Annotated in this window: 50 protein-coding genes (1 of these 50 only partly in view); 23 read left to right on the forward strand and 27 right to left on the reverse strand. The window is 57.0% G+C overall.

Features of this window, described 5'->3' with window-relative positions:
- Positions 1-27, reverse strand: partial view of a C17 cyclopropane fatty acid synthase CfaB gene (gene cfaB / locus ACVI9W_RS12070; protein ID WP_461530098.1) — the 5' end (the start) only. Its footprint begins 1158 nt before the window's first position; the window shows 27 of its 1185 coding nt (coding positions 1-27); it begins with the start codon at positions 25-27; the stop codon falls past the left edge of the window.
- Between the two features lie 209 nt (positions 28-236).
- Between cfaB and lpdA the strand changes: the two genes are divergently transcribed.
- The gene (lpdA, locus tag ACVI9W_RS12075; protein WP_461530099.1) at positions 237-1637 is read left to right on the forward strand and encodes a dihydrolipoyl dehydrogenase; all 1401 of its coding nucleotides are present in this window, start codon (positions 237-239) and stop codon (positions 1635-1637) included.
- Between the two features lie 2 nt (positions 1638-1639).
- Here the strand turns inward: lpdA and ACVI9W_RS12080 are convergent, their stop codons facing one another.
- The 12 genes from ACVI9W_RS12080 to ACVI9W_RS12135 form a co-directional block, all read right to left on the reverse strand.
- Complete coding sequence (locus ACVI9W_RS12080; protein WP_461530100.1) at positions 1640-2845, reverse strand: benzoate/H(+) symporter BenE family transporter; 1206 nt, start codon at positions 2843-2845, stop codon at positions 1640-1642.
- A 108-nt stretch (positions 2846-2953) separates the two neighbouring features.
- Positions 2954-3886 carry a catechol 1,2-dioxygenase gene (gene catA, locus ACVI9W_RS12085; protein ID WP_461530101.1) on the reverse strand — a complete coding sequence of 311 codons (933 nt, stop codon included), beginning with the start codon at positions 3884-3886 and terminating at the stop codon, positions 2954-2956.
- A gap of 38 nt (positions 3887-3924) precedes the next feature.
- Positions 3925-4215, reverse strand: a complete 291-nt coding sequence (catC, locus tag ACVI9W_RS12090; RefSeq protein ID WP_422421319.1) for a muconolactone Delta-isomerase — start codon at positions 4213-4215, stop codon at positions 3925-3927.
- An 11-nt stretch (positions 4216-4226) separates the two neighbouring features.
- Entirely contained in the window at positions 4227-5348 is a 1122-nt protein-coding gene (locus ACVI9W_RS12095; RefSeq protein ID WP_157190587.1) for a muconate cycloisomerase family protein, read from the reverse strand.
- A gap of 18 nt (positions 5349-5366) precedes the next feature.
- Positions 5367-6128 carry a 1,6-dihydroxycyclohexa-2,4-diene-1-carboxylate dehydrogenase gene (locus ACVI9W_RS12100; RefSeq protein ID WP_461530102.1) on the reverse strand — a complete coding sequence of 254 codons (762 nt, stop codon included), beginning with the start codon at positions 6126-6128 and terminating at the stop codon, positions 5367-5369.
- 66 nt (positions 6129-6194) lie between these two features.
- The gene (gene benC / locus ACVI9W_RS12105; RefSeq protein ID WP_400173158.1) at positions 6195-7205 is read right to left on the reverse strand and encodes a benzoate 1,2-dioxygenase electron transfer component BenC; all 1011 of its coding nucleotides are present in this window, start codon (positions 7203-7205) and stop codon (positions 6195-6197) included.
- Positions 7206-7230: 25 nt separating this feature from the next.
- Positions 7231-7719: a benzoate 1,2-dioxygenase small subunit gene (benB, locus tag ACVI9W_RS12110; protein WP_038616069.1), complete on the reverse strand. Its 489-nt coding sequence runs from the start codon at positions 7717-7719 to the stop codon at positions 7231-7233.
- Positions 7716-9074: a benzoate 1,2-dioxygenase large subunit gene (benA, locus tag ACVI9W_RS12115; protein ID WP_038616071.1), complete on the reverse strand. Its 1359-nt coding sequence runs from the start codon at positions 9072-9074 to the stop codon at positions 7716-7718. The genes benB and benA overlap by 4 nt, the downstream gene beginning before the upstream one ends.
- A gap of 106 nt (positions 9075-9180) precedes the next feature.
- The gene (locus ACVI9W_RS12120; RefSeq protein ID WP_038616074.1) at positions 9181-10137 is read right to left on the reverse strand and encodes an AraC family transcriptional regulator; all 957 of its coding nucleotides are present in this window, start codon (positions 10135-10137) and stop codon (positions 9181-9183) included.
- A 143-nt stretch (positions 10138-10280) separates the two neighbouring features.
- Positions 10281-11534: an OprD family porin gene (locus tag ACVI9W_RS12125; protein ID WP_461530103.1), complete on the reverse strand. Its 1254-nt coding sequence runs from the start codon at positions 11532-11534 to the stop codon at positions 10281-10283.
- 122 nt (positions 11535-11656) lie between these two features.
- Positions 11657-12988, reverse strand: coding sequence for an aromatic acid/H+ symport family MFS transporter (locus ACVI9W_RS12130; protein ID WP_461530104.1), 1332 nt, complete (start codon positions 12986-12988; stop codon positions 11657-11659).
- Between the two features lie 147 nt (positions 12989-13135).
- Positions 13136-14092, reverse strand: coding sequence for an AraC family transcriptional regulator (locus ACVI9W_RS12135; protein ID WP_038616080.1), 957 nt, complete (start codon positions 14090-14092; stop codon positions 13136-13138).
- Positions 14093-14221: 129 nt separating this feature from the next.
- On the opposite strand from ACVI9W_RS12135, the gene ACVI9W_RS12140 reads away from it, so the two are divergent.
- Positions 14222-15097, forward strand: a complete 876-nt coding sequence (locus tag ACVI9W_RS12140) for a LysR family transcriptional regulator (protein ID WP_038616082.1) — start codon at positions 14222-14224, stop codon at positions 15095-15097.
- Positions 15098-15114: 17 nt separating this feature from the next.
- On the opposite strand, the gene hcnC is transcribed toward ACVI9W_RS12140, so the two are convergent.
- The 4 genes from hcnC to katG all read right to left on the reverse strand — a co-directional run bounded on the left by hcnC (position 15115) and on the right by katG (position 20524).
- Positions 15115-16371 carry a cyanide-forming glycine dehydrogenase subunit HcnC gene (gene hcnC / locus ACVI9W_RS12145; protein WP_461530105.1) on the reverse strand — a complete coding sequence of 419 codons (1257 nt, stop codon included), beginning with the start codon at positions 16369-16371 and terminating at the stop codon, positions 15115-15117.
- Positions 16372-16374: 3 nt separating this feature from the next.
- Complete coding sequence (gene hcnB, locus ACVI9W_RS12150) at positions 16375-17769, reverse strand: cyanide-forming glycine dehydrogenase subunit HcnB (protein WP_461530106.1); 1395 nt, start codon at positions 17767-17769, stop codon at positions 16375-16377.
- Positions 17766-18080 (reverse strand): cyanide-forming glycine dehydrogenase subunit HcnA, encoded by a 315-nt coding sequence (gene hcnA / locus ACVI9W_RS12155; protein ID WP_461530107.1) that lies wholly within the window; start codon positions 18078-18080, stop codon positions 17766-17768. The genes hcnB and hcnA overlap by 4 nt, the downstream gene beginning before the upstream one ends.
- A gap of 209 nt (positions 18081-18289) precedes the next feature.
- A complete protein-coding gene (gene katG, locus ACVI9W_RS12160; RefSeq protein ID WP_461530108.1) occupies positions 18290-20524 on the reverse strand; it encodes a catalase/peroxidase HPI in 2235 nt (744 codons plus the stop codon).
- Between the two features lie 397 nt (positions 20525-20921).
- Here katG and ACVI9W_RS12165 point away from each other — a divergent pair, with 397 nt between their 5' ends.
- Positions 20922-21956 carry a LysR substrate-binding domain-containing protein gene (locus ACVI9W_RS12165; protein ID WP_461530109.1) on the forward strand — a complete coding sequence of 345 codons (1035 nt, stop codon included), beginning with the start codon at positions 20922-20924 and terminating at the stop codon, positions 21954-21956.
- A 412-nt stretch (positions 21957-22368) separates the two neighbouring features.
- Here the strand turns inward: ACVI9W_RS12165 and ACVI9W_RS12170 are convergent, their stop codons facing one another.
- Entirely contained in the window at positions 22369-22671 is a 303-nt protein-coding gene (locus tag ACVI9W_RS12170) for a hypothetical protein (RefSeq protein WP_461530110.1), read from the reverse strand.
- Positions 22672-23031 carry a hypothetical protein gene (locus ACVI9W_RS12175; RefSeq protein ID WP_461530111.1) on the reverse strand — a complete coding sequence of 120 codons (360 nt, stop codon included), beginning with the start codon at positions 23029-23031 and terminating at the stop codon, positions 22672-22674.
- 362 nt (positions 23032-23393) lie between these two features.
- Between ACVI9W_RS12175 and ACVI9W_RS12180 the strand changes: the two genes are divergently transcribed.
- The 3 genes from ACVI9W_RS12180 to ACVI9W_RS12190 all read left to right on the forward strand — a co-directional run bounded on the left by ACVI9W_RS12180 (position 23394) and on the right by ACVI9W_RS12190 (position 26489).
- Positions 23394-25247 (forward strand): DEAD/DEAH box helicase, encoded by a 1854-nt coding sequence (locus ACVI9W_RS12180; protein ID WP_461530112.1) that lies wholly within the window; start codon positions 23394-23396, stop codon positions 25245-25247.
- Complete coding sequence (locus tag ACVI9W_RS12185; protein WP_461530113.1) at positions 25244-25672, forward strand: hypothetical protein; 429 nt, start codon at positions 25244-25246, stop codon at positions 25670-25672. Before ACVI9W_RS12180 ends, ACVI9W_RS12185 begins: the two co-directional genes overlap by 4 nt.
- Positions 25673-26120: 448 nt before the next feature.
- On the forward strand, positions 26121-26489 hold the full coding sequence (locus tag ACVI9W_RS12190; RefSeq protein ID WP_461531827.1) for a TnsD family Tn7-like transposition protein: 369 nt from the start codon (positions 26121-26123) through the stop codon (positions 26487-26489).
- Positions 26490-26601: 112 nt separating this feature from the next.
- Here ACVI9W_RS12190 and ACVI9W_RS12195 read toward each other — a convergent pair whose 3' ends face one another.
- Positions 26602-27774 carry a hypothetical protein gene (locus tag ACVI9W_RS12195; RefSeq protein WP_461530114.1) on the reverse strand — a complete coding sequence of 391 codons (1173 nt, stop codon included), beginning with the start codon at positions 27772-27774 and terminating at the stop codon, positions 26602-26604.
- 2526 nt (positions 27775-30300) lie between these two features.
- Here ACVI9W_RS12195 and ACVI9W_RS12200 point away from each other — a divergent pair.
- The 5 genes from ACVI9W_RS12200 to ACVI9W_RS12220 all read left to right on the forward strand — a co-directional run bounded on the left by ACVI9W_RS12200 (position 30301) and on the right by ACVI9W_RS12220 (position 36283).
- Complete coding sequence (locus tag ACVI9W_RS12200; RefSeq protein ID WP_461530115.1) at positions 30301-30585, forward strand: type II toxin-antitoxin system Phd/YefM family antitoxin; 285 nt, start codon at positions 30301-30303, stop codon at positions 30583-30585.
- On the forward strand, positions 30551-30859 hold the full coding sequence (locus ACVI9W_RS12205; protein ID WP_461530116.1) for a Txe/YoeB family addiction module toxin: 309 nt from the start codon (positions 30551-30553) through the stop codon (positions 30857-30859). The genes ACVI9W_RS12200 and ACVI9W_RS12205 overlap by 35 nt, the downstream gene beginning before the upstream one ends.
- A 209-nt stretch (positions 30860-31068) precedes the next feature.
- Positions 31069-32865, forward strand: a complete 1797-nt coding sequence (locus ACVI9W_RS12210) for an ATP-dependent nuclease (RefSeq protein WP_461530117.1) — start codon at positions 31069-31071, stop codon at positions 32863-32865.
- Between the two features lie 14 nt (positions 32866-32879).
- A complete protein-coding gene (locus ACVI9W_RS12215) occupies positions 32880-34598 on the forward strand; it encodes a UvrD-helicase domain-containing protein (protein WP_461530118.1) in 1719 nt (572 codons plus the stop codon).
- Between the two features lie 281 nt (positions 34599-34879).
- Positions 34880-36283: a Shedu immune nuclease family protein gene (locus ACVI9W_RS12220; RefSeq protein ID WP_461530119.1), complete on the forward strand. Its 1404-nt coding sequence runs from the start codon at positions 34880-34882 to the stop codon at positions 36281-36283.
- 62 nt (positions 36284-36345) lie between these two features.
- Here ACVI9W_RS12220 and ACVI9W_RS12225 read toward each other — a convergent pair whose 3' ends face one another.
- The 4 genes from ACVI9W_RS12225 to ACVI9W_RS12240 all read right to left on the reverse strand — a co-directional run bounded on the left by ACVI9W_RS12225 (position 36346) and on the right by ACVI9W_RS12240 (position 42182).
- Positions 36346-37527: a Fic family protein gene (locus ACVI9W_RS12225; RefSeq protein WP_461530120.1), complete on the reverse strand. Its 1182-nt coding sequence runs from the start codon at positions 37525-37527 to the stop codon at positions 36346-36348.
- Between the two features lie 334 nt (positions 37528-37861).
- Entirely contained in the window at positions 37862-39214 is a 1353-nt protein-coding gene (locus ACVI9W_RS12230; RefSeq protein WP_461530121.1) for an AAA family ATPase, read from the reverse strand.
- The gene (locus tag ACVI9W_RS12235; protein ID WP_461530122.1) at positions 39211-41223 is read right to left on the reverse strand and encodes a transposase; all 2013 of its coding nucleotides are present in this window, start codon (positions 41221-41223) and stop codon (positions 39211-39213) included. Before ACVI9W_RS12235 ends, ACVI9W_RS12230 begins: the two co-directional genes overlap by 4 nt.
- Positions 41220-42182, reverse strand: coding sequence for a PDDEXK family nuclease (locus tag ACVI9W_RS12240; protein WP_461530123.1), 963 nt, complete (start codon positions 42180-42182; stop codon positions 41220-41222). The genes ACVI9W_RS12235 and ACVI9W_RS12240 overlap by 4 nt, the downstream gene beginning before the upstream one ends.
- Positions 42183-42866: 684 nt before the next feature.
- On the opposite strand from ACVI9W_RS12240, the gene ACVI9W_RS12245 reads away from it, so the two are divergent.
- Positions 42867-44507, forward strand: coding sequence for a TnsD family Tn7-like transposition protein (locus tag ACVI9W_RS12245; RefSeq protein WP_461530124.1), 1641 nt, complete (start codon positions 42867-42869; stop codon positions 44505-44507).
- Positions 44508-44662: 155 nt separating this feature from the next.
- On the opposite strand, the gene ACVI9W_RS12250 is transcribed toward ACVI9W_RS12245, so the two are convergent.
- Entirely contained in the window at positions 44663-45853 is a 1191-nt protein-coding gene (locus ACVI9W_RS12250; protein ID WP_461531828.1) for an MFS transporter, read from the reverse strand.
- Between the two features lie 136 nt (positions 45854-45989).
- On the opposite strand from ACVI9W_RS12250, the gene ACVI9W_RS12255 reads away from it, so the two are divergent.
- Genes ACVI9W_RS12255 through ACVI9W_RS12265 form a run of 3 tightly spaced genes read left to right on the forward strand, consistent with a single transcriptional unit; the run spans position 45990 to position 48422 of the window.
- On the forward strand, positions 45990-46487 hold the full coding sequence (locus ACVI9W_RS12255; RefSeq protein WP_461530125.1) for a MarR family winged helix-turn-helix transcriptional regulator: 498 nt from the start codon (positions 45990-45992) through the stop codon (positions 46485-46487).
- 58 nt (positions 46488-46545) lie between these two features.
- Complete coding sequence (locus tag ACVI9W_RS12260) at positions 46546-47061, forward strand: arsinothricin resistance N-acetyltransferase ArsN1 family A (protein WP_442110821.1); 516 nt, start codon at positions 46546-46548, stop codon at positions 47059-47061.
- Positions 47058-48422, forward strand: a complete 1365-nt coding sequence (locus ACVI9W_RS12265) for an NAD(P)-binding domain-containing protein (protein WP_461530126.1) — start codon at positions 47058-47060, stop codon at positions 48420-48422. Before ACVI9W_RS12260 ends, ACVI9W_RS12265 begins: the two co-directional genes overlap by 4 nt.
- A 38-nt stretch (positions 48423-48460) precedes the next feature.
- Here the strand turns inward: ACVI9W_RS12265 and ACVI9W_RS12270 are convergent, their stop codons facing one another.
- Together ACVI9W_RS12270 and ACVI9W_RS12275 are read right to left on the reverse strand one after the other, a co-directional pair.
- A complete protein-coding gene (locus ACVI9W_RS12270; RefSeq protein ID WP_461530127.1) occupies positions 48461-49552 on the reverse strand; it encodes a flavin-containing monooxygenase in 1092 nt (363 codons plus the stop codon).
- A 41-nt stretch (positions 49553-49593) separates the two neighbouring features.
- Positions 49594-49932: an ArsR/SmtB family transcription factor gene (locus tag ACVI9W_RS12275; protein WP_461530128.1), complete on the reverse strand. Its 339-nt coding sequence runs from the start codon at positions 49930-49932 to the stop codon at positions 49594-49596.
- 197 nt (positions 49933-50129) lie between these two features.
- Between ACVI9W_RS12275 and ACVI9W_RS12280 the strand changes: the two genes are divergently transcribed.
- From ACVI9W_RS12280 to ACVI9W_RS12315, 8 genes are read left to right on the forward strand one after another with little or no spacing between them, the layout of a single operon-like run.
- On the forward strand, positions 50130-50486 hold the full coding sequence (locus ACVI9W_RS12280) for a metalloregulator ArsR/SmtB family transcription factor (RefSeq protein WP_028944961.1): 357 nt from the start codon (positions 50130-50132) through the stop codon (positions 50484-50486).
- Between the two features lie 19 nt (positions 50487-50505).
- Positions 50506-50976 carry an arsenate reductase ArsC gene (locus ACVI9W_RS12285; protein WP_442110849.1) on the forward strand — a complete coding sequence of 157 codons (471 nt, stop codon included), beginning with the start codon at positions 50506-50508 and terminating at the stop codon, positions 50974-50976.
- Positions 50977-50994: 18 nt separating this feature from the next.
- Positions 50995-52056, forward strand: a complete 1062-nt coding sequence (gene arsB, locus ACVI9W_RS12290) for an ACR3 family arsenite efflux transporter (protein WP_075046325.1) — start codon at positions 50995-50997, stop codon at positions 52054-52056.
- Between the two features lie 4 nt (positions 52057-52060).
- Complete coding sequence (gene arsH / locus ACVI9W_RS12295) at positions 52061-52777, forward strand: arsenical resistance protein ArsH (RefSeq protein ID WP_461530129.1); 717 nt, start codon at positions 52061-52063, stop codon at positions 52775-52777.
- A gap of 11 nt (positions 52778-52788) precedes the next feature.
- A complete protein-coding gene (locus ACVI9W_RS12300; RefSeq protein WP_461530130.1) occupies positions 52789-53292 on the forward strand; it encodes a cyclin-dependent kinase inhibitor 3 family protein in 504 nt (167 codons plus the stop codon).
- A gap of 32 nt (positions 53293-53324) precedes the next feature.
- Entirely contained in the window at positions 53325-54329 is a 1005-nt protein-coding gene (locus tag ACVI9W_RS12305) for an ArsJ-associated glyceraldehyde-3-phosphate dehydrogenase (RefSeq protein WP_197875464.1), read from the forward strand.
- Positions 54330-54338: 9 nt separating this feature from the next.
- Positions 54339-55562, forward strand: a complete 1224-nt coding sequence (gene arsJ, locus ACVI9W_RS12310) for an organoarsenical effux MFS transporter ArsJ (RefSeq protein ID WP_461530131.1) — start codon at positions 54339-54341, stop codon at positions 55560-55562.
- Positions 55563-55575: 13 nt separating this feature from the next.
- Positions 55576-56640 carry an ArsO family NAD(P)H-dependent flavin-containing monooxygenase gene (locus tag ACVI9W_RS12315; RefSeq protein WP_461530132.1) on the forward strand — a complete coding sequence of 355 codons (1065 nt, stop codon included), beginning with the start codon at positions 55576-55578 and terminating at the stop codon, positions 56638-56640.
- Positions 56641-56816 lie beyond the last annotated feature (176 nt).

Below are 56816 nucleotides of genomic sequence, written 5' to 3' on the forward strand. Positions count from 1 at the left end.
CAGAACGGGCGGAAGTTGCGCAAGCATGAAATGAGCCTCCCTTTTTCATCGGACGTCACCGCCAAAGGGTAGTTCATCTGTCGGAAGTTTCAGCCTATCGCGACCATAGTCTGAAGCTGTCGCCCCCATTCCAGACCCTTTTTGGGAAATCGAAGCGCACGATTGATTGTATACAATCACTTGCCTGGCAGACTAATCTTGGCGCCATTGTCGATTCTTCATCCTGGAGTACAACAATGAAAACCTATGATGTGGTGATCATCGGCGGCGGCCCGGGCGGTTACAACGCCGCAATCCGCGCCGGTCAGCTGGGCATGAGCGTGGCCTGTGTGGAAGGCCGCTCGACCCTGGGCGGCACCTGCCTGAATGTCGGTTGCATGCCGTCCAAGGCACTGCTGCATGCCTCGGAGCTGTATGAAGCGGCGGTGGGCAGCGAGTTCGCCAACCTGGGTATCGAGGTCAAACCGACCTTGAACCTCGCCCAGATGATGAAGCAGAAAGACGAAAGCGTGACCGGCCTGACCAAGGGCATCGAGTTCCTGTTCCGCAAGAACAAGGTCGACTGGATCAAGGGCTGGGGCCAGATCGCAGGCCCGGGCCGGGTCAATGTCAGTGCCGAGGACGGCAGCATCACTGAGCTGCAGGCCAAGGACATCGTCATCGCCACCGGCTCCGAGCCAACCCCGCTACCGGGTGTGACCATCGACAACCAACGCATCATCGACTCAACTGGCGCCCTGTCGCTGCCCAGCGTGCCCAAGCACCTGGTGGTGATCGGTGCTGGCGTGATCGGCCTGGAGCTGGGTTCGGTATGGCGGCGCCTGGGGAGTCAGGTCACCGTGATCGAATACCTTGACCGCATCTGTCCGGGCACCGACGAAGAGACCGCCAAAACTCTGCAACGCGCGCTGGCCAAGCAAGGCATCAGTTTCAAGCTGGGCAGCAAGGTCACTCAGGCCACCGCCTCGGCGGAGGGTGTCAGCCTGAGCCTGGAGCCTGCCGCAGGTGGTGCCAGTGAAAGCCTGCAAGCGGACTACGTGCTGGTGGCTATCGGCCGTCGTCCGTATACCAAAGGTCTGGGCCTGGAAAATGTCGGCCTGGAAACCGACAAGCGCGGCATGCTCGCCAATGAGCACCACCGCTCCGCAGTGCCGGGAATCTGGGTTATCGGTGACGTCACCTCCGGCCCGATGCTCGCGCACAAGGCCGAAGACGAAGCGGTGGCCTGCATCGAGCGGATCGCCGGCAAGGCCCATGAGGTCAACTACAACCTCATCCCCGGGGTGATCTACACCCGTCCGGAACTGGCCAGCGTCGGCAAGACCGAAGAGCAGCTCAAGGCCGAAGGACGTGCCTACAAGGTCGGCAAGTTTCCCTTCACCGCCAACAGCCGGGCCAAGATCAACCACGAGACCGAAGGCTTCGCCAAGGTCCTGGCCGACGCCAACACCGACGAGGTGCTCGGCGTGCACCTGGTCGGCCCGAGCGTCAGTGAGATGATCGGCGAGTTCTGCGTGGCTATGGAGTTCTCGGCTTCGGCCGAAGACATCGCCCTGACCTGCCACCCGCACCCGACCCGTTCCGAAGCCTTGCGCCAGGCGGCGATGAACGTCGAAGGCATGGCCATGCAGATCTGACTTCAGTCAGCCTGCACCCCTGCCCTGCTCACCTGTGGCGCTGGTCGCCGCAGGTGCAGCAGCAGGTGCGCGAACAAGCCGAAGATCAGCCCCCAGAAAGCCGCCGACAAACCGAGGAATGACATCCCCGAAGCCGTCACCAGGAAGGTGATCAACGCTGCCTCGCGGTCACTCGGCACACTCATCGCCCCGGCCAGCGCTCCACCAATCGCACCAAACAAGGCCAGCCCGGCCAACGCTGCGATCAAGGCTGCCGGAAAGGCTGTGAACAGTGACACCAGCGTCGCCCCGAACACCCCCAGCAGCAAATACAACACGCCACCACAGACACCCGCCCAATAGCGTTTGCGCGAATCGTCATGTGCTTCGCGGCCAGTGCAGATGGCCGCCGTGATCGCTGCCAGATTCAGGCCGTGGCAACCGAACGGCGCCAGCATCAGACTGGTCAGCGCGTTACTGGCGATGATCGGGCTGGCCGGGGTTTGATAGCCATCGTTACGCAACACGGCGATGCCTGGCACGAACTGCCCGGTCAACGCCACCATCACCAGCGGCAGGCTGATGCTCAACACAGCATTCCAACTGAATGCCGGCGTGGTCCACACCGGCGTGGCCAGGCCCACCACCAGCGCCGAGCTGTTCATTTCGCCGCTGAACACGGCAATGCTTACCCCGCACACCAGCACCGCCAACACTGCGTAGCGTGGAGCGATGCGCTTGAACACCAGGTAACTGACGAACATCGCCAGCACCAGCAGCGGTTGCGATTTCAATGAAGTGAACAAGCCGGTACCGAAGCTGAACAGGATACCCGCCAGCATCGCCGCGGAGATGGCTGGCGGCAGCTTGCCGACAATGCGGTCAAAGGCGCCCGACAGGCCGACGAGCAGGATCACCAGGTTGGCGACAATGTAGGCACCGACCGCCTCGGCAAAAGCGATGTCCGGCAACAGCGCCACCAGCAGGGCCGAGCCCGGTGCCGACCAGGCAATCACCAACGGCACCTTGAAGCGCAGGCTGAGCACCACGCCGAGCACACCGCTGCCGATGGAAATGGCCCAGACCCACGAAGACAGTTCAGCCGCCGACAGCTGTGCGCTGTGGGCGGCCTGGAAGATGATCACCAAGGGGCCTGCGTAGGAAATCAGGGTGGCGATGAAGCCGGCGACCAAGGCAGAGAGGGAGAAGTCCTGGAGTATTGTTTTCATTGGATTGTCCAGTGAGTGGCTTCTGAAAAGCATCGCGGGGCAAGCCCACTCCCACAGTCTTGTTACCTGTGGGAGCGGGCTTGCCCCGCGATGGATTCAACCCGGTCCTCAGACGTCTTGCAACGCCCGCGGCCGCTTGCTGCGTGCTTCACTCGCAGGCTTGGGTGCACTGAGCAACTGGAAGCTGAAGTCCATTTCGGCGAAACGCCCTTCTACACCGCGAGCATCGGCGGCGGCCGCATCCTCGACAAAGCGCAGCTCGCCGATCAGGCCGTCACGGGTGGCATAGGCAAAGTCGTCCCACAGGTACTGATCACCGGCCAGGTTGATCTGGGTGGTCAGGTGACGATACCCCGGTGCGGAAATGAAGAAGTGGATATGCGCCGGACGATTGCCGTGACGACCCAACTGGTCGAGCAGCTCCTGGGTCGGCCCGTCCGCAGGGCAGCCATAACCCGACGGCACGATACTGCGCGCGCGGTAGCGGCCTTCGGCATCGGTGACGATACGCCGGCGCAGGTTGTAGTCCGACTGGGTGCTGTCGAAGTACGAATAGGTGCCCTGGGTGTTGGCATGCCACAGGTCCACCACGGCGCCAGCCACCGGCTGGCCCTGCTCGTCCAGGACACGACCCTGGAGGAACATCACCGTGCCCGGATCCAGGCCGTCGTCCATCCGTACTTCGCCTTCGGCCATCGGTGCGCCGGCTACATACAGCGGCCCTTCGATGGTGCGCGGAGTACCGCCGCTGATGCCGGCTTCGGCATCCTGGGCATCCAGTTGCAGGTCCAGGTAGTGTTCGACGCCCAGCCCGGCCACCAGCAGGCCGGCTTCCTGGCGCGAACCCAGGCGGTTGAGGTAATCCACCGCCTTCCAGAATTCATCGGGGGTGACTTGCAGGTCTTCGATGATGCGGGCCACGTCGTTGACGATCCGGTTGGTCACCAGCTTCATGCGCGGGCTACCCAGGTCGTTGTTCAGGCCACTGACTTCTTCGAAGAATTTCTGGACATCGGCAGTGTGAGCAATCTTCACGGTCATGATATGTACCTCGAATTGTTGTTATCGGCGTTACGCGTTCAACGGTCGTCGCTGTGGATCGATGACGGGTGGCGGCACAGGCCATCGATCTCGATGTCCATGTAGGGGAACAGCGGCAGCTGCATCAGGGTGTCGTGCAGCGCCTCGACGCTGGGCAGGTCGAACACGCTGTAGTTGGCGTAGTGCCCGGCAATGCGCCACAGGTGGCGCCAGCTGCCGTCGCGTTGCAGCCGCTGGGCCAGTTCCTTTTCGTCGGCCTTGAGCGTTGCGGCTTTGGCCGGGTCCATGTCCAGGGGCAGGTTCACGGTCATTTTCACGTGGAACAACATGGCATCTCTCCTTACTTGCGGCTGAAGAACGCCAGGCGCTCTTCGTCCAGGGTCAGGCCCAGGCCCGGGGTGCGTGGTACGTGCAGGGCGAAGTCGCGATACACCGGCGCTTCGTTGACGATCTCTTCGGTCAGCAGCAGCGGGCCGAACAGTTCGGTGTGCCAGGTCAGTTTGTTCAGGGTGACAAAGGCATGGGCGGCGGCCAGGGTGCCGATCGAACCTTCGAGCATGGTTCCACCGTACAGGGCGATACCGGCGGCTTCGGCAATCTGCGCAGTGCGCAACACGGCACGCGGGCCGCCGTTCTTGGCGATCTTCAGGGCGAAGATACTGGCGGCACCGTCGGCAGCCAGGCTGAAAGCGTCCTCGACGCTTTCGATCGATTCATCGGCCATGATCGGTGCCGGGCTGCGCTGGTTCAGCCGCACTTGACCGGCGCGGTTGATGCGCGAGATCGGCTGTTCGACCAGATCGATACCGTTGTCGCCCAGCACCTGGCAGGCGCGAATCGCCTGGGACTCGTCCCAGTACTGATTGACGTCGACCCGCACGCTGGCGCGGTCGCCCAGTGCGCGTTTGATCGCGATCACATGGTTGAGGTCGTGGCTGACTTCGTTGGAACCAATCTTCAGCTTGAAGATACGGTGACGGCGCAAGTCGAGCATCTGCTCGGCCTCGGCGATGTCGCGCGCGGTGTCGCCACTGGCCAGGGTCCAGGCCACTTCCAGACTGTCGCGTACACGCCCGCCAAGCAGTTCGCTGACGGCCAGGCCCTGGCGCTTGCCCTGGGCATCGAGCAAGGCGCTTTCGATTCCGGAGCGGGCGAAGGTGTTGCCCTTGATGACCTTGTCCAGACGCTGCATCGCCGCATTGATATTGCTGGCATCCTGGCCGATCAGCAGCGGCGCGAAGTAGCTGTCGATGTTCTGCTTGATGCTTTCCGGGCTTTCGTTACCGTAGGCCAGACCACCGATGGTGGTGGACTCACCGAGGCCCTCGATGCCATCCGAGCACTGCAGGCGGATGATCACCAGGGTCTGCTTTTGCATGGTGTGCATCGCCAGCTTGTGCGGGCGAATGGTGGGCAGGTCGACGATCAGCGTCGAGATGCGTTCAATCAAAGGATGACTCATCGAGATCTCCAGGGGCGCTCAGCCGAGGTCGCCGCCGCCAACCGGCAACACCGTGCCGGTGATGTAGGAAGCCTCGTCGGAGGCCAGAAAGAGAATCGCGCCAACCTGCTCATCGAGGTTGCCGTAGCGTTTCATCAGGCTGCTGTCGAGGGTCTGGTCAACGATCTGCTGGTACCAGACTTTCTCGTCGCTGCTCTGTTCGGCGCTGTTGCGTGGCACCCGGCGTGGTGGTGCTTCGGTGCCACCGGGTGCCGTGGCATTGACCCGTACACCACGGCCGGCGGTTTCGAAGGCCAGGCAGGCGGTCAGTGCATTCACGCCGCCTTTGGCGGCGCCATAGGGCACGCGGTTGACACTGCGCGTGGCGATCGAGGAAACGTTGACGATGGCGCCGCTGCCCTGCTCAAGCATGTAGGGCAGCGCCGCGTGGCAGCACCACAGGGTGGGGAACAACGAGCGACGCACTTCGGCTTCGATCTGCGCCGCTTCGTAGTGCTCGAAAGGCTTGGCCCAGATGGTGCCGCCAACGTTGTTGACCAGCACATCGAGGCGACCGAAACGTTCCACTGCTGCCGCCATCACCCGGTTGCAATCACCGTACTGCTCCAGGTCCGCGGTCAGAGTCAGTACGCCTTCGCCTTGCAGCTCGTGGACCAGTTCTGAGCGGTCCACCGCCACCAGGGTCGCGCCCTCTTCGAGCAGGCGCTCGCACAGCCGGCGGCCGATGCCCTGCGCCGCGCCGGTAATCAGCGCGACCTTGTTGTCGAATCTGTTGTTCATGACAACCTCGAATAAAAAAGGGACCGACCGTACCCGCACGATGCGCCCGGCCCCATAAAAACGGCTTCAGGCAGCGGCAGCGGCGAATTTTTCGTAGTAGAAGTTCGCCGGAGTGATGCCCTGTTCGCGGATGTACTGGCTGACCGCTTCGACCATCGGCGGCGGGCCGCACAGGTAGACATCGACATCGCCTTCGTTGAGGTGGCGCGGCTCGATGTGCTGGGTGACGTAACCTTTGAGCGGGTGCTGACTCTCGGGGTTGGCCACGCAGGCGCTGTAACTGAAGTTGGGGATGCGCGCAGCCAGCGCTTGCAGGCGGTCAAGCTCAACCAGGTCGAAGTCGTTGGTCACGCCGTAGATCAGGTGCAGCGGATGCTCGCTGCCCTCCTCGGCGATCTTTTCCAGCATCGCGGTGAACGGCGCCAGCCCGGTACCGCCCGCCAGCAACAGCAATGGCCGGCGGATTTCACGCAGGTAGAAGCTGCCCAACGGGCCAGCCAGGGTCATGTTGTCGCCAGCCTTGGCCAGACCTGTGAGGAAGCTGCTCATCAGGCCGCCCGGCACGTTGCGGATCAGGAAGCTGACCTCGCCGTCCTTTTGCAGCGAGCTGAAGGAGTAAGCACGGGTCTGCTCGCTGCCAGGCACGCCGAGGTTGACGTACTGCCCGGGCAGGAAGGCCAGGCGGCTCAGGGCATCGCCCTTGATCGACAGGGCAATGGTGCTATCGGACAGCTGGCGCACCGCGCTGATGCTGGCCTGGTAGCTGGACTGCTCGGTCTTGCACACTTGCGATGAGGCTGGAATGCGTACCACGCAGTCGCTTTCAGCGCGCATCTGGCAGGTCAGTACATAACCCTGGGCGGCTTCTTCCTCGCTCAAGGCGTCTTCGATGTATTCCTGGCCCAGGTCGTAACGACCGGCCTCGGCAAAGCACTTGCAGGTACCGCAGGCGCCATCACGGCAGTCCAGCGGGATGTTGATGCCCTGACGGTAGGCGGCGTCGGCCACGGTTTCGTCAGCAGTGGCGTCAATGAAACGGGTAACCCCGTCTTCGAAATTCAAGGCGATCTTGTGCATGGCACACCTCGCAGAAAAGCTGGATTCAGATGTGGTAAACGTCGATGACCTGACGCACGTAGTCGTTCTTGAGCACTACCTTCTTGGCCTTGATCAGCGGCCGTTCGCCGCGCACATCAAGGGTGTAGAAACTGGTGCCGAAGTGACTGTCCACTGTCTTGTAGCGAAAGCTCAGGGTGTGCCAGTTGAAGCGCACCTTGCAGACGCCATCGTTCTGTTCCAGCAGTTCGATGTTGCTGATGTTGTGCGAGGTCCGGGTGTCGGGCATGGTCGCACTGGAGCGTTCGGTCTTGATCCGGAACACCCGGTCTTCCAGACCGCCACGGTTGCCGTACCAGATCAGCGAGATTTCCCGTTGCGGATCTTCGGTGAGCTGGTCGTTGTCGTCCCAGGCCGGCATCCAGAAGGTCGCGTCGGCGGCGTAGCACTCCAGCCAGTTGTCCCACTGGCTGTCGTCCAGATAACGCGCTTCTTCGTAGAGGAAGTCGCGCACTTGCTCGAAGGAAATGCTCATTGCACGGCCTCTACCGGGATCAGCTGTTGCTCGTCGGCGAGGGCCTTGAGCATGGTTTCCTGCCAGTACTTGTGTTGCAGCACGAACAGGCCTTCGTCTTCGGTACGCACACCGCTCATTTGCGGATGCAGGTCGATTTCCTGGGCAGCGGCATCGGCACCGTCGACCCAGTGGGTTGCCCCGCGGGACATGTCGTTCCAGCCACGCCCGCCCTGGTAACCCATCTGGCACGAACGGAATTCTTCGAGGTCGTCCGGAGTGGCCATGCCACTGACGTTGAAGAAGTCCTCGTACTGACGGATGCGCTGGGACCGGGCCTCGGCGCTCTCGCCCTTGGGCGCGATGCAGTAGATGGTGATCTCGGTCTTGTCCACGGCGATCGGCCGGGCAATACGGATCTGCGAGCTGAACTGGTCCATCAGGTACACGTTCGGGTACAGGCACAGGTTGCGCGAGTTCTCGATCATCCAGTTAGCGCGGGCCTGGCCGAAGTCGGCGGCCAGCTCGTCACGGCGCTCGAACAGTGGACGGTCCTCAGGGTTGGCCCAACGGGTCCAGAGCAGCAGGTGACCTTTGTCGAAGGAGTAGAAACCACCACCGCTCTTGGCCCAGCCGCCAGCGCTCATGGTTTTCACTTCGCTGCCCGCCTCGCGCTGCTTGCGCTGGTTCTGGGTAGCGGCGTAGTTCCAGTGCACGGCACTGACGTGGTAGCCGTCGGCACCGTTCTCGGCGGTCAGTTTCCAGTTGCCTTCGTAGATGTAGGAGGACGAACCGCGCAGCACTTCCAGGCCTTCTGGCGACTGATCGACGATCATGTCGATGATCTTCGCCGACTCGCCCAGATGCTCGACCAGCGGGACCACGTCCGGGTTCAGGCTGCCAAACAGGAAACCGCGATAGGACTCGAAACGGGCAACCTTGGTCAGGTCATGGGAGCCTTCACAGTTGAAGCTCGCCGGGTAGCCGGCATCGACCGGATCCTTGACCTTGAGCAGCTTGCCGGAGTTGTTGAAGGTCCAGCCGTGGAACGGGCAGGTGTAAGACGAGCGGTTACCGCTCTTGTGCCGGCAGAGCATCGCACCGCGGTGGCTGCAGGCATTGAGGAAAGCATTGAGCACCCCGTCCTTGTTGCGCGCGATGAAAATCGGCTGGCGCCCCATGGTGGTGGTGAGGAAGTCGTTCTTTTCAGGAATCTGGCTTTCGTGGGCAAGGTACAGCCAGTTGCCCTCGAAGATGTGTTTCATCTCAAGATCGAACAGACGGGGGTCGGTGAACATCTCGCGCTTGCAGCGAAAGACGCCCTTCTCCTGATCTTCTTCAAGCAGGGAATTAAGGTAATCGAATCCCAGGGACATGGCCGGGGCCTCCGTTGTTATTGTGGTCAGGCCATGTCAGGTTAGGGAGCGAGGGGCACGGCAAATATCCGCTTTGTGCAGACCTTTATCCGTTTTCTGCAAAGTGTCAGGAACGACGCTTGAGGGTATCGGAGGGGAGTTCGCCGAACAGCGACTTGTAGTTTTCCGAGAAGCGGCCCAGATGCACGAAGCCATAATCCATGGCCAGTTCGGTGATGCTGCGCACCGGGCAGTTGGGGTCGGCAAGGCTGGCGTGGATGCGTTCGAGCTTCTTCTGGCGGATGTAGATTTTCGGCGTGGTGCCGGCGTTGCGCTCGAACAGCGCATACAACGAACGCAGACTCATGCTGGCCTGGCGCGCCAGTTGTTCACTGCAGATATCCAGCTTGAGGTTGCCCTCGATGTAGCCGGCAATCCGGTCGAAGGTCACCGCCTGGCTGGTCAGTGCCTCGCGACTGACGTTGGTCGGCATCAAGGTCAGCATCTTGCTGGCGACGATCTGACTGTAGTGCTCCTGCACCCGCAACAGCGGCTCGCTGGCTTCGGCTTCATGACAGACCATGGCCAGCAAGCCGGAGAAACCTTCCAGCGCCAGCAGCTGATAATGGCTCTGGAGGAAGCGCACGCCTTCGCCGGGACGCTGCCAGCGTTGTTCATCGCAGACACTTTCCAGCAAGCGGTTGGGCAGCTTGAGAATGAATTTTTCGCAGTCGGCCGAATAGGCAAGGTCGACCGGCTCGTCCGGGTTGATCAACAACAACTCGCCGGGCCCGAGCAAACGCTCGGCACGACCGCGCCGCCACAGGCAATGGCCACGCAGCAGGATCTGCAGGTGAAAGACGTTTTCCAGGGCTGGCGACATCACCCGCACTTCGCCACCGTAGCTGATCCGGCACAGATCAAGGCTGGCGAACTTGCGATGATCGAGGCACGCCTCTGGATGCCCGTAACGCGGCAGGCGGATGTTATGCACCCCCACATGCTGATTGACGTAGGTCGACACGGCATAAGGATCGGCACGATCGAAAACCCGGCTGCGCTCACTGAGCAGGGGACTCTCCATACCAGGACACTCGTTGTAGTTATCCTGCGAGTCTAAGCGATAGCACGGGTTTTCGACCAATCCGTGGATGGACGGTGTGTTTCCAAAAGCATCGCGGGGCAAGCCCGCTCCCACGGTGGGAGCGGGCTTGCCCCGCGAAGAACTCACAATAACGTCCAGGTATACGTCAGGATCACCCGGTTCTCATCAATATCCGAACGGTAGTTGGACCGCGCCATGGCATTGCGCAGCCGCACCCCCAACCCCTTCAGCACCCCGCTCTGCACCGCATAACCAATGTCCAGATCGCGTTCATGTTCCTTGCCCTCGAAGCCTTGCCCGGTATCGACGTTGTTACCCTTCAGGTAGCGCACCGTTGCCGTCAGCCCCGGAACCCCCATGGCCACGAAGTCGTAGTCATAACGCACCTGCCAGGAGCGCTCGTCGGCAAAAGAGAACTCATAGGTCGGTACTTCGTTGCCCAGCGGCGAAATATTCGGAAATACACGGGGAAAGGCATCTTCACCATAAATACCCTGGTAGCCGACGCTGAACGTATGCCCGCCGCGCTTGGCCGACAGCAGCGAATAGAACGCCTGGTTGTCGATATCGCCAATGCGGCTTTCGCCCTGCTCTTTGGCGCTGAAGTAGCCAAGGTTGGCGCCGAGCACCCAATCACCCACCGGCTGGCTGTGTTTGAAGCCGACAAAGCCCTGCTGGTAGATATCCTCCAGACGGCCATACCAGAGGCTGAAAGTGCTGCGGTTGGCGTTGAAGCTGTAGTCACCACCGGCAAAGTTGAAGGCATCGCTGTCGGCCTGGCGCTGCGGCAGGTGGCCGAGCATGGCGATCAGTTTTTCATCGCCTGCCTCGTTGCGCAGGCTGGTAGAGCTCAGGTGCCCCGCCTGCAGGGTCAGGCCGCTGATTTCCGCCGAGCTGATGCTGGCGCCCTGATAGGTCGGCGGCAGCAAACGCGAGTCGTTGTACTGAAGGATCGGCAAGTTGGTTTGCAGTTCACCGACTTTCAGTTCGGTCTTTGAATAACGCAGTTTCAAGGTCGCCCCGGCGCGGCTGTATTCATCAGCCGCGCGGCCGTCATCCTGAACCGGCAGCAGGCCGGTGCCGGTGCGGTCCGGGCTGCTGTCGAGCTTGAGACCGAGCAGGCCGATGGCATCGACGCCAACGCCAATTGGTCCCGGGGTGTAGCCTGATTTGAAGTTGAGGATAAAACCCTGCCCCCACTCCTCAGCCTTGGACTGCTTATTGGCGCCAACGATGCCGGAAAAATCACGGCTGAAGTAATAGTTGCGCGCTTGCAGGGTGGCCGTGGCGTCCTTGAAAAAGTCAGGTTCGGCGGCCTGGGTGGTGAAACTCAGGGCGAACAAAGACAGCAACCCGATTGGACGGAGGTTGTTCATGATGACGTGCTCTTTTTATTGTTGTTTTTGAACTTGAGAGGTGTGGCGTTTGTATCGCGGGGCAAGCCCGCTCCCACCGGTTCAACACAATCCTGTGGGAGCGGGCTTGCCCCGCGATGAGGCTAAGCCGCCGACGGCAGCCTTGACCCGGCCTGCGCCGAGCTGCGGCTGGCAAACACCATCATCGCCACCGCCGCCACCGCACCCGGCACCGCAAAGGCCATGAAGTTCAGCGCCAGCGGCAACTGGATCCCCAGCAACAGGCCGCCGAGGATCGGTCCGACGATTGCTCCGCTACGACCGATTCCCGAGGCCCAGCCAAGGCCGGTGGAACGGATGCCCATCGGATAGAACTGGGCAACACAGGCATACGCCAGAATCTGCGTACCGATAGTGGTCGCCCCGGCAATTGCGATCAGCAGGTACAGCACCGGTGTCGGGCTCTTGAAGCCCAGCAGGCTGATCGACAACGCCGCCAGCGCAAAGAACACCACCAGCACGCGATCGAGCTTGAAACGATCGCCAATCCAGCCACCACCGACAGCCCCGAAAATCGCCCCGAAGTTGAGCACCAGCAGGAAAGCCAGGCTCGATCCCAGGCCGTAACCGGCGTTGTTCATCAGTTTTGGCAGCCACGAGTTGAGGGCGTAGACCATCAACAGGCAGCAGAAGAACGCGACCCAGAGCATCAACGTACTCAGCGCCCGGCCTTCACGAAACAGCTGCGGAACCGACCCACCGGCCTGGACACCAGTGACCACTTCCAGACGGTCGCCGGCCTGTGGCTGGTAGCTGGGTTCGACCCGTTGCAGCAATTGGCTAGCCTGTTCGGTGCGTCCCTGACGCACCAGAAAACCCAGGGACTCTGGCAGGAAACGCAGAATCAATGGCAACAGCAGCAAGGGGATGACTGCGACGTAGAACACCGACTGCCAACCGAACGCCGGCAACAACACGATGCCCAGGCCGGCCGAGAGCATGCCGCCCACCGAGTAACCGCTGAACATGATCGCCACCAGGGTGCTGCGCATCCGCTTGGGAGCGTATTCGTTCATCAGCGCCACGACGTTGGGCATTACCCCACCGATTCCCAGGCCCGCCAGGAAGCGGCAGATACCGAATTCCGTCGGGTTGCGGGCAAAGCCGTTGAGCACGGTGAAGCCACTGAAGAGGATCACGCAGATCATGATCGCCTTCTTGCGGCCGATGCGGTCCGACAACGGCCCGAACACCAGGGCGCCGAACATCATGCCGAACAGCGCATAGCTGCCCAGGGCCCCGGCCTGCAACGGGGTCATGCCCCATTCCTGCATCAAGGCCGGCAACACCACGCCGTAAATGACCAGGTCGTATCCGTCGAAGATGATGATCAGCGCGCACCAGAACAGCACACGCCAGTGGAAGGTATTGAACTTCGCCTGATCGATCAGGCCATTGATATCGATAGCTCGCATGTGGCGTGTCTCTTTTGTTGTTGTTATCGAAACCCGAAGGCGAACCTGCCGTGCAGTGTTCGCGATCTCAGGTTAGGAGCAGTACAAAAGGGCCAATAGCCGTTTCCTGCGAATCGCTATCCAGTTTGCGCAACGGCTGACCAGGAGTCAGCGGTGCCGTTTGAAGGTGGCCGAGGGCAATTCGCCAAAACGCTGGCGATAGCTTTCGGCAAAGCGCCCAAGGTGCAGGAAGCCGTAGTCCAGGGCGATCTCGGTAACGTTGCGCACCGCGCTTGCCGGGTCCTGCAGGGCGGCATGAATGCGCTCAAGCTTGCGCTGGCGCACATAGCCCTTTGGCGACAAACCGGCATGGCGCTCGAACAGTGAGTACAAGGTGCGCTCGCTGACCCGCGCGACAGTCATCAACTGGCCGACACTGATGTCCTGCTCCAGGTGGGCGTCGATGTAGGCTGCCAATTGCTCGAACGAGTGAGTCTGCTGCACCGGCTCGGCACGCTGAACGTTGTTGCCGAGCAAACTGAGCAACTTGCTGGCAACGATGCGCCCGTAATGCTCCTGGACCTGCAGCAACGAGTCGGTGGACTCCGCCTCTTCGCAGATCAACCCGAGCAAGCCGATAAAACCTTCCAGCTCACCGGTGACATGGCGCGCGCTGTTGAAGCGAATGCCACCCTCGGGCAACTGCCAGCGCTGTTCCAGGCAAGCTTGCTCGAGCAGGCTGACCGGCAACTTGAGGATGAACTTCTCGCAGTCGGCCGAATAGGTCAGGTCGACCGGATCGTCCGGGTTGATCAACAGCAGCTCACCGGGTACGTAGTGATGTTCATTGCCACGAAAACTGGACTGGCAATGGCCCTTGAGCAGAATCTGCAGGTGATACAGCGAACCCAGGGCGGGCGAGGTAATCCGCGCCTTGCCGCCGTAGCTCAAGCGGCACAGGTCGAGGCTGGCGAACTTGCGGTGGTTGATGCTCGCCTTCAGGTCGCCGGTTCTGGGCAGGCGCAAGCTATGGCCACCGACATGCTGGTTAACGTATTCGGACACGGCATAAGGGTCGGCGCGCTGAAACACACAGCTGCGCTCGCTCAACAGGTGGCTGCTCATGGGCTGCCCTCTTCTTGTTCTTGCTGGACGATATCCACAGGGTCTGGTTATCCACAGGGCACCAGCTTGCGTCAGCACCCGCAGGCAGTCCAATATCTGTTGGGTAGGCAACAATACCCTGGAGGTATCATGGAACTGCGCCATCTACGTTACTTCCGGGTGCTCGCTCAGACCCTGAACTTCACCCGTGCCGCCGAGCAGCTGCACATTGCCCAGCCGCCTTTGAGCCGGCAAATCCGCCAGCTGGAGGAAACCCTCGGAGTCGATCTGCTTGAGCGTAGCCGTCCTCTGCGCCTGACCGAGGCCGGGCGCTACTTTTATGAACAGAGTGCAATGTTGCTCGACCAGCTCGAGCAAATTTCCGAAGGCACCCGGCGTATCGCCAACAGCGAGCGCCAATGGCTGCGCATCGGCTTCGCGCCTTCGACTCTTTACGATCTGTTACCCGAGTTGATTCGCCAACTGCGCAGCAATCAGGAGCTGGAGCTTGGCCTGCAGGAAATGATCACCCTGCAGCAGGTCGAAGCTTTGAAAGCCGGACGCATCGATATCGGCTTCGGCCGCATCCACATCAAAGACCCGGCCATTGACCAGCAGGTACTGCGCGAAGACCCGCTGGTAGTCGCCCTGCCCTGCGGCCATCCGTTGATCGGCCAGCCCATCGACCTGGTGCGCTTGGCCTTTGAACCCTTCGTGCTTTACCCCGCCACCCCGCGCCCGAGCTACGCCGACCACATCATGGCGTTGTTCTCCAGTCAGGGCCTGAGCGTGCAGGTGATTCAGTGGACCAACGAACTGCAGACCGCCCTCGGGCTGGTGGCTGCCGGCCTGGGGATAACTCTGGTGCCCGCCTCGGTGCAGCGCCAGCACCGCGACGATATCGTTTATGCACCGCTGAGCGAGGCAGCGGCGGTTTCACCGATCATTCTCAGTCGCCGGGTTGGGGATAACTCGCCACAGGTCCGGCATTGCCTGAGTCTGATTGAACGCATGACCGGCCACTAGGGCCGGTCACGCATCGCTCAGGCCAAGCTGGCCTGAGTTTTATCCACAGCCCCGGAATGAAAGCGCTCGGCGAGGAACGGGGTGATATCCACAGGCGAAGGTTCCTCATGCAGAACCTTGTCGATCATCACCCCGGTGATCGCCGACGTCAGGATGCCGGTGCGAAAGTGTCCACAGGCATTCAAGTAACCGGAGACTTCCGGCACTGGCCCGAGGATCGGCAGTTCATCCGGCGACCCTGGGCGCAAACCGGCCCAGGTACGCTTGAGGTTGATCTGCGCCAGCTCCGGAATACAACGAATCGCGCCCTGCACCAGGCCGTTGATTTCCGGGAAGGTATTGCTGACGTCGAAACCTTTGTCTTCAGTGGTGCTGCCGATCAGGATTTCGCCGTTGTCCTTCTGCGCCATGTAGCAATCGCTGGTGGTCAGGCAACCGTTCAGCAGCTTGGGCATGCGTTCGGTGAGAATGATCTGACCCTTCACCGGGCTCACCGGAATCCGCAGGCCGGTGGCCTGTTCGCTGAGGTCAGCCGCCCAGGCACCTGCGGCATTGATCAGGGTCTGGCAATGGAAGGTACCTTCCTCGGCGGTCTGCACTCCGCTGACCCGTGAGCCCTGATGCAATACACCGGTGACGTTGGTGTTGTGGAACAAATCGACACCATTCTGTCGCGCCGCTTCCATATAGGCGTCGGCCAGGCGGAACGGACTGACCTGGTGATCGCAAAGAAACTCCAGGGCACCACGCGCCTGATGGCTGACCGCCGGTTCCGCTTGACGCAGGGCCTCGCGGTCGAGCCAGCGCACCTGCTCGGCCAAGTGCGGGATCTGCGCGACGATATGCTCGGCGTACAGCTGGTCTTCATCGTCGTAGATCACGTATTTCAGACCTGTGCGCTCGAACTTGAAGTCCATGCCGTGACGCTCGATCAATTCACGGTGCAGCTGTGGATAAAGTGCGTTGGACTGCAGGGCAAAGTCGAAGAACGACTGCGGCAGGATATGCGGCGTGCTGGCATCCACCACCACCGCCGCCCCTTGCGCCTGGCGCTTGTGCTGGGCCGACATCATGCGAAAGAAAATCACCCCGCAGCCCAGGCCGACCGACTCGCCAATCGCCCACAGGCCACCGGCCGAAGCGCGGGTGGCATTACCGGGGCGTTTGGCATCAATCAGGGCGATCTTCAGGTTCTTGCGTTTGGACAGCTGATAAGCGCAGGAGGCGCCAATGACGCCACCGCCGGCAATGACTACGTCGTAGGTTCTGTTCATGGTTCAGGCTTCCGTGCCAGGTTGCTGGAATGCAGAGAACGGTATCGGGTCGACCGGAAAACGCGGGCGCAGCCAACCGACGTCAACACGACCTGTCGCTTCGCGCAGACGGTCGCTGCAGTAGCCCACGCACATACGTCCCTGACAGTCGCCCATGCTCACCCGCGTACGCATCTTCAGCCCGGCCATGTCTTCCACGCCCTGCTCCAGGGCCAGGTCGATATCCGCACGGGTCACATGCTCACAGCGGCAGATCACCGTATCGGCCTGCGGTAATTCGATCTGCCGGGTACCACGCTGGGTATAGCGCTCTACTCCGGCGCGAAAGCGCTTGATTGCTGCCAACTGACCCAGGTACTGCTCGCGCAGTTCGATGGCCTGCTCGGCATTGAGCACTTCGCGCTGCAGCAGGATCGACACCGCTGCAATCCGCCCGGTCAGCATTGCCGCTTCCCCACCACGGATACCGCCCATGTCGCCGGCCAGATGAATGTGCTGCTGGCTGCTCTGCTGCCAGACATTGCTCTTGGCGCGCAGGTAGCCATCGTCACTAAAACCGTGCTCCAACCCCAACTGCTGGCTGAGTTGGGTACGCGGTATGAAGCCGTAGCCCACCGCCAGGGTTTGCGCGGGTTCGCGCTGGGCACGGCTGTGGTCCGGCTGCCAGTTGTTGTCGTAAGGCGCCACGACGACTTCTGCGAGTTCGCCCTCACCCCTGGCCTCGACCACGCCCCAACCGTAATACATCGGAATGCCGTTGAGCTTCATGTAACCGAGCATGCTCAAGCCATCGAGAAACAGCTGCGGCTTGTTCAGCAGCGCCAGGCTTTCCTTGGCGATCTTGCCGAAAGCGCAGGCTTCATAGACACCGGCCACTTTCGCCCCGGCTGCGTGCAGCTGGCAGGCCACCAGCGGTAGCAAGGGACCAGTGCCGGCAATCACCGTGCTGCCCAGCGGTTTGACCACACCGCTCTTGATCTGCAACTGCAAGCCACCGAGCAACAGCACACCGGGCAGCGTCCAGCCAGGAAACGGCACGTTGCGTTCATGGCAACCGGCCGACAGCACCAGGTGCGAGTAGTCAATCTGATGCAGACGCTCTTCGCCATCGAGCACCATCAAACACTGTTCGTCACCGCCTACCACGCGGCTGTTGAGGCGCAGGTCGATGTACCCGGCACAGGCGGCGAATTCCTTGTGCAGCGTGTTCAGGGCCTTGCTGTAGCGCGCCCCCAGATAACCCAGGTCAACGCCTGCGCGCAGCGGTCCGCGATACACCACCCCACCCGGCCGCGACGCCTCATCGAACAACACACTGGGTACACCGTGATGCGCCAACTCAATGGCTGCCGCCATACCTGCCGAACCACCACCGACAATCACTGGACGCAGACTCATGGCGCCTCCTGCCCGGCAAAGCGGTTGCTCAGGGTTTCCACCTGCATACCGGGCTGGACCACGGTCTGGCAGGCACGGCGCTTGGGCCGGCCATTGATTGCAACCAGGCAGCAATGGCATACGCCCATGCCGCAAAAAGCACCGGTCAGCTGTGCGTGATCGTTGCGCGCCACCTGGCGCAGGCCCACAGCATTGAGGACAGTGAGCACCGTCTCGCCGGCGGCGACTTCGACCGGCTGGCCGTTGAGGTGGATGGTCATGTCAGCCCGCGACAGGGGCTGGATGTCGAGTTTTCGATCCAGTGTTTGCATAGCGCCTTTCATCCGTGAAAAGGGAAATGGGGACTTGGCACACTATGCGAAGCAGTTGCAGCAACTATTGATCCAGGCCAGCTTTCGGCCGACTTGAGCGATTAACCGGCAAAAACACAGAACCCCCGATGAACGGGGGTCTGGATTTAGAGAATTGAATCTGTCGCAGCCAGCAAGGACGCTGCTCTATGGGTAGCTGACCCGCTCGATCAGAGATCGAAACGGTCGAGGTTCATGACCTTGGTCCATGCTTTGGCGAAGTCCTTGACGAACTTTTCCTTGGCATCGCTTGCGGCATAGAACTCAGAGACCGCACGCAGCTCCGAGTTGGAACCAAATACCAGGTCGACTGGCGTGGCTGACCACTTGACCTCGCCAGTCTTGCGGTCGCGACCTTCATACAAGCCATCGGTAGAGGACTTCGACCAGACAGTCGACATGTCCATCAGGTTGACGAAGAAGTCGTTGGACAATGTGCCCGGATGAGCAGTGAGCACGCCATTCTTACTACCGTCTGTATTCGCCCCCAGCGCACGCATGCCACCGACAAGCACCGTCATTTCCGGTGCAGTGAGGGTCAACAAGCTGGCCTTGTCGACCAGCATTTCGGCCGGTGAGAGGCGAGCGTCAGCGCTGTAGTAGTTACGGAAACCATCAGCCTTGGGTTCCAGTACCGCGAAGGAATTGACATCAGTCTTGTCCTGGGTGGTGTCCATTCGACCCAGAGTGACCGGGACTTGAACGTTGTACCCCCCCTTCTTCGCGGCTGACTCAACCGCTGCAGAACCCGAGATCACAATCACGTCAGCAAGCGAGACTTTCTTGCCGCCTTTGAGGTTGCTGTTGAAGTCCTTCTGGATCGCTTCCAGCTTGGCGAGCACTTTGCTCAGCTCGGCCGGGTTATTGGCGTTCCAGTCTTTCTGCGGGGCGAGACGCACACGTGCACCGTTGGCGCCACCGCGCATGTCGGAACCTCGGAACGAAGCAGCCGAGGCCCAGGCAGTACGCACCAACTCGCCGGTATTGAGGCCCGAAGCGAGGACCTTGGCCTTGAGCGCTTCGACGTCCCTGGTGTCGATCAGCTTATGGTCCAGCGCCGGGATCGGGTCTTGCCAGATCAGGTCTTCCTTGGGTACATCGGCCCCCAGGTAGTGAGTACGCGGGCCGAGGTCACGGTGAGTCAGCTTGAACCAGGCCTTGGCGAAGGCAAGTTCGAATTCCTTGGGGTTGTCCAGGAAGCGACGCGCAACTTTCTCGTAAGCGGGGTCGAAACGCAGCGCAAGGTCAGTGGTGAACATGATTGGCGCATGGCGTTTGTCTTTGACGTGTGCGTCGGGAACCATGACCGCAGCAGCTGGATCGGACGGAATCCACTGGATTGCACCTGCCGGACTCTTGGTCTGGACCCATGTCCAGCCGAAGAGGTTGGCCAGGTACTGATTGGTGAAATGCGCAGGACTTGAAGTCCACGCACCTTCCAGGCCACTGGTGATGGTGTCTTCCGCGTTTCCTTTACCGCAGGTATTTTTCCAGCCCAGGCCTTGTTGCTCGGTAGGTGCGCTGGCAGGATCTGCGCCCAGGCAGCCTTCAGGCTTGTGCGCACCGTGCGCCTTGCCGAAGGTGTGACCACCGGCGATCAGTGCAACGGTTTCTTCGTCGTTCATGCCCATACGCGCAAACGTGTCGCGAATGTCCTTGGCGGCAGCCAGCGGATCTGGCTTGCCATTCGGACCCTCCGGGTTCACGTAGATAAGCCCCATTTGCACGGCAGCCAACGGCTTTTTCAGTTCACGCTCGCCATGGTAACGCTCATCACCGAGCCAGGTGCTTTCAGGGCCCCAATAGACCAGATCAGGCTCCCAGTCATCTTCACGACCGCCACCGAAGCCGTAGGTTTTCATCCCCATCGATTCCATCGCCACAGTGCCCGCCAGCACCATCAGGTCGCCCCAGGAAATACTTGCGCCGTATTTTTCTTTCACAGGCCACAACAAGCGCCGTGCTTTATCGAGGCTGACGTTATCAGGCCAGTTGTTGAGCGGATCGAAACGCTGTTGACCACCGTCGGAACCACCACGGCCGTCCATCGTGCGGTAGGTACCGGCGCTATGCCAGGCCATACGGATAAAGAACGGACCATAGTTGCCATAGTCCGCTGGCCACCAGTCTTGCGACTTGGTCAAGGTTGCTTCGATGTCCTTTTTCACCGCATTCAAGTCAAGGCTGTTGAACGCCTTGGCATAGTTGAAATTGGCATCGGCAGGGCTGGAGGCCGGGTTGTGTTGTCGCAACAAGGAAAGATCCAGGCGATTGGGCCACCAGTCCTTGTTAGTCATCTGTTCGTGCTTGCCAGCCAAAGAGGCGGCGCCGGTGTTATCGGCGTGAACAATGGGTGAAAAGCCAACTATCAGGGCAATCGCCAAGGGCAGTTGTTTCATGCGCATAGGGGCTTAATCCTTGTAAGTGTGTAAACCAAGCCAATCAATAACCTGGTTAGGAAACGGGTATCGAGTCAGGTAGAGAAGTACACAATTACGCCGGGAATAACCTGGGTGCATACTCAGTACAAACTTTAATAGCGCGCCGTAAAGCGAACAATTGAGGTTCTAAACGGGGCCGATTGATAACCTGACTGATGCCAATTCGAGAAACACACTTAAGGTGACGCTGCAAAAATAGCCAAGCGTTTGAGTCTTTAGGCAGGAATAGAATCTGAGGTGAGCGCGGAGAATGGCAAGTTGCCAAGCGGCATCTGGCCAGGCGGTGTCTGCTACTTAAAACTTATTTCAATGCAGGTCATGCGTTTTTTTAATTTTACTGTCTTGACCCTGTTTGCCAGCCTTGCAGCTCAAATTGAAGCCCAGTGCGCGCTTTTCCAAGGATATGTTGATGACCTTACGCGAACTCCGCTATCTCGTTGCGCTGGCGGAGCACCGTCACTTCGGCCGTGCCGCCGACGCCTGCCATGTCACCCAATCCACGTTGTCCACTCAATTGCGCAAGCTGGAGAACTACCTCGGCCAGGTGTTGGTGGACCGTCACGCCAAGCAATTCACCCTCACGCCCAGTGGAGAGCAGATCGTCGAGCGTGCGCGGCATATGCTTGCCGAAGCTGACACCATTCTTGCCCTGACCCGTGCGCGCCGTGACCCGCTGGAGGGCATTCTGACCCTGGGCATCATCCCGACCTTGGCGCCCTATTACTTGCCGCATCTATTGGAAGCAGTAGAAGCCACCCATCCCAAGTTGCAGTTAGTGATACAGGAGAGCTTTACCGCTGACTTGTGCGAGCGGCTCAACGATCAGTCCATCGACTGCGCATTGCTGGCACTCCCCCGGCCGCTCTATCAGACAATGTCGCGGTCAGCGGAGTGTCTGCGATGCGAGGCGGCAGTGCAGGGTGGGCCGCGGCTGCTCGATCCTGAAGCCTATGATGAGCGTGTGCTGTTCGATGAGCCTTTTTGGGCGGCACTACCGTTGGGACATGAGCTTGGCGCCGACACCGATGTGGCGGTCGAAGCATTGAGCGATCTGAAATTGTTGCTGCTCACCGATGGTCATTGCCTGCGCGGGCAGGCGCTGCAAGCATGCGGCATGAGTGAGGTTCAGGCAGGCGACTCGGCGGACTGCCGGGCCACCAGCCTGGAAACCCTGCAACATCTGGTCGCCGCCGGCCGTGGGTGTACTTTGCTGCCAGCCTTGGCGGCCATCAATGCCGATAGCACACGATTGACCGTAAAGCCGTTGCGTGGTGATGAACATCGGCGCATCGGGCTGGTATGGCGTCGAACACATCCGCGCGGGCAAGAGTTCGATCTGCTAGCTACGACACTCAAGCGCGCAGCCCCCGCCGGTACAAAACCCTGGCAGCTTTGAAGTTTTCAGTGCGTAATTTTTGAACTTGTACGTCCAGGGTGAATCGCCCCTGGATTCGCAACAGTATCCAGCGGCCCGTTGGGTAATGTGTACAGGAGAGTTGGGGCGGCGCAGGAGGCGGGAGGACAGACCTCACCGACTCCTGCGACAGTTTTAGTTCTCTAAAACCATCTGTTGGTTTTCGACAAAAAAGCCGGTATTTTCAGGCCTTTACGTAATGCCGGCTTCAGCTGACCCTGACATTTTTGCCAACCTGTCCAAATTCGCACTATCTAGACTTTTCGCATAGCGCCCAGACAATAAACTCCGTAAATCAGACTAACACCATGATTTTCATAGCCTTTTAGCGGTTTATTTTGCTCCGTGAGAGGCGAGACGGAAGGCCATAAGCCTCACTCAGAAAAACCGCTGACTATTGCTGGTCTAGATCACCCAAAGCTGTTTGTGCTCGGGCCTCAATCATCTCGATCAACTCAAAGTGTTTGGGAAATTCGCGCTTTAGCCAGCCACTCGGCACGAAATGGTGATCCAAGTGCACAGCAGTGCTCTGACCGTCACCGGATGCGCAGAGCATGACGTTCATCTCAGTCTCATCACCCGCCATCGCTGCCGGGACAAACACAACCCCGCCGTCACCCACCCCGAAGGACCGTCGCCACTCGGGGAAACGCTTTCCATCTGGGTTGGAAACGCAAAACCAGTGGATCGTGTTCATTCAGTCATTCTCAAATGGCAGTAAAGTGGAGTACGGCAGTTCGTCGCCTTCAACTGCGGCAAGCACCTGGTCAAGTACTGCGGCCGGAGCGTCAAGGGCTCCCAATATCACATAGAGCTCGCTCATCAGGTTGGCTCTCGCCTGCCGATCAATACCAGCGTCTCCAGCGACCGTGTCAGCCGAATCGAAGGCTTTGTTCACGCAAGCCTCACCGATGAGGTAGCGGGCACCGCAGCCACAAAGAAACGGATGATTGCCATTATAGAAACGGTCTTTTGCCTCCCAGCCGCGCAGTTGTGGATCGATAGGCTTGCCACATTTGGGACAGAAAGCAGGTTGTCCATCGGTAAGGTAGAGCATGCGAGAAGATCCTTTCGCTGAGCCTGAGGTAGGTCATGCCACGTACAGGCATGTCCGAGCTATTGTCATGCCACACATTTCACCCTGTCCACGAAAGGTACAAATGTTCATTGGTCTGACCGCTCATAGCGAATTCTCAATAAAATCAGGCCCAAAAGCGTGATATCACTGGGCTACAATCAGTCCAAGCACACACGCTCAGCCATCACAAACGCTTGATGATGCCTGGCCCGAAATATGGATATTTCAATGCCCACGTCTGCTGCACCTCCAACAAATCCAACTCTGTCTACCCGTCGCCGTGCACTCGCGCTGCGAGCGGGCACCTTGGCGTGCGCCGCCTATAGGAACCACGACTGTCTATGAATTACTTCACCGATACGGCAGCCAACATCCTTGGCAATAAAAAGCTGCGTAGCCCGCAGATCGAGGCCTACATCAAGGCGCAGGAGCATTTCGAAAACTCCAACGAAGACGCTTTGATCGTTCTGCCAACAGGGACGGGCAAAAGTGGACTGATTTCCATTGTGCCGTTCGGCCTGGCGAAGGGTCGCGTGTTGATCATCACACCAGGCTTGGTCACGAAACAGAGCATCCGAAAAACTCAAGACCTGCTGGAAGACAATTTCTGGATCAATTTCGATGTGATCTTCAGTGCCGAAGATCTACCGGTCACCTGTGAGTTCACTTCGGACACACATCAATCCAGCCTGGAGCAGGCCCACTTCGTCTACTCGAACATTCAGCAGGTGTACAACGAGCGCGGACAACCACTCACAAAGCGGGTGGCCCCTGACTTCTTCGACCTGATTATCATCGATGAAGGGCACCACGCGCCGGCGGGCAGCTGGCAGAAGACTTTGGCCCATTTCGCCAACGCAAAGAAGATTTTTGTGACGGGCACCCCATTCCGCGGCGACAACCAGGAGGTGCCAGGCAAGCTGATCCACAAGACGCCGCTGTCAGAGGTGATGCGTGATCGATATGTGAAATGGCTGAGGAAGGAGACCGTCAACGCTCACGAGCTCTACTTCACAATCGCTGAGCAGCCGGGGGCCCGCCTATCCAAGGAACAAGTCCTCGAATACAAGGACCGGGAGTGGGTCGAACGCAGCGTCGCCCTATCTCCAGAATGCTCGATGGACGTTATCGACCTGAGTATTCAAAAGCTGGATGAGCTTCGGAAAACCTCACCAGCGGTGCCGCACAAGATTCTCGCGGTTGGCTGCAGCATCACCCACGCCGAAGACCTGCGCACCTGGTATCAATCCAAGAATCTGACTGTGGCTGTCGTGCACAGCTACATGGACCAGGCGGATATCGCTGCAGCATTTCGGGTGATCGACAACCACCAATGCGACGTCGTTATCTCCGTGAATATGCTGATGGAAGGCTACGACCATCGGTATCTCACGGTTCTCGCGCTATTCCGGCCTTATCGAAGCGAGAACGCTTTTGCTCAGATCGTCGGGAGGGTCCTGCGGGCAATTCCGGAAGAGGAAATCACGGCCTTTGAAATCGATAACAACGCCGTGGTGATCTATCACAAGGAGACCGGTCTGGATGCGATGTGGACGGCCTTCCAGACGGAGGTTGATCGGGCAAAACACCAACGGACCCGCGACTACACCATCACAGATGAGGACTACACCCGCAAAGAGCAGGAGCTGGGTGGTGTTTCCACCTCCGAAGCGTTTGTGAGTGACCGGGACTCCTACCTGGTAGACCTAGACTTCAACAAGATTTTTTCTGAGAAAAGGGCCGAGGTTGAATCCATCGCGACCCAGAAAGTCCAAGCGCTTACTGGTCTCGAAGGCTACGACGCGGATGTTCTGGCGCAGCTCAAGAACGTGTTCCTCAACGCCGAGACGAAAAAAGCGGCTCAGATCATTGACCCAAACCTTGTGGAGAAGCGGCCTGAGATCGCTCGCAAACAGCTGCGCGAGATCCTGACGAAAAAGGCTCAAGACGAAGTCGCGACCTTGCTCAGTGACCTGCAGATACCAGAAAAAGCTTCTACCCTTTATCCGATATTCAAAAATCACCTGCCGATGGTGAAATCCAACACACCTAACGACGGTATACTGGTGAGCTTTATCAACACCAAGCTGGCGAAGAAATTCGGTAGGGTTGCTGACCGCGACAATGGCTTGCTGACCAGGTCAATTGAGGACGTGGAAGTGATCATCGACGAACTGAGGAGAATGCTGAAATGAGTCTTGAATCCATCAAAATGCTGGTTGATGAGCTCTCGACTCTCCACGTAACCCGTGGCGTTCAGCCTAGTGAGCTGATCGACAATCTCTTCGAGAAGGATTACGTCGAGTCCTCGGCGCGGAAAACATCTCAGGGCCTGGTGTTCGAGCTGACCTTCCAAGAGGCAGATGATGACGGCTCGTCGAGCAAGGTGACCATGCGTTATACCTACGATCTCAGCCGACACCTGGTGCTCGTGGAACAAAAAGTCGCAGCCAAGCGATTTAGTATTCAATGGGATCGTGCCCGGGCTGTCCAAGAGCGGCTGGGCAAGCTTGAAGCGCTGCTCGCCGAGCGACTGCCTCTGGAGAAGGTCGGCACAATCCTTTCAACTATGCCCCAAGACTACCTGAAACTCGCTCCTCGGTTGCAGTTGGTAGCCTAGTTCTAGCATGTCTCTCAATGCGGCGGATCTTCAACCAGCAACCACTCCGCCGCAACGATTCTGCTCAATGTATCCCCTGCTTCGCTAGGAACAATACCGTCCGAAACGAAATGTAGATTGCACAGTTCAGACAGCTTTACACAGCTACCGGGCGTATGACCCCTTGTCAGAACTGACTGCTGACATCGGCTACGTCGTGTTATCCTCCGCAGCAAGAATAGCCCCCACGCCTCGGGCAGATCTCAGGATCTGTACTGCGCACCAGGGGGTTAGTTTTTCCTGGCCTTCCTCACCCAATGAGGGAGCTCAAGAACCTGATCAGTTCTCCCCTCCCAAGCGCTGGTAGCGGCGCTCAAACGCCTCCAAGCCTCCCTCCATCACCTGGCAAACCTCTTGCCGCATGTCCTGTTCCTGCAGGGAACCGGTCTGCTTCACGTGACACTGGTTGTTGAAATCCAGTACATGGATCGCCGCAGCTGCCACCCAACATAGCCGTACTCCACACGACATCCGAGCCCTTGCCCCAGACATCTACGCTTGGCTCTACCGGAATGACCGTGAGTGGCTGCTTTCACGAACACGAGAGCTGCCCTCAGGACGGCTGGGTAACCATTCGCGGGTGGACTGGACGAAACGTGACGAGGACCTGCTCATCCAGGTCAGTCGCACCTTCATCGAACTGGGAAGAGTTGGCAGAGATGGCGAGGTCAGCCGTCGAGCGCTTTTTCTCGCCTGTCCTACGCTGGCCGGAGCCCTTGAAAAGTACGGCCGCTACCCACGCACACGAGCGTTTGTGAAATCGGTAGTCCTTACCTAGCGGTGTCAGGGTCGACCGCCATGTTTCGCGGCGTAATAAAAATAGACCATCCTCCCTTCCTGCCGCTGGCGCATTTATGTTCCGCTCCCTGGCGGGAGCTGAATGCGAACTATTAAACAGCAACTCCGTCCAGGTGACCCATGTTTTGTCTGGTTTTGATATCCAGTCTGGGAACTGAAGGTAAGACAAGGTGTGACCGTTTGATTAAACGTCTCGATGGACTGTCGTTCTGCATACAACAGCTATAGTGATAAAGAGAATCTAAATCACGGAATGCCGAATGACTAGAGAGACGCATCGACTTATCACAGGGATAGGGACAGGAAAGAACGGCTATACCCATTGTATAGTCCTCCGTGACGTACCAAGCAGATTCATCGCCCATTGCTAAGTAGGTACCCCATCCATTCTGAACTAACCTAGAAACGCCGTGCTCGCCGATGTCCCGCATGAATTCATCAATGTCGCCATAATGCGAGAAAATTGCTTTTATTATGAGCTCAAGAGAGCTATCTAAGTGCGCAGCATCATTGTCGACGGCTTGATCCTGCATGCGAATGGCCGCTAATTCGAGATCTTTTCCCAACCAGTAGATGTCGTGCCACGTGGTGACCCCTTCCGGCATCGTCGCCTGTACCTTGCGCCGCACAGCACTCACTGCAGGCACGGCCGAGATGTGGCGAACTGATGTGCAAAATGCATGGTTGAAGCGTGCTCGTTGGAACTCTGCGCCGTCACTATTCATGGAAGGTTCAACGTCCCACAAGTAATAACCATCACAGCCTCCCCACATTACATCTAAACGATGCTTCGGGTCGCCCAATGAAAGGCCGCAATACGGGCAGTGCGTAAGCAACAACTTATTATGCTTGTGGCAAACAGTGTCGTTTCCAAATAGGGTATATGCCCGACGCCAATATGAGAATCCAAGCCTTGCTAGGTCTTCCTTAGCGCACTCAGGACAGTAACTTACATTTTTTTCGGCGTACGGCTCACCCTTAAACGGATAGAGCTTCCGCGAGTAGGAAATATCCTGTGAATGTTTAACAACGTAATTCACAGCGAGGGAAGTATGAAGGGAAATCAGCCGATCGAAACCATAGCTCCCACCCCAGCCCAGAAAGACTGAAATTTCTTTCAGATCAGATTTGAAGAATCGAACCTTATTTTGAAATTTCCGAATTTCGTCGACAGCATGTGAGTCCCAGCAGAGGAACAGAGTACGTTCCAAAAACGAGCGAATTGACTCTTCAGGCTGAATTTGCAAACGCGGTATGGAGAGCATGCTGAGACTGCTTGGATAACGTAACTGTGTCGCGCCGACCCACGCGACCGCGGCCCTTACAGGAGGCCGCAGTCGCGCATGACAGCTTTTATTGTCGCGGTACCGCTTTTATTGTCGGAAACCACTGTGCATTTAGCCAATAAAAACTGTCGCAGCCAGGCCCAGCTTCATGCGGGCTGCAGCGCAAAAAGACAAAGTCGCAAAACTGTCGCAACCACTCAAAATGCCCACTGGAAGCGAAGATCTAGCCAATAAAAACTGTCGCAGAGCTGAGCGATTTGCCGGCCACGTCAGGTGGCCGAATTTGCCGACTTCAGCGATGCCGTTGTGACAACCTTTATTCTTCGTAAACCCTGCCTCGTTCGCTTGTGACAACCTTTATTCTTTGCAAAAAAAACCTCGGTTTCGCTTGTGACAATCTTTATTAGCGCGCATTTGGCCGGGCAGAAAGCCACTCGGAAGCCGGCACACGGCCGGGGCCAGACCGCTAAGGTGGTTTCCATTTAATAAAGGTTGTCACAAAACCAGCTATCTCAAAAACAACCGACGATTCTAAAGAATAAAGGTTGTCACAAAGACCGGCCAGGCAACACCGGCCTGAGCATGCCCAGCCGCTGATCAGCTGGATCTGCGTCACCAGGTGTAGGTGGGATAATGAGTTAGCACCCCATCTTCAGCCCGGTTGCGTACGCCGTGACCGAGGTCTTTCGCGACAGGTTTGAATAGCCTGCGACAGTTTTTATTGTCTAAAACCACACTACTGCATTTAGCCAATAAAAACTGTCGCAGCCAGGCCCAGCTTCATGCGGGCTGCAGCGCAAAAAGACAAAGTCGCAAAACTGTCGCAACCACTCAAAATGCCCACTGGAAGCGAAGATCTAGCCAATAAAAACTGTCGCAGAGCTGAGCGATTTGCCGGCCACGTCAGGTGGCCGAATTTGCCGACTTCAGCGATGCCGTTGTGACAACCTTTATTCTTCGTAAACCCTGCCTCGTTCGCTTGTGACAACCTTTATTCTTTGCAAAAAAAACCTCGGTTTCGCTTGTGACAATCTTTATTAGCGCGCATTTGGCCGGGCAGAAAGCCACTCGGAAGCCGGCACACGGCCGGGGCCAGACCGCTAAGGTGGTTTCCATTTAATAAAGGTTGTCACAAAACCAGCTATCTCAAAAACAACCGACGATTCTAAAGAATAAAGGTTGTCACAAAGACCGGCCAGGCAACACCGGCCTGAGCATGCCCAGCCGCTGATCAGCTGGATCTGCGTCACCAGGTGTAGGTGGGATAATGAGTTAGCACCCCATCTTCAGCCCGGTTGCGTACGCCGTGACCGAGGTCTTTCGCGACAGGTTTGAATAGCCTGCGACAGTTTTTATTGTCTAAAACCACTGCATTTAGCCAATAAAAACTGTCGCAGCCAGGCCCAGCTTCATGCGGGCTGCAGCGCAAAAAGACAAAGTCGCAAAACTGTCGCAACCACTCAAAATGCCCACTGGAAGCGAAGATCTAGCCAATAAAAACTGTCGCAGAGCTGAGCGATTTGCCGGCCACGTCAGGTGGCCGAATTTGCCGACTTCAGCGATGCCGTTGTGACAACCTTTATTCTTCGTAAACCCTGCCTCGTTCGCTTGTGACAACCTTTATTCTTTGCAAAAAAAACCTCGGTTTCGCTTGTGACAATCTTTATTAGCGCGCATTTGGCCGGGCAGAAAGCCACTCGGAAGCCGGCACACGGCCGGGGCCAGACCGCTAAGGTGGTTTCCATTTAATAAAGGTTGTCACAAAACCAGCTATCTCAAAAACAACCGACGATTCTAAAGAATAAAGGTTGTCACAAAGACCGGCCAGGCAACACCGGCCTGAGCATGCCCAGCCGCTGATCAGCTGGATCTGCGTCACCAGGTGTAGGTGGGATAATGAGTTAGCACCCCATCTTCAGCCCGGTTGCGTACGCCGTGACCGAGGTCTTTCGCGACAGGTTTGAATAGCCTGCGACAGTTTTTATTGTCTAAAACCACACTTGGATTTAGACAATAAAAACTGTCGCAGGCTGCTCCCTAAACCCGGGGGTATCTATCCAAAAAGACAAAGCTGAAAAGCTGTCGCAACCCCTCCGAATGGCGCCTTGGTGAGAAGTTCTAGCCAATAAAAACTGTCGCAGATCTGCACCATTTATCAACGGTAACTGAGCGCTTGGGCACCCGGTGTAAATTAATGGGGCGTGGACAACGATGTGGCTGGACCTGAGCAATGGTCCCGCCGGCCGCTACGCTCGGCATAGCATTTACTAATATGTACAAAGTTGAGTACAATGTCTGCTCTCACTCCCCCCGGCGACGGCTGGGGTGATTCTCTGAGCCTTGGCCCCCACCACGTGGGATGTCATAGCTCAGATGATGGAAAATTCGCTCAAATGACACGGGCCGCGTGTGCGGACGTAAATGCGAGCGTGACTACCCGGCAGCGAGTTAGCTGCGTTATGGGTTCAACCTGATCCGGGCTGTGCCTGGAAAGGATTTTGAGAAATGCACGTACTGACTTTTAGCCAGGCTCGCGCCGACCTAAAGCAGACAATGGATGATGTTTGTCGGGACCACGAGCCTGCCATTATCACGCGCCAGCGTGGCGAGCCAGTAGTGATGCTCTCCCTTGAGGATTACAACGGCATGCACGAGACCATGTATCTACTGGGATCGTCGAAAAACGCCTCACGCCTCCGCTCTTCCATTGCCCAGCTCCGGTCCGGCCAAGCCGTTACCAAGGAATTGACAATCGATGAGCACGAAGCACAATCAGCGGAACAAGAATGAAGCCCGCAGCACCGTAAGCGTCCAATTCACCGACAACAGTTGGGAGGATTATTGCCATTGGCAAGCTTCCGATCTCAACATACTGAGCAGCGTCAACGCGCTGATTCAAGCGTGTCTGCGCACACCCTTTAAGGGCATCGGTAAGCCAGAACCATTGAAAGGCGATCTGTCTGGTTTCTGGTCCCGCCGCATTACCCGCGAGCACCGTCTGGTGTACCTCTACGAGGGCGGGATCTTGACCATCCTACAATGCCGCTTCCACTACGACGACTGAGTTGTAGCGCCTTGTCGTGCGCTCCAAGGCCGGCGTGGTTCGCCAGGAGAACTGCAGGGCTCTTGTCGTCCTTGGAAGACACCGGCGCATAAACTCACCTCCCTTGGACATTGGTTGTCGACAATGTCCCGTCTCGTCAGGCGCCTTCGTACGTTATCGTCTACTTTAATGGCGGACGTCTGCTATGGCTTCAGACAGGGAGTAGGGTTATGCGGGTCGCACGGTTGTACGTAGAAAACTTTCGAGGCATCAAGCGCGCGGAGGTCATTTTGCCGAAGCACGCAGTCATCGTTGGCGACAACAACATCGGTAAGTCGACGTTACTCGAAGCGATCGACCTAGCCCTGGGGCCAGAGCGACTTTCACGCCGACCGGTGATTAATGAACACGATTTCTATGCCGGCGAGTATGTCGACCCGCAAGGAGAATCGGTCAGTATTACCATCGAAGTCGTCATCACCGATCTCAACACTGACCAGGAAATGCGGTTCAGGGATCATTTGGAGTGGTGGGTAAACGGCACCGATGAATTGCTCGCGGGGCCACCGGCCCAGGGCACTGATGCCCAGCACGTGCAGTCATGCCTTCGCGTCGTGTTCACAGGAAGCTACGACGCAGACGAAGATGATTTCACAGGGGCCACGTACTTCTCGTCGCCGATGAAGCAAGATGGCTCGTATGACTTTTTCAAAACCTCGGACAAGCGTGTCTGTGGGTTCCTCTACCTTCGGACTGTCAGGACGGGTAGCCGTGCCTTGAGCCTGGAGCGGGGATCACTCTTGGATATCATCCTGCGGTTGCAGGAAGAAAAGAATTTTAAGATCTGGGAAGACCTCCTAGTCGAGCTGCGCGACCTTGAGGTGGCGGCGGATCCCGAGGGTGGAATCAATAACATACTCACAAAAGTGCAAGCTTCAATCCGTAGCTACATGCCGAGCGAAGGTAGCACTGATCCTCACATGCGGGTCACGCAGCTTACCCGGGAGTCATTACGCAAAGCTCTGACTGTCTTCATGGCCACCGGTGCTCGTCGAAGCGACGGAGCGGCTCATGCGGCGCCATTCCAGAACCAGGGCACCGGTACCATCAACATGATGGTGTTATCCCTCTTGTCATTGATCGCCGAACTCAAGCAGAACGTCATCTTTGCGATGGAGGAACCAGAAATCGCGATTCCTCCGCATATACAGAAGCGAATCATCAACGGGGTGCGCAGCAAGTCTGCACAGGCGATTTTTACCTCGCATTCGCCCTACGTGCTCGAAGAATTCGATCCCGCGCAGGTCATCGTAGTCAGTCGCGTTGAAGGGCAGCTCAACGCCAAACCCGCAGGCCTTCCGCCAGGCGTGAAGGCAAAAATGTACCGACAGGACATGCGGCTTCGCGTCTGTGAAGCTCTCCTGGCGCGACGAGTACTGATCGCCGAAGGCCGAACGGAATACGATGCCTGGCCAGCGGTAGCCCGTAAGCTCCATGAGGAGGATCCTGAAACCTTCATGCCACTTGAGGCGCTGGGCATCCCTATAATCGATGCAGCAACTGATTCCGTTATCGCGGCGATGGGCGCTTATTACCGGGCGCTGGGGAAAACGGTCTATGCCGTTTTCGATCTGCAGGCGCCTCTTCAATTTGAGGCGATCAAGGCCTCGGTCGATTACCCCTATCAGGCACCGGAAACTGGCTTTGAGAACATTGTGCTGAAGGGCACAGATGAACAAGTCCTGCGCCGCTATGTTGCATCCCTGATTGAAAGCGGTTTATGGCCTACGGATCTCAGGGAAAGAGCGCCCGGACCTGAGGCCCCGAAAGAGGAAGTCGTTGCCATCCTCTCGATCCTGCTGAAGCGCTGGAAGGGGGACGGCGCCGCTGCCAACCTACTTTGTACCGCAGCCAATCGACATCAGTTGCCCCAATTTATCGTGGACACACTTGAGAACATCACGGCCACGATTGTTCCTAAGGAGCCCGAGGTTCTTGAAGAAAACGATCTACCTAATATGGCCTGATCGGAGTGCTGTCGATGTTGGTACTTGATGATGCTCGAATGGAAGTGATTCAGTCGCCCAGACACCTGATCGTCATGGGTGGTCCCGGCTCTGGAAAAACCACCGTGGCACTGCTCAAAGCGGAGGAGTTAATTGGCGGGAAGGTGCTGAAAGAGCACCAGCAAGTGCTTTTTCTCAGTTTCGCCAGGGCAACTGTTGCAAGGGTTGCAGAGCAGGCCGGGAAATTGCTCCCCAAGCTTGAGCGAGGGCGGCTGGAGGTCAACACCTACCATGGCTTTACGTGGAACCTGTTGCGCAGCCATGGCTACTTACTCCGGACAGGAAGGCCGCTATCCCTGCTTCCTCCGCCTGAAGCGGCAGCGCGCCTATCCACCCTTGGCGAGAATCAGATTGCCCAGGAAAAGCTCAGGCTGCTCGAAGAAGAAGGACTCTTGCACTTCGACCTTTTCGCAAGCAACGCTGCCCTGCTGTTGGAAAGCAGCCAGGCTCTGCGGCGAATCTATGGCGGCAGCTACCCCCTGATCATTCTGGATGAGTTCCAGGACACCAATGAAGACGAATGGCGTTTCATTCGTGCTTTGACGCATCACAGTCAGGTGATGGCCCTGGCGGACCCGGAGCAGCGGATCTATGAGTTCCGCGGCGCCAACGCGCTTAGGATTCAGGAGTTCGAACAAGCGTATCAACCCGCCTCGTTCACTTTTGGCATGCAGAACCACCGAAGCAGTGGTACCGACATCGTGCAGTTTGGCAACGATGTCCTCAGGGGAGAAAACCGGGGTAAACGCTACGCCGATGTGACAGTGAAACCTTATATACCGCGCAGAGGGCAGCTCCACCTGGATTTCAAATATGCGGTGTTAGCAGCCCTCACTCGGCTGAAACAGAGGGGAAACGACTGGTCGCTCACCATTTTGGTACCCAGTAAGAGTTTTATGGTGGAGGTCTCGGCCTACCTCTCGAGCACAGCAGATGGGCTTCCATCTATCAAGCATGATGTTGCGTTCGATCAAGAAGCGGCGGCGCTCTCCGCAACCGCAATTGCTGCGTTGCTGGAGGGCGGTTCCACTGCTTCTGAAGTCACCGAGAGACTCATCAGAAATCTGTGTGCGCACCTGCGAGGGAGAAAAGGAGAGAAGCCGCCCACCAAGCCTCATCTGGAGCTGGTTGAAGCCTTGGAGGAGATGCAGAGAGGGCAACCACTGCGTCGAGCTCCACACAAGCGGGTTTTGGCTGCAGCCGAAGCCTTAGCAGCCCAGCGCCTTGAACTGCAGCTCACGGGGGATCCGCAGGTTGATTGGATTGCTGTGCGGCAGTTGCTGGATTCGAGCGCGGACAAGGTGTTCATCCAAATTGGGAGCGATGGCCGGTATGTACGGTTGTTGGGAAAAGGCTCTTTACTTCGAAGCCGATTGAACGAGGTCTGGCGATCAGCAGAAGGCTATCCAGGCGCAGAGGGCCTTGTGCGTGATGCGCTTCTCCAGGACCATTTCCAGGCGGCGACGAAAGACTGGAAGGGAATACATCTAATGACGATGCACAAGTCAAAGGGCAAGGAATTCACCGAAGTCATTCTATACGAGGGGCTCATGAAGGGGAGATTCGTACAGACTGGCGCTTCCGCGGATCGAGAGCGGCAGGCTCGCTTGGCCATGCGAGTGGCAGTGACTAGAGCAATGAAAAAAGCGACTATCCTCACGCCCCAGGGCAGACACCGCAGTCCGTTGCTTTGACATCCACTTACTCATTTAGAGAGTCATTTGCCAAAACGAATCATACCCATCAAGCGAATGGCATTAACCGCCACTCTGGGGTTATTACTTAGCAATCTGGCTGTTGTGAGTCCAGTCGTGGCGGTGTCTCCACCGACGACAGGTCGGTCTTGGACCCGCGCTCCAATGGCGCATTGACGTTCGAGCGGTAACTCATCTATCTCGTCCAACTGAAGGCACTATACTTCGTACCCTCAAGGCAGCCTCAAGCTGCTGTCGCGCGCCGAGGAGAAGTGGGCGTTATGTACGACGCAGAATCAGTTTTCAATCCCAGTTTCCACCTTCTTCCAAGCCTGTCAAACGAAGAGCCAAGTAGAGACCTCTACATGGAAACCTTCTTCAATCTAGAAGACCCGGACGCTTGGTACCCGTACCCTGAGAATCGCTGGCACCGACTAGCCCGCATTTTCGCAGACCGTATCGTTACCTACCCCGTATTCACCAATCCGCATGCTCAACGCTATCTCTCGCGTCGACACGGCCGAATCAAATCCATTGTTTATGAAATGGAGTATGAACAAGCTCTACCTGAGTCTTCGGATGAAGCGCTAACGTTGATAGACATGTACTTAACGTCGCGGATATGGAACAGCAGTAACTTTGGTCTTGGCTTGATCAAAGAGCTGGAACCCATTTGTGCTGGCCTGATGCGTGTGCCTAACCTAGATACTTTGGTAGTGACCCACGACGATCAATTAAAGATTGACCACAATTGCGCGCGCATTCCAGAGCGGCAGCTGGATGACTTGAGGCGCACGTTCGATAAGGCCAATCGCAGGCTGAAGGAACGCATCCGCGTAGCCAAGCAGTGGCATGTTCGCAATGCACTGCTGGCAAAGCTAGCACCCTCGCAATTCCCTGCCTTTGTCCAAGTGACTAGCACCGGTGAAATGGTCGAGTACCGTATGCTCAGCACCAAGCCCTCTCCAGCCATGGAGAGACAGCAACGACAGGCATCGGTGAGAACCGTTAGGCAGAATGCCAGACAGATTGCCAAGGATGCACCACATGAGCTACTCGCTCTGCACTCTGAAATTGAGCGCGTGACGCTCGCTAACATGATCGAGTTCTTTGAAAAGAAGCTCCAGCAGCAGCTCACCGAAGCTCATTGGCAGCGTTTTTTCGAAGATAACATTTTCATCTTGTCATTGCTGTTCGCCCGACCGGTACAGCTACTTCACACTCAGTTCCATGCTCAAGTCTCCGGTATCCATGGGGCCGGTGCTCAAATCGGGGACTTTCTTTTTCGAGAGCTAGGGCAGCCACTGGCGATCGTTGAGATCAAAAAACCGTCCAGCCCCCTTATGCAATCAACTGCCTATCGCAACGACAAAGTATTCGGACCGCATTCGGAGCTCAGCGGCGCGGTTACACAGGTTCTCTACCAGCAAACCGCTTTGCGCAGCAATTGGCTGCTTCACCAGAGCAGTTTGCAAGGTTCCCAACCAGATACGATCAAATGCATAGTCATCTGCGGCACCACGCCGACTGACCCCGAACCGCGGCGCTGCTTCAATATCTTCCGACACGCGTGCAAGGATGTGGAAGTCGTCACCTTCGATGAACTTCTGGACAAGCTGAAACTGCTACTCCAACACCTCAGCCATGACAAGCCTAGTGAAGGAGACATCGGCAAGCAGAGTTGAAGTGATGCAGGCCTGCCTGACGTAGCCGCTGCCCCTCGCGAATGACGCCAAGGGCGGCAGACTTACCAGAGGTAGGGGAATAGGAACTCGATCGAGTGCCGGGAAAGGCTTAACGATACTGGCTTGCGACCATCCAGATTGATCAAGCCCTCTTTGGCCATCTGGCTCAGCAGGCTGCGGGTGGTGCGCTCGCCGACGCCCAATCGAGCCTGGATATCAGCGCGCTGCTGGTCGCCCTGATAAAGCAACGTCTTGTAAACATCCCGGGCCTCTAGCCGGAGCTCAGGTAGCGGTTCACCTTTGCTGTCAGACAGCGCGCGACGGCTTCGCATCTCGAAATACACGTCGATTCGCTCGCTGAGCATTTCCGGATCGAGCAGCGAGTTGAAGTACTGCACTTGGTCGTGGGCCGTCTCCACGAAATACCTGGTCCAGCGCAGCAGGCCGCTATCCGATAGCTCGCCACGGCCGTCTAACTCGCCCTTGCGGGGATGGTCGGCGGCGCTAAGCATCTCGTAGTAGGTGGCGACGTTTCGAGCGAATCCACGGCTCATAGACCACAGGCCGTAGCCACCAAAGCCGGCGGCCTTAAGATACTGGTCGGTGAACAGGCGACCGGTACGACCGTTGCCGTCCATGAACGGGTGAATCCACATCAGCCGGTGGTGCGCGGCTGCAGCGGCGAAGAATCGCGACAGGCCGTGGATCCAGTCGAGACGGTACACGCGCTCAAAGTCGTTGAGGTGCGTGTGCATCTGCTCGACGGTCGGCGGGATGTGCTGGCCGACGCGAACGCCGAACTCCCGGAATTCGCCGGGGATCATGCGCACGGTCTCGCCTTGCTCGTTCAGTTGGATATCCAGCATGTCCTCGGGCACGCCGACGTAGAACTCGCGGTGCAGGCGCGAGATGGTAGCTTTAGTGCACACATCGACCTTGTGAATCGGGTCGTCAGTGAGCCTACGCTGGGCTTCAATGTGGCGCTTGATCTCCTGCATATCCTTCGCGCCTTTGACCTCCTGGGGCTCGTCCTGCGCGCGCAGAATGTCAGCCGGTACCGTGGAGTTACCTTCAATCTTGTTGCTGTAGTACGAGTTCACCACCCGCAGCAGATTCATCATCGGCACGCGCAGCGGGGCCGGGATCTTCGCATGGAGGGCCGCATCGAGCCGCATGATCTGGACGACTTGGTCCTGAAGCTCCTCGGGGGCCTTGTCTTGGGGAATGTACGGTGTGAATGCCATTTGCCGGTTATGTACCTTGTCTAAGCCCTTGTTATTCGTGGCTTAGGATAGACCAAAGAATTATTTTTTGCCGCTTAACTTGCCGACAATGTACCACTCCGCATTCAAACGAGCACTATTGCCGGATGGTCGGCGATCTGACAAGAGGTTAAGCAGGGAAGTACCTGAAGCAACTGTTGGCATCGGCCCTGTTTTTGGGCGTTTATAGGGTCCGCCCAGGCAGCCACGGGGCGGGCAACTCAGGACGATTGGCGGTACGGTGCTTCCGGTTAGGGCTTCTTCGGCGACTCTCGCTAGGAAGGGCTCCACTGCTAGGATGTGGAGCTGCGTCCTATCATTTGGGCTTCTTGGGCGTTGGCGGTGTTGGTACTGAATCCATGAAGTCATGGAACGCTCTAGCCAGATCTTCGTCTGTCGCCGGCGGTACCGGTGGGCGGCGGGTTGTTTTACTGGGTAGTGAACGTACATCTGAAGATAGATCGATGTGCTTCATTGCGGACCTCTCACTTTCGGTGAGAGCCGAATCAAAAGCCTTCGCGATCACCCGATTTTCCCGCTCCGCACTAGCAAACTTCACCACATTCGACCTCATCTCAGCTGGAAGCTCGAATGGGCACTTAAGGTCCAGATGAGTACCAGTCGTGCGATTGTGCAGTGCCTGCAGATGCAGCGCTTCGACTTCCTTGGAGCTGCTGGAATATGCACTGGAGCGATACGCCCGGCTGATATCAGCAAGCTCAACACTTTCCCTGCCGGCGCTGCGGCATTCAATATAGGCGAGCTTGAGAAGCTGGACAGCAAGCCGCTTGATACCAAAAGTAGATCGGTAAAGCTCTGCCGCAAGGTCATCAACGCCCACATGGATTTGACCATCGCTCACCCTGATGCACTCATCGACGTAACCTCTCCAGTCCGAACTCTCAGGGTCATCTGGCAACATGATCCGAGGTTCGGAGAGCAAACGCTGCTTATCCTCACTGTTGCGACGAAGCAGCTTATGGACGAGGCTGTAGTTGGACACATAGACCATGGGTGGACCGATGGCTGCCATCGTCAACAGAATGTCCGTAACTTTAGATGCGCCCAAACCGGTGTTGATGTGCTGAGTTTCTTCAAGCACAACCAGAGATACCCCATCTCGGTTGGCCCGTCTCCGGCATTCCACAAGCAGCTTTGCCACATTTCCGCCTCTACCGGACTCGCCGCTCCCGAATACAAAGTCTGAAAGCAGCTGCTTTCCGCCTGCCTTACCTCGTGCACTCGCATACCAATGTGAAATGAGCTTGACCGTGCCATGGTAGTGGTCACAGGAAAAATCCATTGGCGGTGGTAATACTTTTCTCAATGCCGCAATCGTCTGACTCTTTCCTATGCCAGCTAATCCAGTCAGGCATATCGGCGATACTTCCACTTCTGGAGGGTCATAGACCTTTGAGAGGTAATCAATTTCGCTTCTAAACAGCTTTTGGCTATGTATGGATGCTCTACGTACCATTTCACTGATGAAATTCAATGAGAATTCATTCGGTAAGTAAATCTGCTTCAAAACCTCAGCCAGGGCTTCTGCAGCGATGGAGGGGTGAACAGTGCTCAAGAGCCCAACTGATTCCGGCCTAACGGTTACACACTCACGAATTTTATCAACGTCTATGACCCCGTTGAACCGCGTCTGAATTAACTCGTTCACTTAGCGTTTCCTCTAAAGCGATTGTAATCCGCTAGGTCGCGCTGCGCCGCCCCGCCTTTTGATGGCTTTCCAAGCTTGCTCTCGCCACTGTCCCAATCTTCTCCGGTACTTCGCTTGAATCGATCCTTGAAATGCTGCTGAAGTGCGGGCCGCTCCTCCCGAAGGGCTGCGGCTCCATCACGTCGCATCTGATCAAACTCCTGGAGATCACGCAGTGAAATATCAGCGGCTCCAGTAGGCAGGCTCGCAGCCCGGACGAAATCAAGCTCAAACAAAACGCCGTTAACCTCAATCCATATATGTCTGACACACATAGTTAGTACAAAGGCGGTAGTTTCGATCACACCATTTCTAGCGACCCTGTCGAAAACCCCCGTCCCCGCCAGTTCTGAGGATCTGTATTTTCGCCCATAGAAATAGACCGCATCCCTCCGTATGGTCGCTGGGCGACGGGTCAGGAAGGTACTGACCGCGGTTTCGAATTGCACTCCTCTCGATGAGTCACGACCACGCGCAGTCCAATAGTTGTAAATCTCATGCGGAGTCGGTTTGATTCCAGCCAGCAGCATCTCTTCGTCCATTCGCCGGCCTGCATCCGAGGTATGGTTGTCCGATATGGCCCGTATAATTTCGCGCTTGCACATCTCAACGAAATTCAACTTGCTATGGAAGTGCGTCGGTTGGTCGAGGGATTTTTTGTCTCTCGGGTGAGAAGACTCCACGGTTGCCTTGGACTGCCCTGAATAGACTGGAGTCAGCTCAAAGGTCTTGAGCCAGTTAATATTGGGATCACTCTGGTAGCCGGCCCCTGGGCCTCGATCGAATACGACTCCACCTGTCAGACCTTGGCTAGGCCACTCCCCAGGCTTGATTTCAACACCGAACAGTTCGCAGTATTTGACTTTATCAGTTGCCATGCAGAACAAGGCCATTTTATAGGCATCCATGTTCTCTTTACCTTCCGAGAATCCAATACCTAATACGGCTCCCGATAAATCACAGACTGCGCGAACCACACAAAAGCTATCCACTGCACTTCCTTCAGTGAGGCCGGACAGCTTCTCTGATATGTAGTACCCATCAAACTCAACTTTCTGATTTACATTAATAATTTTCTCAGCAAATGTTCCTTCCGAACCCGAAATAGCCCGTGTTTTGTGCTGCCCTTTCAATGCCCGCCTTAGTTCCTTGGGGCTGACAAGCTTCCCTATCCAGTATTTAAACTGTCTGAATGATGGGAATGGCTTACCCTCTGGATGCTGATACTCCATCAAGCGTTCACTTTTGTTCGCTGCGACACACCCAAACTCACGGGTAACAATGTCACTGTAAATCTGGTTCTGAGTCTTTCTTGTCGATTTGTATCGCAAAAAACCCGAAAGAATCATTGCCTTCATCGTCGCATCGCAGGGATAGCCTGATCTTTTCCCCTTCCGGGATGGACGGCCTAGCTTGGTTTTACGTTTTGGGTCTTCCCGACTCCAATTCCCGATGCGGTGAAGCGGTGGCAGCAAAGCCCATTTGTTATGACCAAAGGTGATGTAGGTATAAAACCATAACCTCAGCCGTGCGGCATTCTGCTGCGGCCTGAGAGCCTTAGCATGCGCATTGATAAGTGCGTCTGGGTTGTCACTGGCAAGAAGCACCTCCATCCGTGACACAAGGTCCGATATGGCGATGAAACGACGGTTCACCTTCTGGTCATAGCTCTCTTTGGTCGAGTATCTACCTCCCTCCAGGTGGCTAACCGCAACGCCCCGTATGGGTTCGAGCCATGGCGGAAATGTGTCGCCCGATCCGTCTTCCATTAACCACCCATTTTCCAGCGCATCCTCAAACTCAATCATGCTGAGCGTGATCAGTTGCGCACTCAATTCCTTGTCATCGTCACGAAACAGAACAAGTCTGACCCGGTTCCGATTACCGTCGCTGTTAAGGAAGTGATAGGTGAGGTCCTTCGACAGATTGAGGAACCCTTCTGGCGCGATAATTCGCGCGCCGGCCATCATTGATCCGACTCCTCGAAAAGCGAGCCGTGAAGAGATAACAAATCTCCTCCGCCAACACTGAACGGATGGTCGATGAGAATCGGCTTGGTGAAGTCGATGAGCAGCTTTCGATCCCAGATATCCTGGTAGATCTTCGCGATGAACTGATCACGGAAGCCCCAGCGCGCGCCATATTCAATCGCCACATACGCCACCGGATCTCCTGCCGCAACCGACTCTCGAACAGCAGAGCTGAAATCGTCCAGCAATGCTCCGTTGAGATCCAGCGTCAGATCATGCATGACGAACAGTAGATCCAAGTTCGCTACGACCACAGGCTCAACCATATCCAGAGAGACCTGCACCGTTCTGATGCCGGCGCTACCGTAGTACGCTCTTTCCAGCTCGGTTCTCAGCTCGGCATGTTCTCGATCCTTCTTCTGTTGGACCGGTGTCTTTGGCTGCGTGCTTCTCCTCTCACGAAATGCTTGCTCACGGTCTTTGACAGTCCAGTTAACTGCGTAGGGGATCCCGTCATGGCTTTTCATATACAGCAGCAAATCGCCCTGGTAGGGGAATGGCACTTTTTGACGATTGCCAGCAGACCCTTCGACCACAATCTCGTAATGCTTAAATCCGATCTCTCTCGCTATCTCTAGCGTTCCGCGGATAGGAGGTGGAAAAGCGCCCCTTGTCAGTGGGTGACCGCGAAGTGGATGCACTGCCTTCGTTGGCCAAAGCATCTTTTGTTCGTGAATATCAATAAGGTCTGGATGACAAAGCGCAAGTTGCGTGAACACTCGCTCAGGGGTTGAGAGAGCATGCAATGTGCGTCCAAGCTTACGGCTGTTGAGCCTGCTAATCCGAGAGCCTTTAGGTGCCTCACGTGGAACGGCCAACGTGGACGGAATGTAATCGCCGCCCCATTCGAACCGGCTCTGACGACTCAAGATCAGGGCAAATCTTTCCTGCGGTTTCATCCAAGCATTCCAATGTCATCGGGGTACATCCGCACCGACCAGGCTGGGGATAACAGCCAGGCCGGTTAGCCAACCCCTTATCCTGCGGGCAGGTGCTCTAACGCGACGTTGTGGATAACGCGCGGTTTCTTGTGGATGAACGAAGTCGTGCGAGACTTGACGTCTCACATGCATGGGATAGACAATGGAATGGTCAGGCCTCTAATCTGACTTATCCACAGGGGCCCAAGGTCGCACTTGGGCCTTTGTCTATCTGACTCCAGCATTTTCGATTAGCTAGACGTCATCGGAATTCCTCTATCAAAGTGACACTCGTCGGGCTTCTCAGCACCTGTCGACGGCCCACGATTCATTCTATGCGGTCAAGTCCACAGCCATATTGTGTAGATAACTGCCGCTTCGGTTAACCGAAACATGTTACCGCTGGAATTTGCCAGCTGACAACAAAAAAAGTTGAACCCTCGCGCCTCCAGAGGCGCGAAGCCCAGACACTCACGTCTCGCGGTACAAGCCGCTGCCCCAAAAGGAAAATGAAAGATCAACTCACGATTAAAACTTCCTTTTATCGTTTATTTAGTACTTAACACAAGGTAATTAACAACTTCATAGTTATAGCAACTAAGCATTACCTGCTGCCTGTAGCATTCGCTATTCTGATCTTCCGCTACTTTAGTGGCTATGATTATGAACCACTCAGACGCTCAACCAGCGCAGCCTATCCTACGCTGGTTTGAAGACGAAACATTTTATAGTCTATGTTGCCGTCAACATTATTTTTCTGTGCGCGACAATCCTTCAGGGACATTGTCTTGGCTGTTTGGTGGCAATCAAATATCAATTACTCATGACTTCCCCTGCAACCTCAGCTTTCTGAATCGGCAAGCACTATCTCTCTGGGGTGATCCAGAGGCCATCATCTACGAGCACACAATACTTCCTATGTTTTTCCCCTTCCAGGCGGAAGATCATATCGCAGCGGCCGTGCAGGCTATGCGCAGCGCGCACATAGGATCTATCAAGTACCGCCTTGGCCTTTTAACAGGTCGATTTGGCGGCGACCATCCACTGAAAGCGTGTACCGCCTGTATAGCAACTGATCGCGCCAATCATGGAGTCGCTTACTGGCATTTAACGCATCAGTATCCCGGTGTAGTTTTGTGTCCGATTCATGGTTTTCCACTGAGTGAATGCACTCTAAATCGGCAATGGTCAGGGCGCTATAAGTGGGCCTTGCCGAACGAAGCTCATCTTGCGGAGGTGACGACACCAGTACCTACCGCAGGAACAGCAAAGGCACTTCAGCAATTGGGAGCAGCGGTAGTAGATCTTGCAACTTACGGAAATTCCAAGCGTTTTGATCCGGTGACTGTGAGGGCTGTCTACAAGAAGTCGTTGGACCAACTGGGCACCTCTCGACCCAACCAGGCAAGGCTCGCCGCCTCGTTCGCTGAGTACACAAGCAGCCTTCAGCCGTACCCTCCGTTCAACTCTCTGCCTACCTCAGAGCGGTGTGCAATAGGGTTCATAGGTCAACTGACGCGCAACCCGCGTGGCCATTGCCATCCGCTCAAACATTTGACCCTAATTACTTGGCTTTTCGGCGGGCTTGGCTCGTTCATTGAGGTCTATGAGCGTCTTAATCGTCCACATCCGCAAGCACCCGAGATCAAAAACAAAAGCAATATTCGTTTAGTTACGTTAAATATTGGTAAGGCTGTCATACCAGAGGTTCGATTAAAACCCAAAAAACTCAAGCCTCAGCTTCGAGCTACTATCTTACAGTGCTTACGCGACGGAGATTCAAAAGATAAAATCTGTTCGCGGTTTGGGATTTCTATTAGCACTGTCAACAGACTGCTTCGCTCAGATCCGATGGTAGTAAAGTTACGAGTTGAAATGCATCAAGAGGAAACAAGATTTAAGAGTCGGACTGAATGGCAGAATGTTGTTGCAGGGCATCCAGGCGCCAGCCCAAAGAAAATCCGTTCAAAAATCCCGAGCACCTACGAATGGCTATATAGAAATGATCGCCAGTGGCTACTCACTAATACACATAAATTACCGAACGGTCGATGCGGTAATCACTCAAGTGTTGACTGGATAAAGCGAGACTGCGAACTATCGGCATTGGTCAGTAAAACGTTAATACGTATCTATGGAACTGACCGAGGATTAGACCTGAAAAAAAGTGAGATTTTCAAATTAGTCCCTGCACTTTCCCGATCGCTTGAAAATCGGACTCGCTACCCAAAAACAAGAAATCTGCTATCCCAAATCCTAAGAAGCACGAAGCCTAGTCGCCTTGTGGTTCTGCCACATAGTTAAGGCGATCGTTCCTTGCAATAATTAATGCTAAAACACCGAACTAATATATATTCAACAAGTCATGTAATAGTTATTCATACCCGCTTGAAGTATTACTGTGAGTTTACAAAAACTTTTGTTCCCGCAAGTTTATGGACAAATGAGGATGTTCAATATCACGGTTGTGTGGGTAGCCTAAGACTGCCGAACAATGCGACAGCTATCATCATGGCCATCAGCACAAGCATCACTGTTGCCCCTTGGCCACTAAGTACCAGTGCCGCAGCAAATGGCCCAGCCGCCTGCGCTATGAGCATCGGTCGCGCTAGGGCCCCCATCCGAGCGCCATATCCCTCAGCACCGAAGAGCACCAGAGGAAGGGTCCCTCTGGCGATGGTGAGGATTCCGTTACCCGCGCCATAAAGCGCTGCAGCGACGAATGCCAGCCAGGGCACGCCAGGGATGAACAAGCAGATGCCGATCAAGCTCACAATCACTCCTACCCGAGCAGACCAGGTCGGATGAAGGTGCCGCGCAATAGAAAACTCCAACACCCTGGCGACTACCTGGGCGGGTCCAATGACCATCCCGACCGCCAGTACCGTGACGGTTGGAAGCCCCAGTTGCTTGAGCGAGGACAGCAGATGGACAGATAGGCTAGCCATGACGAAGGCGACAACCGTCAGTAGTCCAGCTAGGAGCCAGAATAACCGACGGCTAGCATGATTCAATGTGAGTGGAGCCTGTGCTTCAGGAACTGTGTTTTTAACGAAATGGAGCGGTTTTGGTACCGCCAGCCAATAGATTGGGAGACCGATCAGTGCATGTACCGCGACCAGCACCAGACAGGTTTCTCTCCAACCGAGCCAGGATTCCAGCGCTGCCATTGCTGGCCAACCCACGGTGCTGGCAAACCCTCCGATTAAGGTTAGTCCCGTGATCGCTCCACGCGCATGCTCTCCCAGCAGCGTCCCCAACGTGGCAAATGCTGAGTCATACAAGCCGGTGGCCATGGCCACTCCGAGTAACGACCAGGCCAGATAATAGAGCCACAAGTTATGTGCCGCGGACATGATCAAGAGGCCGACGATCAGCATCATTGAGCTGAAGACAAGTACGGCTCGCCCTCCGCGCCGATCAATCAATCGGCCGGCAAGCGGTGAGCAGATCCCGGCAACCAACATTCCCCAGGACAGACCACCCACGACGGAAGACAAAGACCAGCCCATATCCCGTGCAATCGGGCCAGCCAGGACTGCCGGCAGGTAGAACGTCGATCCCCACGCCAAGATCTGAGTGATGCCCAGAGCGAACACCAATCGGAAGCGGGCTACGCTGTTTGGCAGATGCGATTCATGTCGAGTCACGGCAGTCCGTCCGATGGTTGTTAGTGCCAACCAAATGTAGTCGACCCGCTGCACATCGGTCAATCCGATGGCCGGGGGAGTTGACTAACGCTGATGACGCCCATATTGTTGCAGGTAACAACCAATTGGAAATGACATGCCTAACACGCTTAACGACGCCCTAAGCCAGGACGCAGAAGCCATCTATGAAGCCCTGAACCAATTGGTGCGCGTCTACCAGTTCAGGGATCGCGATCGCATCTGCTGCTACGACGTTTCCGTCACCCAGTGCTACGCCATTGAAACGCTGGTTAAGCAGGGAGCACTGCGCCTTCAGGCCCTGGCTGAAGAGATGTTCCTGGACAAAAGCACTGCCAGCCGGGTTGTCGATACGTTGGAGCGAAAGGGCTACGTCTCACGCGTGGAAGATCCGGAAGATCGTCGGGCCGTGCGCGTTCAGGCCACTGAAGCCGGCGCCGACCTGTATGAGCGTATTCGCGCTGATCTGATCGCTGAAGAAAAGGCCATGATCAGCGGCATGGCACCAGAGGTACGCCAGGGCGCACTGACGCTTCTGCGTCAATTGACCCGCGCCGCAGAGATCCGTTGTGGCTTGGCTAACGACTGCTGCCCAGTCCAACCGAAAGAAAAATGAAGGGGGAAACCCCTTTTTTACCCATATTGTTGTTACTACCAACCGAAAAGGAAGCTAGATGCATATCCGCCTCGCTCAACTCGGTGATGTTCAGGCCATCGCCGACATTTACAACCAGGGGATCGAAGACCGCAGTTCCACCTTTGAGACCCAACCGCGTACTGCCAAGGATGTGCTGCCCTGGGTTACCGATATGTCTCGCCATCCTGTACTGGTCGCGGAGCTCGACGGTGCTGTGGTGGCCTGGGCAAACCTGAGCAGCTATCGAGCGCGGTCCTGCTATGACGGGATCGCCGACTTCTCGATCTATCTGCGGCGTGATGCCCGGAGGCGCGGCATCGGTAAAGCATTACTAAACGCATTACTGAGCGAGGCAGAGGCACGTGGATTCTGGAAAGTCCTCTCCCGCATTTTCACGTTCAACGAAGCGAGCCTCGCGCTCTGCCAATCCTGTGGTTTCCGAAAGGTCGGCGTTTACGAAAAGCACGCCCGCCTTGAAGGCCGCTGGCTGGATTGCGCCATCGTTGAACGAGTCTTCCCCTCCAACCAACCTGACACAGGAGAACGAGCATGAGCCAATCTAACCTTCCCATCGTAATCATCGGCGCCGGCCCCGTGGGGCTGGCGGCTGCTGCGCACGCACTGGCTCGAGGCATGAACCCAATCATTTTTGAAGCAGGCAGCCAGGCTGGAGAAAGCATCAGCCAATGGGGCCACGTCAGTATGTTCTCACCCTGGGAGTACAACGTGGATAAGGAGGCCGCAAAGTTACTGGCGGCAACGGGCTGGCAAGCTCCTAAATCCGACACGTACCCCACAGGACGTGAACTACTGGATTACTACCTGCTTCCGCTAGCTGCACTGCCGGTTATCAAGGAACGACTTCATTTGAACACCCGTGTCACTGCTGTCACGAAAGTCGGCGCCGACGTACAGAAAACCAAAGGCCGCGCAGTTGCCCCGTTCCTGGTGCGTGTTCAGGGGCCGAAGGGCGAGCAAGACATCCAGGCTCGCGCAGTCATCGATGCCTCGGGCACGTACGAGACCCCCAACTGGATGGGCGCCTCTGGCATTCCGGCATTGGGAGAGCTGAGTGCTAAAGCGCGCATTGCCTATGGCCTTCCAGATGTGAGTGGCAAGGCACGCAATCGTTACCTCGGGCGCCGAGTACTGGTTGTCGGCGGCGGACACTCGGCATTCAACGCTCTTCAGGATCTGGTCCAACTGCCCGGTACTCAGGTTTCGTGGGCGATCCGCGGACACTCACTAGACAAAATTCTAGGGGGTGGTGCCAATGACAAATTGGCCGAACGTGGCAGCCTGGGTCTGCGAATTCGTGCACTGCTCGAACAAGGAAAGATCTCGCTGTACCAGGATATTTCCATCAGCCAGGTCGACACCACCGAACAGGGTCTCGTCGTGCATAGCAATGGCCAACCTCTGCCAGAGGTGGATGAAATCATCGTGGCCACTGGCTTCCGACCAAATCTGCAGCTTCTAGGCGAACTACGACTGGCAATTGACCCCGCCACCCAAAGCCCTGCTCAGTTGGCTCCGTTGATCGACCCGAACGAGCACAGCTGCGGTACCGTTCGCCCCCATGGCATCGATGAGCTATCCCATCCTGACGAAGGCATCTTTATCGTGGGCATGAAGAGCTACGGTCGTGCTCCGACTTTCTTGATGATTACCGGGTATGAGCAAGTCCGCTCAATCGTGGCTGGGCTTGCGGGCGACTGGGATGCTGCACGGCGTGTTGAGCTCGAACTACCTGAAACCGGTGTCTGCAGCCTTCAGTTCGAGGAGCAAGATCAAACTTCCAGCTGCTGCGCGCCCGAACCCGCTACTCAGGCCAGTTGCTGTGGATCAACGGAACCTCTGACAGCGCCTTCAGCCCAGAAGGCGAGCTGCTGCACTCCGGTAAGCCTCACCTAGGTAAGACCTCTGCACCTGCTCCTTCGCCCTGCCCAAATTCAAACCTGGCGGGGCGAAGCTGACGGGTGAGGTAAACGCCATCCATTCAGGTGTTCAAGGAGTCTGGGCATCAGGTAAGCCGCATCGGCCCCTACCCCCCGTAGTGTCGCCGAGGCGAAATTTCTTTGCTTAGGTAGACCTACGAAGTACAAGCCAGGCACCTGATTTGCCGCGCCGTTTCTCTGCAGCACACGTCCTTGCTCGTCAGCGACTGGGAGCTGTGACAGAAACTCCAGGTTTGTTTGGAAGCCCGTCGCAAAGATCAGCGCATCGACCTGGGTCGTGCTTCTGTCCGGCCAGACAACAGCATCGGATAGCACTTCCTGGAACATTGGCCTGCGCCGGAATCGACCGGAGTTGAGAGCCTTCCGGTACTTACCGGTGTCGAGTACGGGCGTGCTCTGGTCACTCAACCATCGTGTTTGCTCTAGCTTGGTGAATTTCAGCCAGGTATGAAAATCGAGCCCGAGGATTCGCTGCGGGAAGAAACGGATTTTCTCGCGGGTAGCCAGCACTACCTCAGCGACGCCTGCAAGCTCATAGGCGATCTGAACAGCTGAGTTCGCAGCTCCAACCACTACAACGCGCTGGCCAGCAAAGGGCTCTGGCGTTCGATAAGCCGAGCTGTGCAGACAAGTCCCCGAAAAGCTCTCCAGCCCTAGAATACTGGGCGTGAACGGACGGCTAAATCCTCCCGATGCTACGACCACAGAACGTGCGCAGAAGGTCGCTCCAGTGTCGCAGCGAACCTCAAATACCTTTTCCTTCTGCGCTACGCCCATCACTCGGGTTCCGCCCTGAAAAGGCAGTCGAAACTCGCCAGCGTAGGCCTCCAGGTACCCCACCACCTCGTCCCGTAGCGGATAGCTCTTGGGGTCGCCAGGAAACGGCAGTCCTGGCAGCGCTGAGTATTCCGCCGGCGAGAACAACTGCAAGCTTTCGTAATAGTTACGCCAGTTTCCGCCTGGGAGTGTCTGCTCATCGATGATGAGAAAATCCAAGCCGTGTTGCTGCAAGTGCCAACCAAGCGCCAAACCTGCTTGGCCTCCCCCAACGACAATTACATCCAAAGTACGACTCGATTCATTCATATGTGCACACTCATGCATATATCAAGAGAAAAAAAGCCAAACTACGGGCAGCACAGCGAAACAAGACCCTTGGTTCGTTGGAGGAGTATCTCCAAACGTTCAACGATCGCCCCGCCATTCACTTCATAGAAAACCTGTCTGCCCACTTTGGTAGCTTTCACGATGTGAGCGTCGTGCAGCACCTGTAAGTGCCTTGAAATCACAGAGCGCTCCTGCGGCAAGGCTTTGGCGATTTCGCCGACATCCGCCCTCCCTAACTGAAGCACGCGCTTAAACACCGCGACCCTAGAGGGTTCGCAGAGAGCTTTGAAGAAGGCTTCATCCAGCGACTCGATGGCAGCATCGATAGCTTGGGCGCGAAGATTATCGGTAGTGGTCATGAGAGCAATATATGTGCATGAAGACGCACATGTAAAGCCACCCATCATCACAAGCTTGCGATACATTCGGAAAAGCGTATATTCGGAAAACCATATACGCGCTGAGTATCTAGTGATGACTGGCAAGATCCGCGTCTTGTTTGTTTGCACCGCTAACGCTGCTCGCTCCTCGTGAAAACTAAACACTGAGAACCGTTATGACTGACTCGCTGACCCCTACCAAGGTTTTCAAATGCCTTGCCGACGAGACCCGCATTCGGATGATGTTGCTGATCGCTCGCGAGGAAGAGCTCTGCGTCTGTGAACTGACCTGTGCGCTGGAAGAAAGCCAGCCCAAGGTTTCCCGCCACCTGGCGCAATTGCGTACGTGTGACCTGTTGGAAGACCGCCGGCAGGGTCAATGGGTTTACTACCGGCTACATCCCGAGCTACCCGCTTGGGTACGCGAGGTCCTGGCAACGACGCTGGAGGCCAACCGCGAATGGCTGAGCACCAGCTCCAAACGACTGGACACCATGGGTGACCGCCCACAGCGCGTGGCCTCCTGCTGCTGATCACTGCCGAGAAAAGCCGATGAAAGTACTGTTCCTCTGCACCGCCAATAGCTGCCGCAGCATCCTGTCTGAAGCCGTGTTCAACCACCTGGCCCCGGCCGGTATGAACGCCTTCAGCGCCGGCAGCCAGCCCAAGGGCGAGGTGCATCCGTTGTCCATCGCCACGCTGCAGCGCGCCGGTATTTCCACCGATGGTCTCAACAGCAAATCCAGTGATGCACACGCCGAGCTCGCCCCGGACTTTGTCATCACCGTCTGCGACAAAGCCGCTGGCGAAGCATGCCCCGTGTTCTTCGGGCCGGCAGTGAAGGCCCACTGGGGGCTTTCTGATCCATCCGACTTGCAAGGTAGCGCCGCCGAACTGGATGAGGCTTTCGACGCCACGCTTGAACACATCAAGCGCCGCATTACGGCATTCCTCGCATTGCCTTTTGAACAACTGGATGCCGCCCAGCTCAAGGCCGAGCTGGCACGCATCGGAACGCTCTGACGTTAAGGGAGATTCACCATGAGCAAGAGCCGCCTTTCATTCCTCGATCGCTACTTAACGGTCTGGATCTTTTTGGCCATGGGCCTTGGCATTGGCCTCGGCAGTCTCTTCCAGGGACTGCCTGCATGGCTGAACAGCCTGTCGGTTGGCTCGACAAACATCCCCATTGCCATTGGCCTGATCGTCATGATGTACCCGCCATTGGCGAAGGTGAAATACGAGGAGCTGCCACAGGTCTTCAAAGACAAGCGCATCCTCGCCTTGTCGCTGATTCAGAATTGGGTGATTGGCCCGGTGCTGATGTTCGGGCTGGCTGTCGTTTTCCTCTCCGACAAGCCCGAGTACATGACCGGCCTGATCCTCATCGGCTTGGCACGCTGCATCGCCATGGTGCTGGTGTGGAACCAGATCGCGGGCGGCAACAACCAGTACGTTGCGGGCTTGGTCGCCTTCAACAGCATCTTCCAAATTCTGTTCTTCAGCGTGTATGCCTGGATCTTCCTGGGCCTTCTGCCGCCGCTGTTTGGCCTGGAAGGTAGCATCATCGAAACCAGCTTCATCGAAATTGCCCAATCGGTACTGATCTATCTGGGTATCCCATTCCTGGCTGGCTTCCTGACCCGCAAGATCCTGATCAGCCGTAAGGGCTCCGCATGGTACGAGGAGCGCTTCATTCCGAAGATCAGCCCGCTGACGCTCGTAGCGTTGCTGCTGACCATCGTCGCTATGTTCAGCCTGAAAGGCGACATGGTGCTGCAACTGCCTCTGGATGTGCTGCGCATCGCCATCCCACTGACCATCTACTTCGTGGTGATGTTCTTCATCAGCTTCTGGATGGGCAAGCTGCTGGAGGCCGACTACCCACGCACCACCGCGCTGGCATTTACCGCTGCCAGTAACAACTTCGAACTGGCCATTGCCGTGGCCATTGCCACTTTCGGCCTTGCCTCGCCGGTAGCGTTTGCCACCGTCATAGGGCCTTTGGTGGAAGTACCGGTACTGATCTCCCTGGTCGGCGTTGCCTTGTGGCTCAAGCGTCGCTGGTTCGATCAGCCATCTGGTGCCTTGTCCCAGGAGTGAAATCATGACCGAACACCATATCCCCAACATCGACAGTGATCTGATCGATCTGCCGTCTTCCGAAAAGCTGGCTATCGAGCAGCAGTCCACTCACAAACCGCGCATCCTGCTGCTGTATGGATCGACCCGAGAACGCTCTTTCAGCCGCCTCCTGACCGAGGAAGCAGCCCGCCTGCTGGAGCACTTCGGTGCCGAGACGCGGATCTTCAATCCGTCGGGCCTGCCGCTGCCGGATGACGTACCCGACGACCACCCCATGGTCAAAGAGCTGCGCGACCTGGTGCTCTGGTCGGAAGGCATGGTCTGGTGTTCACCAGAACGCCACGGTGCGATGACCGGCGTGTTCAAGTCGCAGATCGACTGGATTCCGCTGAGCATGGGTGCAGTGCGGCCGACGCAGGGCAAAACCCTCGCGGTGATGCAAGTCTGCGGTGGCTCGCAGTCGTTCAACGTGGTCAACCAACTGCGCGTGCTTGGCCGCTGGATGCGCATGTTCACCATCCCTAACCAGTCGTCAGTGCCGAAGACCTATCTGGAGTTCGACGAGACGGGCCGCATGAAGCCTTCTGCGTACTACGACCGTGTCGTCGACGTAATGGAGGAACTGGTGAAATTCACCCTGCTTCTACGTGATCGCGCCGACTATATGGTCGATCGCTACTCCGAACGCAAAGAGTCGGCTGAAGAACTATCGAAGCGCGTCAATCAACGCTCCATCTGAGGCTTTTGAGCATGCAACTGCACCCGTATTCCGTGCTGACTACTCCACAGTTGATCGGCCAGCTGATCTTCACCCCGTGCCCTGGTACCAAGGACACGTCCGTCTCCCAGGCTCTGGCGACACTGCGCGATGCCGGCGCGAGCGCACTGGTAACCCTGATGCCGGATGAAGAGTTGCTGCAGAACGAAGTCGATCTACTACCTGAGGAATGCCAGCTGTTGGGCCTCGAATGGTTCCACCTGCCGGTGGAGGATGATCAGGCTCCCGGTGAGCCCTTTGCTGTCGCCTGGGAAACCCATCGGGAGCGCCTGAAAGAGCTGGTAATGGCTGGCAAATCGATCGCTATTCACTGCAAGGGTGGCTCGGGCCGTACCGGTCTGTTCGCAGCCCGCCTGATGATCGAGTGCGGCATCCCTGTGCACGAGGCCGTCGCTCAGGTTCAGGCCCTGCGCCCGCGAGCGATTCAAAACCCTGCACACGTCAGCTACATCAATCAGTTCACCAATACCCTCTGACCGCTCACAAACCGCAACTCGAGAACAAGAACATGGCAATCAAAGTAGGCATCAACGGGTTTGGACGTATCGGTCGCTTGGCGCTGCGCGCATCCTGGGACTGGCCGGAATTCGAGTTCGTACAGATCAATGACCCGGCCGGGGACGCTGAGACCCACGCCCACCTGATCAACTTCGACTCGATCCACGGACGCTGGCACCGCGAAGCAGGTGCAGAAGGCGACTCGGTGGTGATCGATGGCAAACGCATCAAGGTTACAGCGAACAAGACCATCGCCGACACCGACTGGTCGGGCTGCGACCTAGTCATCGAAGCCAGCGGCAAGATGAAGTCGGTAGCCGTACTCCAGGCCTACCTGGATCAGGGCGTCAAACGCGTGGTGGTCTGTGCCCCGGTGAAGGAGAAAGGCGCGCTGAACGTGGTGATGGGCGTAAACCAGCACCTGTTCGACCCGGCCCAGCACCGCATTGTCACCGCCGCGTCCTGCACCACCAACTGCCTGGCTCCGGTGGTCAAAGTGATTCACGAGAACTTGGGCATCCGCCACGGCTCGATCACCACCATCCACGACCTGACCAATACCCAGAGCATCCTTGATACACCGCACAAGGACCTGCGCCGCGCCCGTGCCTCGGGCATGAGCCTGATCCCGACCACCACCGGTTCGGCTACAGCGATCGCCGAGATCTTCCCCGAGCTGCGCGGCAAGCTGAATGGTCACGCCGTGCGCGTACCGCTGGCCAACGCCTCGCTGACCGACTGCGTGTTCGAAGTGGCCCGTGAAACCACGGCTGAAGAGGTCAACTCGCTGCTGAAGGCGGCTGCCGAAGGCCCGCTGAAGGACATCCTGGGCTACGAAGAACGCCCGCTGGTGTCCATCGACTACCGCACCGATCCGCGGTCTTCGATCATCGATGCGCTGTCGACCCTGGTGGTCAACGGCACCCAGGTGAAGATCTACGCCTGGTACGACAACGAGTGGGGCTACGCCAATCGTGCAGCGGAGCTGGCCCGACTGGTCGGTACGGCGGAGTAAACGACGATCATGAAGGCGTTGTCAGCCCTGTCTACGGAAGTGCGTCAGTACCTGCTGGTTACCGGCAATTACTGGGCCTTCACCCTCACCGACGGCGCGTTGCGCATGTTGGTGGTTTTGCACTTCCATACACTTGGCTACACGCCGCTGCAGATCGCCGCGCTGTTCCTGTTCTACGAAATTTTCGGCGTGATCACCAACCTGGTGGGCGGCTACCTCGGCGCCCGCCTGGGTCTCAATCGCACCATGAACATCGGCCTGGGCATGCAGGTCCTGGCCTTGCTGATGCTCACGGTGCCAGCGGCCTGGCTGACGGTGCCTTGGGTGATGGCAGCCCAAGCCTTGTCCGGCATCGCCAAGGACCTCAACAAGATGAGTGCCAAGAGCTCCATCAAGCTCCTGGTTCCGGATAGCCAGCAAGGCACCCTCTACAAGTGGGTGGCCATCCTCACGGGATCGAAGAATGCGCTCAAAGGCGTGGGCTTCTTCCTCGGCGGTGCGCTGCTCGCACTGCTCGGCTTCTCCATGGCGGTGCTGGCCATGGCGGCGGTGCTGGCATTGATCTGGATAGGCAGCTTGATGCTGCTGAAAAAAGACCTGGGCAAGGCCAAGGCCAAACCGAAATTTCGCGACATGCTGTCCAAGAGCCGGGCGATCAACATCCTCTCGGCCGCACGACTGTTTCTCTTCGGTGCTCGCGATGTCTGGTTTGTCGTCGCGCTGCCGGTCTACCTGAGCACCGTATTTGGCTGGGACTTCTGGTTGGTCGGCGGCTTTCTTGCCGCCTGGATCATCGGGTACGGCATCGTGCAGTCGTTTGCCCCCAACATCACCGGCAAGAAGCGTGGTCATGTGCCGGACGGCCGGGCGGCCTTCATCTGGGCCATCGCGCTGGCCGGGCTGCCAGCATTAATTGCTCTAGGGCTGAGCGCAGGTTGGTCAGCTCAGGTGGTGCTACTTGGTGGGCTGATGCTGTTCGGCGTGCTGTTCGCCGTGAATTCATCGCTGCACAGCTACCTGATCGTCAGTTATGCCAAGGAGGATGGGGTATCACTGGACGTCGGCTTCTACTACATGTCCAACGCTCTGGGACGGCTGGTCGGCACGCTACTTTCCGGCTGGGTTTACCAGGCTCACGGACTGCAAGCCTGCTTGTGGATATCAAGCGGCTTTGTGCTACTGGCTGCCCTGATTTCCATTGCGCTACCCAAGCACACCACACCTGGTATCTGAAGGAGAGATGAACATGGATGCAAAAATGCTCGATGTGATCATAATCGGCGGTGGACAAGCCGCGCTGGCAACGGCTTATTTCCTACGCCGCACTCAGCTTTCATTTTTGATCCTCGATGCAGGGGAAAGACCCGGCGGAGCCTGGTCCCATGGCTGGGACTCATTGCGGCTATTTTCGCCGGCCGCCTGGAGCTCAATTCCAGGGTGGATGATGCCCCCCTCTGAGAACGAATATCCCTCTCGCGACCACGTCATCAACTATTTGGCCCAATACGAGGCTCGCTACAAATTCCCAATTGAGCGTCCCGTGCGAGTCACCTCTGTCGAGCGTATCGAAGGTGGGTTGCGCGTTCACGCCGGCGATCGATACTGGGATGCCCGGACCGTCGTAAGTGCAACAGGAACCTGGAGTAATCCTTACGTTCCTGAATACCCGGGCGCAGAGCTATATGCCGGCTCACAGCTTCACTCAGCGCACTACGTGAATTCGCAGCCGTTCGCCGGAAAACGGGTATTGGTGGTTGGCGGGGGTAATTCCGGCGCGCAAATACTAGCTGAGGTATCCAAAGTGGCAGAGGCTACTTGGGTCACGCCAGCGGAACCGCTTTTCCTGCCAGATGAAGTTGATGGTCGAGTGCTATTTGAGCGGGCTACCGAGCGCTGGAAAGCTCAGCAGGAAGGCCGTGTCATTGAGCAGCCTGTCGGCGGACTGGGCGACATCGTCATGGTACCCCCGGTGCTCGAAGCTCGTGAGCGAGGCGTGTTATGGGCGAAGCGTCCGTTCGAATGCTTCACCGAAACCGGCGTAATCTGGACCGACGGTACCGAAACTCAGGTGGATGCGGTGATCTGGTGCACTGGCTTCAAACCAGCCCTTGCCCATTTGGCCAAGCTAGGTGTCTTGAATAAAGACGGCCGGGTGGACGTTCAAAGTACGCATTCGTTGCTCGAGCCGAGATTATGGCTTGTGGGCTATGGAGAATGGACGGGGTCGGCATCGGCAACGCTGATCGGCGTCACGCGCACTGCGCGAGCTACTGCTGAGGAAATTGAGTCTGCGCTAATGTCGCAGCGCTAGATCTCTGAGATCTCTAAGCATGGCTCGCACGGCGGCCGCTTCGCGAGATACTTTTACAATCACAAAGTGCTTCTCGGCGCGGATGATCGCTCCTGGCCCTTTGCAGCCAATCGTGCCAGTGAGGAGTACGATTACCATTGGCGACAGCGCTCGCGAGCGAGGCAAACCTCCATGAG

It is taken from the genome of Pseudomonas sp. 210_17 TE3656, assembly GCF_054821965.1.

Bases quoted from the DNA above. Each gene is read 5' to 3' on its own strand.
- catC (WP_422421319.1), bottom strand. From the start codon at position 4,215: ATGTTGTTCCACGTGAAAATGACCGTGAACCTGCCCCTGGACATGGAC.
- ACVI9W_RS12205 (WP_461530116.1), top strand. From the start codon at position 30,551: ATGAGCACGAAGCACAATCAGCGGAACAAGAATGAAGCCCGCAGCACC.
- benC (WP_400173158.1), bottom strand. From the start codon at position 7,205: ATGCACAAGATCGCCTTGAATTTCGAAGACGGGGTTACCCGTTTCATT.
- ACVI9W_RS12210 (WP_461530117.1), top strand. From the start codon at position 31,069: ATGCGGGTCGCACGGTTGTACGTAGAAAACTTTCGAGGCATCAAGCGC.
- ACVI9W_RS12265 (WP_461530126.1), top strand. From the start codon at position 47,058: ATGAGCCAATCTAACCTTCCCATCGTAATCATCGGCGCCGGCCCCGTG.
- ACVI9W_RS12315 (WP_461530132.1), top strand. From the start codon at position 55,576: ATGGATGCAAAAATGCTCGATGTGATCATAATCGGCGGTGGACAAGCC.
- ACVI9W_RS12255 (WP_461530125.1), top strand. From the start codon at position 45,990: ATGCCTAACACGCTTAACGACGCCCTAAGCCAGGACGCAGAAGCCATC.
- katG (WP_461530108.1), bottom strand. From the start codon at position 20,524: ATGCGCATGAAACAACTGCCCTTGGCGATTGCCCTGATAGTTGGCTTT.
- arsH (WP_461530129.1), top strand. From the start codon at position 52,061: ATGACCGAACACCATATCCCCAACATCGACAGTGATCTGATCGATCTG.
- ACVI9W_RS12215 (WP_461530118.1), top strand. From the start codon at position 32,880: ATGTTGGTACTTGATGATGCTCGAATGGAAGTGATTCAGTCGCCCAGA.
- hcnA (WP_461530107.1), bottom strand. From the start codon at position 18,080: ATGCAAACACTGGATCGAAAACTCGACATCCAGCCCCTGTCGCGGGCT.
- hcnC (WP_461530105.1), bottom strand. From the start codon at position 16,371: ATGAACAGAACCTACGACGTAGTCATTGCCGGCGGTGGCGTCATTGGC.
- ACVI9W_RS12220 (WP_461530119.1), top strand. From the start codon at position 34,880: ATGTACGACGCAGAATCAGTTTTCAATCCCAGTTTCCACCTTCTTCCA.
- benA (WP_038616071.1), bottom strand. From the start codon at position 9,074: ATGTCCCTGGGATTCGATTACCTTAATTCCCTGCTTGAAGAAGATCAG.
- ACVI9W_RS12125 (WP_461530103.1), bottom strand. From the start codon at position 11,534: ATGAACAACCTCCGTCCAATCGGGTTGCTGTCTTTGTTCGCCCTGAGT.
- hcnB (WP_461530106.1), bottom strand. From the start codon at position 17,769: ATGAGTCTGCGTCCAGTGATTGTCGGTGGTGGTTCGGCAGGTATGGCG.
- ACVI9W_RS12180 (WP_461530112.1), top strand. From the start codon at position 23,394: ATGAATTACTTCACCGATACGGCAGCCAACATCCTTGGCAATAAAAAG.
- ACVI9W_RS12195 (WP_461530114.1), bottom strand. From the start codon at position 27,774: ATGCTCTCCATACCGCGTTTGCAAATTCAGCCTGAAGAGTCAATTCGC.
- ACVI9W_RS12185 (WP_461530113.1), top strand. From the start codon at position 25,244: ATGAGTCTTGAATCCATCAAAATGCTGGTTGATGAGCTCTCGACTCTC.
- ACVI9W_RS12225 (WP_461530120.1), bottom strand. From the start codon at position 37,527: ATGGCATTCACACCGTACATTCCCCAAGACAAGGCCCCCGAGGAGCTT.
- ACVI9W_RS12300 (WP_461530130.1), top strand. From the start codon at position 52,789: ATGCAACTGCACCCGTATTCCGTGCTGACTACTCCACAGTTGATCGGC.
- ACVI9W_RS12095 (WP_157190587.1), bottom strand. From the start codon at position 5,348: ATGAGTCATCCTTTGATTGAACGCATCTCGACGCTGATCGTCGACCTG.
- ACVI9W_RS12285 (WP_442110849.1), top strand. From the start codon at position 50,506: ATGAAAGTACTGTTCCTCTGCACCGCCAATAGCTGCCGCAGCATCCTG.
- ACVI9W_RS12170 (WP_461530110.1), bottom strand. From the start codon at position 22,671: ATGAACACGATCCACTGGTTTTGCGTTTCCAACCCAGATGGAAAGCGT.
- ACVI9W_RS12100 (WP_461530102.1), bottom strand. From the start codon at position 6,128: ATGAACAACAGATTCGACAACAAGGTCGCGCTGATTACCGGCGCGGCG.
- ACVI9W_RS12175 (WP_461530111.1), bottom strand. From the start codon at position 23,031: ATGCTCTACCTTACCGATGGACAACCTGCTTTCTGTCCCAAATGTGGC.
- ACVI9W_RS12120 (WP_038616074.1), bottom strand. From the start codon at position 10,137: ATGGAGAGTCCCCTGCTCAGTGAGCGCAGCCGGGTTTTCGATCGTGCC.
- ACVI9W_RS12080 (WP_461530100.1), bottom strand. From the start codon at position 2,845: ATGAAAACAATACTCCAGGACTTCTCCCTCTCTGCCTTGGTCGCCGGC.
- ACVI9W_RS12280 (WP_028944961.1), top strand. From the start codon at position 50,130: ATGACTGACTCGCTGACCCCTACCAAGGTTTTCAAATGCCTTGCCGAC.
- ACVI9W_RS12140 (WP_038616082.1), top strand. From the start codon at position 14,222: ATGGAACTGCGCCATCTACGTTACTTCCGGGTGCTCGCTCAGACCCTG.
- arsB (WP_075046325.1), top strand. From the start codon at position 50,995: ATGAGCAAGAGCCGCCTTTCATTCCTCGATCGCTACTTAACGGTCTGG.
- ACVI9W_RS12130 (WP_461530104.1), bottom strand. From the start codon at position 12,988: ATGCGAGCTATCGATATCAATGGCCTGATCGATCAGGCGAAGTTCAAT.
- lpdA (WP_461530099.1), top strand. From the start codon at position 237: ATGAAAACCTATGATGTGGTGATCATCGGCGGCGGCCCGGGCGGTTAC.
- benB (WP_038616069.1), bottom strand. From the start codon at position 7,719: ATGAGCATTTCCTTCGAGCAAGTGCGCGACTTCCTCTACGAAGAAGCG.
- ACVI9W_RS12270 (WP_461530127.1), bottom strand. From the start codon at position 49,552: ATGAATGAATCGAGTCGTACTTTGGATGTAATTGTCGTTGGGGGAGGC.
- ACVI9W_RS12260 (WP_442110821.1), top strand. From the start codon at position 46,546: ATGCATATCCGCCTCGCTCAACTCGGTGATGTTCAGGCCATCGCCGAC.
- ACVI9W_RS12275 (WP_461530128.1), bottom strand. From the start codon at position 49,932: ATGACCACTACCGATAATCTTCGCGCCCAAGCTATCGATGCTGCCATC.
- ACVI9W_RS12135 (WP_038616080.1), bottom strand. From the start codon at position 14,092: ATGAGCAGCCACCTGTTGAGCGAGCGCAGCTGTGTGTTTCAGCGCGCC.
- catA (WP_461530101.1), bottom strand. From the start codon at position 3,886: ATGACCGTGAAGATTGCTCACACTGCCGATGTCCAGAAATTCTTCGAA.
- arsJ (WP_461530131.1), top strand. From the start codon at position 54,339: ATGAAGGCGTTGTCAGCCCTGTCTACGGAAGTGCGTCAGTACCTGCTG.
- ACVI9W_RS12235 (WP_461530122.1), bottom strand. From the start codon at position 41,223: ATGATGGCCGGCGCGCGAATTATCGCGCCAGAAGGGTTCCTCAATCTG.
- ACVI9W_RS12200 (WP_461530115.1), top strand. From the start codon at position 30,301: ATGCACGTACTGACTTTTAGCCAGGCTCGCGCCGACCTAAAGCAGACA.
- ACVI9W_RS12240 (WP_461530123.1), bottom strand. From the start codon at position 42,182: ATGAAACCGCAGGAAAGATTTGCCCTGATCTTGAGTCGTCAGAGCCGG.
- ACVI9W_RS12305 (WP_197875464.1), top strand. From the start codon at position 53,325: ATGGCAATCAAAGTAGGCATCAACGGGTTTGGACGTATCGGTCGCTTG.
- ACVI9W_RS12245 (WP_461530124.1), top strand. From the start codon at position 42,867: ATGAACCACTCAGACGCTCAACCAGCGCAGCCTATCCTACGCTGGTTT.